Origin of the sequence: Halomonas llamarensis (genome assembly GCF_023555005.1) — a bacterium.
GTDB lineage: Bacteria > Pseudomonadota > Gammaproteobacteria > Pseudomonadales > Halomonadaceae > Vreelandella > Vreelandella llamarensis.
This window is the reverse complement of the sequence record NZ_JAMJPJ010000018.1, coordinates 1-56929: the sequence shown is the minus strand read 5'-3', so window position 1 is coordinate 56929 and position 56929 is coordinate 1. Positions and strand designations below refer to the sequence as shown.

52 protein-coding genes (1 of these 52 cut by a window edge) are annotated in these 56929 nt (G+C 56.9%); 28 read left to right on the top strand and 24 right to left on the bottom strand.

What is annotated here, in order from left to right; translation table 11 throughout:
• The 11 genes from M8006_RS11600 to tmpA all read right to left on the bottom strand — a co-directional run.
• A protein-coding gene (locus M8006_RS11600) for a TauD/TfdA family dioxygenase (protein ID WP_250082338.1) crosses the window boundary here: on the bottom strand, window positions 1–303 show its 5' end (the start). The gene continues 930 nt to the left of window position 1, outside the view; the window shows 303 of its 1233 coding nt (coding positions 1–303); its start codon is at window positions 301–303; its stop codon lies beyond the left edge, outside the window.
• Between the two features lie 76 nt (window positions 304–379).
• Entirely contained in the window at window positions 380–1351 is a 972-nt protein-coding gene (locus M8006_RS11595) for a GlxA family transcriptional regulator (protein WP_250082352.1), read from the bottom strand.
• Between the two features lie 115 nt (window positions 1352–1466).
• The gene (locus M8006_RS11590) at window positions 1467–2936 is read right to left on the bottom strand and encodes an aldehyde dehydrogenase family protein (protein WP_250082337.1); all 1470 of its coding nucleotides are present in this window, start codon (window positions 2934–2936) and stop codon (window positions 1467–1469) included.
• 15 nt (window positions 2937–2951) lie between these two features.
• Window positions 2952–3677 carry an ABC transporter permease gene (locus M8006_RS11585; protein ID WP_250082335.1) on the bottom strand — a complete coding sequence of 242 codons (726 nt, stop codon included), beginning with the start codon at window positions 3675–3677 and terminating at the stop codon, window positions 2952–2954.
• 1 nt (window position 3678) lies between these two features.
• Window positions 3679–4386, bottom strand: coding sequence for an ABC transporter permease (locus tag M8006_RS11580; RefSeq protein ID WP_250082333.1), 708 nt, complete (start codon window positions 4384–4386; stop codon window positions 3679–3681).
• Window positions 4387–4481: 95 nt separating this feature from the next.
• A complete protein-coding gene (locus M8006_RS11575) occupies window positions 4482–5255 on the bottom strand; it encodes a transporter substrate-binding domain-containing protein (protein ID WP_250082331.1) in 774 nt (257 codons plus the stop codon).
• A 70-nt stretch (window positions 5256–5325) separates the two neighbouring features.
• A complete protein-coding gene (locus M8006_RS11570; RefSeq protein WP_250082330.1) occupies window positions 5326–6123 on the bottom strand; it encodes an ABC transporter ATP-binding protein in 798 nt (265 codons plus the stop codon).
• Entirely contained in the window at window positions 6120–7346 is a 1227-nt protein-coding gene (locus M8006_RS11565; protein WP_250082328.1) for a pyridoxal phosphate-dependent aminotransferase, read from the bottom strand. Before M8006_RS11565 ends, M8006_RS11570 begins: the two co-directional genes overlap by 4 nt.
• Before the next feature lie 51 nt (window positions 7347–7397).
• Window positions 7398–9008: a 5-guanidino-2-oxopentanoate decarboxylase gene (locus M8006_RS11560; protein ID WP_250082326.1), complete on the bottom strand. Its 1611-nt coding sequence runs from the start codon at window positions 9006–9008 to the stop codon at window positions 7398–7400.
• Window positions 9005–9592, bottom strand: a complete 588-nt coding sequence (locus M8006_RS11555; RefSeq protein ID WP_250082324.1) for an HD domain-containing protein — start codon at window positions 9590–9592, stop codon at window positions 9005–9007. The genes M8006_RS11560 and M8006_RS11555 overlap by 4 nt, the downstream gene beginning before the upstream one ends.
• Window positions 9589–10707 (bottom strand): 2-trimethylaminoethylphosphonate dioxygenase, encoded by a 1119-nt coding sequence (gene tmpA, locus M8006_RS11550; protein ID WP_250082322.1) that lies wholly within the window; start codon window positions 10705–10707, stop codon window positions 9589–9591. The genes M8006_RS11555 and tmpA overlap by 4 nt, the downstream gene beginning before the upstream one ends.
• Before the next feature lie 100 nt (window positions 10708–10807).
• On the opposite strand from tmpA, the gene M8006_RS11545 reads away from it, so the two are divergent.
• Genes M8006_RS11545 through M8006_RS11535 form a run of 3 tightly spaced genes read left to right on the top strand, consistent with a single transcriptional unit; the run spans window position 10808 to window position 13463 of the window.
• Window positions 10808–11815: a GlxA family transcriptional regulator gene (locus M8006_RS11545; RefSeq protein ID WP_250082319.1), complete on the top strand. Its 1008-nt coding sequence runs from the start codon at window positions 10808–10810 to the stop codon at window positions 11813–11815.
• Window positions 11816–11862: 47 nt separating this feature from the next.
• Window positions 11863–12474 carry a TetR/AcrR family transcriptional regulator gene (locus tag M8006_RS11540; protein ID WP_250082318.1) on the top strand — a complete coding sequence of 204 codons (612 nt, stop codon included), beginning with the start codon at window positions 11863–11865 and terminating at the stop codon, window positions 12472–12474.
• An 11-nt stretch (window positions 12475–12485) separates the two neighbouring features.
• Window positions 12486–13463, top strand: coding sequence for a zinc-binding dehydrogenase (locus M8006_RS11535; protein WP_250082316.1), 978 nt, complete (start codon window positions 12486–12488; stop codon window positions 13461–13463).
• A gap of 72 nt (window positions 13464–13535) precedes the next feature.
• On the opposite strand, the gene M8006_RS11530 is transcribed toward M8006_RS11535, so the two are convergent.
• From M8006_RS11530 to M8006_RS11520, 3 genes are read right to left on the bottom strand one after another with little or no spacing between them, the layout of a single operon-like run.
• Window positions 13536–13991, bottom strand: a complete 456-nt coding sequence (locus M8006_RS11530; RefSeq protein ID WP_250082315.1) for a thioesterase family protein — start codon at window positions 13989–13991, stop codon at window positions 13536–13538.
• Window positions 13991–14947, bottom strand: a complete 957-nt coding sequence (locus tag M8006_RS11525) for an L-carnitine dehydrogenase (RefSeq protein ID WP_250082313.1) — start codon at window positions 14945–14947, stop codon at window positions 13991–13993. The genes M8006_RS11530 and M8006_RS11525 overlap by 1 nt, the downstream gene beginning before the upstream one ends.
• Complete coding sequence (locus M8006_RS11520) at window positions 14944–15855, bottom strand: beta-keto acid cleavage family enzyme (RefSeq protein ID WP_250082311.1); 912 nt, start codon at window positions 15853–15855, stop codon at window positions 14944–14946. Before M8006_RS11520 ends, M8006_RS11525 begins: the two co-directional genes overlap by 4 nt.
• 220 nt (window positions 15856–16075) lie before the next feature.
• Here M8006_RS11520 and hutC point away from each other — a divergent pair, with 220 nt between their 5' ends.
• Window positions 16076–16792 (top strand): histidine utilization transcriptional repressor HutC, encoded by a 717-nt coding sequence (hutC, locus tag M8006_RS11515; protein ID WP_250082309.1) that lies wholly within the window; start codon window positions 16076–16078, stop codon window positions 16790–16792.
• An 8-nt stretch (window positions 16793–16800) separates the two neighbouring features.
• On the opposite strand, the gene M8006_RS11510 is transcribed toward hutC, so the two are convergent.
• Window positions 16801–18123, bottom strand: a complete 1323-nt coding sequence (locus M8006_RS11510; protein WP_250082306.1) for a YjiH family protein — start codon at window positions 18121–18123, stop codon at window positions 16801–16803.
• Window positions 18124–18427: 304 nt separating this feature from the next.
• Between M8006_RS11510 and hutI the strand changes: the two genes are divergently transcribed.
• From hutI to M8006_RS11485, 5 genes are all read left to right on the top strand, one after another.
• Window positions 18428–19642 (top strand): imidazolonepropionase, encoded by a 1215-nt coding sequence (hutI, locus tag M8006_RS11505; RefSeq protein WP_250082304.1) that lies wholly within the window; start codon window positions 18428–18430, stop codon window positions 19640–19642.
• The gene (gene hutG, locus M8006_RS11500; protein ID WP_250082302.1) at window positions 19632–20603 is read left to right on the top strand and encodes a formimidoylglutamase; all 972 of its coding nucleotides are present in this window, start codon (window positions 19632–19634) and stop codon (window positions 20601–20603) included. The genes hutI and hutG overlap by 11 nt, the downstream gene beginning before the upstream one ends.
• A gap of 28 nt (window positions 20604–20631) precedes the next feature.
• A complete protein-coding gene (gene hutU / locus M8006_RS11495; RefSeq protein WP_250082301.1) occupies window positions 20632–22311 on the top strand; it encodes a urocanate hydratase in 1680 nt (559 codons plus the stop codon).
• 56 nt (window positions 22312–22367) lie between these two features.
• Complete coding sequence (gene hutH, locus M8006_RS11490) at window positions 22368–23903, top strand: histidine ammonia-lyase (protein WP_250082299.1); 1536 nt, start codon at window positions 22368–22370, stop codon at window positions 23901–23903.
• A gap of 74 nt (window positions 23904–23977) precedes the next feature.
• Window positions 23978–25324 (top strand): Na+/H+ antiporter family protein, encoded by a 1347-nt coding sequence (locus tag M8006_RS11485; RefSeq protein WP_250082298.1) that lies wholly within the window; start codon window positions 23978–23980, stop codon window positions 25322–25324.
• Between the two features lie 32 nt (window positions 25325–25356).
• Here M8006_RS11485 and M8006_RS11480 read toward each other — a convergent pair whose 3' ends face one another.
• From M8006_RS11480 to M8006_RS11470, 3 genes are all read right to left on the bottom strand, one after another.
• The gene (locus M8006_RS11480) at window positions 25357–25737 is read right to left on the bottom strand and encodes a gamma-glutamylcyclotransferase family protein (RefSeq protein ID WP_250082296.1); all 381 of its coding nucleotides are present in this window, start codon (window positions 25735–25737) and stop codon (window positions 25357–25359) included.
• A gap of 11 nt (window positions 25738–25748) precedes the next feature.
• Window positions 25749–27866: an AAA family ATPase gene (locus M8006_RS11475; RefSeq protein ID WP_250082294.1), complete on the bottom strand. Its 2118-nt coding sequence runs from the start codon at window positions 27864–27866 to the stop codon at window positions 25749–25751.
• A gap of 341 nt (window positions 27867–28207) precedes the next feature.
• The gene (locus tag M8006_RS11470; protein WP_250082292.1) at window positions 28208–29110 is read right to left on the bottom strand and encodes a LysR family transcriptional regulator; all 903 of its coding nucleotides are present in this window, start codon (window positions 29108–29110) and stop codon (window positions 28208–28210) included.
• Between the two features lie 121 nt (window positions 29111–29231).
• Between M8006_RS11470 and M8006_RS11465 the strand changes: the two genes are divergently transcribed.
• From M8006_RS11465 to M8006_RS11455, 3 genes are all read left to right on the top strand, one after another.
• On the top strand, window positions 29232–30830 hold the full coding sequence (locus tag M8006_RS11465; protein ID WP_250082290.1) for an NADH-quinone oxidoreductase subunit L: 1599 nt from the start codon (window positions 29232–29234) through the stop codon (window positions 30828–30830).
• Entirely contained in the window at window positions 30827–33202 is a 2376-nt protein-coding gene (locus M8006_RS11460) for a DUF2309 domain-containing protein (RefSeq protein WP_250082289.1), read from the top strand. The genes M8006_RS11465 and M8006_RS11460 overlap by 4 nt, the downstream gene beginning before the upstream one ends.
• 61 nt (window positions 33203–33263) lie before the next feature.
• Window positions 33264–35021: a GGDEF domain-containing protein gene (locus tag M8006_RS11455; RefSeq protein WP_250082287.1), complete on the top strand. Its 1758-nt coding sequence runs from the start codon at window positions 33264–33266 to the stop codon at window positions 35019–35021.
• Window positions 35022–35135: 114 nt separating this feature from the next.
• Here the strand turns inward: M8006_RS11455 and katG are convergent, their stop codons facing one another.
• Window positions 35136–37313, bottom strand: coding sequence for a catalase/peroxidase HPI (gene katG / locus M8006_RS11450; RefSeq protein ID WP_250082286.1), 2178 nt, complete (start codon window positions 37311–37313; stop codon window positions 35136–35138).
• A 159-nt stretch (window positions 37314–37472) separates the two neighbouring features.
• On the bottom strand, window positions 37473–38765 hold the full coding sequence (locus M8006_RS11445) for an MgtC/SapB family protein (RefSeq protein WP_250082284.1): 1293 nt from the start codon (window positions 38763–38765) through the stop codon (window positions 37473–37475).
• 40 nt (window positions 38766–38805) lie between these two features.
• On the opposite strand from M8006_RS11445, the gene M8006_RS11440 reads away from it, so the two are divergent.
• The gene (locus M8006_RS11440; RefSeq protein WP_250082282.1) at window positions 38806–38961 is read left to right on the top strand and encodes a YdhR family protein; all 156 of its coding nucleotides are present in this window, start codon (window positions 38806–38808) and stop codon (window positions 38959–38961) included.
• Between the two features lie 28 nt (window positions 38962–38989).
• Here the strand turns inward: M8006_RS11440 and cheZ are convergent, their stop codons facing one another.
• Window positions 38990–39670, bottom strand: a complete 681-nt coding sequence (cheZ, locus tag M8006_RS11435) for a protein phosphatase CheZ (RefSeq protein WP_250082280.1) — start codon at window positions 39668–39670, stop codon at window positions 38990–38992.
• 394 nt (window positions 39671–40064) lie between these two features.
• Here cheZ and M8006_RS11430 point away from each other — a divergent pair, with 394 nt between their 5' ends.
• Both M8006_RS11430 and M8006_RS11425 read left to right on the top strand, forming a co-directional pair.
• Window positions 40065–40811 (top strand): methyltransferase domain-containing protein, encoded by a 747-nt coding sequence (locus tag M8006_RS11430; RefSeq protein ID WP_250082350.1) that lies wholly within the window; start codon window positions 40065–40067, stop codon window positions 40809–40811.
• Between the two features lie 20 nt (window positions 40812–40831).
• Window positions 40832–41857 carry a methyltransferase gene (locus M8006_RS11425; RefSeq protein WP_250082278.1) on the top strand — a complete coding sequence of 342 codons (1026 nt, stop codon included), beginning with the start codon at window positions 40832–40834 and terminating at the stop codon, window positions 41855–41857.
• On the opposite strand, the gene greB is transcribed toward M8006_RS11425, so the two are convergent.
• The gene (greB, locus tag M8006_RS11420) at window positions 41836–42375 is read right to left on the bottom strand and encodes a transcription elongation factor GreB (RefSeq protein ID WP_250082275.1); all 540 of its coding nucleotides are present in this window, start codon (window positions 42373–42375) and stop codon (window positions 41836–41838) included. The two genes, M8006_RS11425 and greB, sit on opposite strands and share 22 nt — an antisense overlap.
• A 204-nt stretch (window positions 42376–42579) precedes the next feature.
• Here greB and M8006_RS11415 point away from each other — a divergent pair, with 204 nt between their 5' ends.
• The 13 genes from M8006_RS11415 (at window position 42580) to M8006_RS11355 (ending at window position 55028) form a co-directional block, all read left to right on the top strand.
• Entirely contained in the window at window positions 42580–43209 is a 630-nt protein-coding gene (locus M8006_RS11415) for a TRAP transporter TatT component family protein (RefSeq protein ID WP_430886822.1), read from the top strand.
• An 81-nt stretch (window positions 43210–43290) separates the two neighbouring features.
• Complete coding sequence (locus M8006_RS11410; protein WP_250082274.1) at window positions 43291–43929, top strand: NUDIX domain-containing protein; 639 nt, start codon at window positions 43291–43293, stop codon at window positions 43927–43929.
• Between the two features lie 35 nt (window positions 43930–43964).
• Entirely contained in the window at window positions 43965–44405 is a 441-nt protein-coding gene (locus M8006_RS11405; RefSeq protein WP_250082271.1) for a DUF1249 domain-containing protein, read from the top strand.
• On the top strand, window positions 44405–45139 hold the full coding sequence (locus tag M8006_RS11400) for a metallophosphoesterase (RefSeq protein ID WP_250082269.1): 735 nt from the start codon (window positions 44405–44407) through the stop codon (window positions 45137–45139). The genes M8006_RS11405 and M8006_RS11400 overlap by 1 nt, the downstream gene beginning before the upstream one ends.
• Window positions 45140–45268: 129 nt before the next feature.
• Window positions 45269–46252 (top strand): sulfate adenylyltransferase subunit CysD, encoded by a 984-nt coding sequence (gene cysD, locus M8006_RS11395; protein ID WP_250082267.1) that lies wholly within the window; start codon window positions 45269–45271, stop codon window positions 46250–46252.
• A 1-nt stretch (window position 46253) separates the two neighbouring features.
• Window positions 46254–47690, top strand: a complete 1437-nt coding sequence (gene cysN / locus M8006_RS11390) for a sulfate adenylyltransferase subunit CysN (RefSeq protein WP_250082265.1) — start codon at window positions 46254–46256, stop codon at window positions 47688–47690.
• A 139-nt stretch (window positions 47691–47829) separates the two neighbouring features.
• The gene (locus M8006_RS11385; protein WP_250082263.1) at window positions 47830–48504 is read left to right on the top strand and encodes a zinc metallopeptidase; all 675 of its coding nucleotides are present in this window, start codon (window positions 47830–47832) and stop codon (window positions 48502–48504) included.
• Window positions 48505–48709: 205 nt separating this feature from the next.
• On the top strand, window positions 48710–50857 hold the full coding sequence (locus M8006_RS11380) for a type VI secretion system Vgr family protein (protein WP_250082262.1): 2148 nt from the start codon (window positions 48710–48712) through the stop codon (window positions 50855–50857).
• A gap of 2 nt (window positions 50858–50859) precedes the next feature.
• Window positions 50860–51786: a DUF4123 domain-containing protein gene (locus M8006_RS11375; RefSeq protein WP_250082260.1), complete on the top strand. Its 927-nt coding sequence runs from the start codon at window positions 50860–50862 to the stop codon at window positions 51784–51786.
• A complete protein-coding gene (locus tag M8006_RS11370; protein WP_250082258.1) occupies window positions 51783–52613 on the top strand; it encodes a VRR-NUC domain-containing protein in 831 nt (276 codons plus the stop codon). The genes M8006_RS11375 and M8006_RS11370 overlap by 4 nt, the downstream gene beginning before the upstream one ends.
• Window positions 52614–52624: 11 nt before the next feature.
• Window positions 52625–53599, top strand: a complete 975-nt coding sequence (locus M8006_RS11365) for a type VI immunity family protein (RefSeq protein WP_250082256.1) — start codon at window positions 52625–52627, stop codon at window positions 53597–53599.
• Window positions 53596–54000 carry a hypothetical protein gene (locus tag M8006_RS11360; protein WP_250082254.1) on the top strand — a complete coding sequence of 135 codons (405 nt, stop codon included), beginning with the start codon at window positions 53596–53598 and terminating at the stop codon, window positions 53998–54000. Before M8006_RS11365 ends, M8006_RS11360 begins: the two co-directional genes overlap by 4 nt.
• Window positions 54001–54035: 35 nt before the next feature.
• A complete protein-coding gene (locus tag M8006_RS11355) occupies window positions 54036–55028 on the top strand; it encodes a type VI immunity family protein (protein WP_250082253.1) in 993 nt (330 codons plus the stop codon).
• 75 nt (window positions 55029–55103) lie between these two features.
• Here the strand turns inward: M8006_RS11355 and M8006_RS11350 are convergent, their stop codons facing one another.
• Together M8006_RS11350 and M8006_RS11345 are read right to left on the bottom strand one after the other, a co-directional pair.
• Window positions 55104–55835 carry a class I SAM-dependent methyltransferase gene (locus M8006_RS11350; RefSeq protein WP_250082251.1) on the bottom strand — a complete coding sequence of 244 codons (732 nt, stop codon included), beginning with the start codon at window positions 55833–55835 and terminating at the stop codon, window positions 55104–55106.
• A 55-nt stretch (window positions 55836–55890) separates the two neighbouring features.
• Entirely contained in the window at window positions 55891–56673 is a 783-nt protein-coding gene (locus tag M8006_RS11345; RefSeq protein ID WP_347709760.1) for a thymidylate synthase, read from the bottom strand.
• Between the last annotated feature and the right edge of the window lie 256 nt (window positions 56674–56929).

Sequence of the window (56929 nt, the reverse complement as noted above, 5' to 3'; positions counted from 1 at the left end):
GAAGCGTAAGCGCCGTCCTTCTGGCGCGAAATCTACGCACAGCGCGCCAGCTTCATCGATCTCGGCACTGGTAATCTCAGGCCAACTGGGCAAGGTGGAAAGATCAAGAATGCGTTCGCGCGTTGCCGGGTTGACGGTTGTCTCGTCAGCGGCGTTCTCACGCAGCCAGATGCTGTGGTAGCGGCTCTCACGGCCATCGCTCCAGGACACCGTCAGTAGGCGCGGCTTGAAGGATACCTTTTTGAGGTTGGCGTCGATGGGCCAAACATCGTAGTCAGGTGTCAGAGGAAGGGCTTGAGTCATGTGGGTCTCCTAGGCGATGAGTGATGTCGCTTAGCATGCCCGTTTGGCCGATAGGATTCGCGGCAGAATTCGACACTTACTGTGCATGATTCGACACTGCTTGCTGGCGTAATTGGCGAGGGGTGGCACCATATTGGTGGCGAAAGGCGCGACTGAAGCTCGAAGGGGAAGCAAAGCCGCAGGCCAGGCTGATGTCCATGATGCTATGTGGTGTTTCACACAACAGCCGATAAGCGTGGTCTAAGCGCCGGGCCAAGTAGGTCTGCTGAGGTGACATCGCCCAATGCCGGGCGAAAAGGCGATCAAGGCGACGCCAGGTAATACCGAGTTCATTGGCAAGCGCGCGGATACTTAGCGGTGATGCCAGGTTCGCCTCCATCAAGGTCATGGCGCGCTGAAGCATCGGCTCTTGGGGAATCGCGGGGTCGCGCTGGCGGCTGGCCGGGCGGCGCCCCTGCTCGTGGATGAGCTGAGCGCGTACCTGTTTGGCGAGCGCGTCACCGTGCCGGCGTCGGATCAGGTCAAGGCTCATGTCGATGGCGGCACTGCCGCCAGCGCAGGAGAACCCCTCGTCGGTCACCTCGTAAATCGACTCTACGACGTCAACTCGGGGGAAACGGGCGCGGAAGTCAGCCAGGCACTCCCAGTGCAGGGTCACCGTTTGGTCATCAAGAAGGCCAGCGGCGGCGAGCGCGTAGCAGCCGGTATCCATGCCGCCGAGCACACAACCTTCGCGGGCACATTCCCGTAGCCAATCAATCAGTTCGTCATCAATGCCATTCTCAGGCTCAAAGCTTGCGCAGACCGCCAAGCTAGGCACCTGAGGGGCCGCGTGAAGGGAGCTACTCACCGCGAGTGTCATGCCGTTTGAGGCGACGACCGGTTCGCCATCGTGGCTAATCAAATCCCACTCAAAGAGAGGGCGTCCGTCGATGCGATTGGCAATGCGTAGTGGCTCAATCGCAGAGAAAAACGCCACCATGGCGAAGCGCGGCAAAAGAAGAAAGCCAATGCGCTCGGGGACAGTGTCAGGGGGCTTGAGTCTCATAGTCGGCAAGAGAATACATGAAAATGGCGCTCTAGGGAGCGCCATCTAGTGGAACCCAAAGGCGAAAACACGCGAGTGTGCCACAAAACAGTGAGAGCCGTCCCCCTAGCGGCCATCAGGCCCTCAAGGGGCGTGTGATGCGTTTGAGTTCAAGGTAAGCGTCCAGACCGGCATCGCCCAATTCGCGTCCGATGCCGCTGCGTTTCATCCCGCCCCAGCTGCCCTGGGGCGGCGCGATCTGGTCGCTGTTACACCAGACATTGCCCGCCTCTAGGCGCCGTGCAATGGCCTCGGCGCGGTCGGGGTCGCCGGCCACCACCGTGGCGGCCAGGCCGAAGTCGCTGTCGTTAGCCAGGGCAATAGCCTCGGCGTCGTCGGCTACGCGGCGTGCGCAAAGCACCGGGCCAAAAATCTCTTCTTGCCACAGGCGGCTGGTGGTAGGCACCTCACGGTAGAGGCGCGGTGCCACAAAGAAACCCTGCTCGGGTAGCGCGTGGGTAAGCGTTTCGCTGCCTAGCCCCTGCTCTTCAGCGAGGGCCACGTAGCCCTGCACCCGATCTCGCTGGGTGGCGCTGACCAGAGGGCCCATGTCAGTCCCCGCCGTGAGCGGATCGCCCAGGCGCAGCTCTGCCATGGCCGCATCGATTGCCGCGTAAAGCTCGTCCGCCAGGCGCTCATGCACCAACAGCCGACTCGTGGCCGAGCACATCTGGCCAGCGTTGTAGCAGATACCCGCTATCACCAAATCGCGTGCAAGCGCGAGATCGGCGTCTTCGGTAACCAGGATCGGCGACTTGCCACCCAGCTCCAGGGAGACCGGTCTTACGCCCTGGGCAGCGGCGCGCATCACAGCTTCGCCCACCGGATTGCTGCCGGTGAAGGAGAGCTTGTCGATGCCGGGATGGCGGCTCAGCGGGGCGCCGATACCCTCACCGTCACCTTGCAGCAGGTTGAATACCCCCGGGGGCAGGCCCGCCTCGATGACAATCTCCGCCAGTGCCCGCTCGGGCAGGGGCGTGATTTCGGAGGGTTTGAATACCACCGTGCAGCCAGCGGCAAGCGCGGGTGCCAGCTTCCAGGCACTGCTGACCAGCGGAAAGTTCCAAGGGGTGATAAGTCCTACCACACCGATGGCATCCCAGTAGTGGCGCGCTTCCAGGTCGGGTTGATCCGCATCTTCAACGGTTCCCTGGCGTTGACCCAGAGCGACGGCAGCCTGGGCGTAGTGGCGGTAGCAAGCGATGGCATCGTCCAGGTCTTGATAGGCCTCGGCGAGGGGTTTGCCGTTGTTGCGGCTGGAAAGCTCGGCCAGGGCCTGGCGGCGGGTCTCTAACCCTGCGGCAATGGCTTCCAGATACTCGCCGCGGCGGGCCTCCGGTGTGGCTTGCCAGCCGGGTAAGGCGCGCCGGGCCGCAGACACGGCGGCATCGACGTCTGCCGGGTCGCCGTAGGTCACCTCGGCGATGTGTGTTTCTTGATAAGGGTCGAGCACCGGGCGGCGTGTCTTACTCTTGCTTGGCACCCAGGCGTTGTCAATAAACTGGTCGCTCAAGGTGTCTTTGCAAACGTTTATGTAAGCGGGCATTAAATCTTGTCCTGTTTAGCGAATGGGCAGCCAGCGGCGTTGAGTCGGTTGCATACCGGGGAAGTTGAGTTCCACAAAGCGCAGCACCACGGTCAGCACCACCGTGGTGGCCAGGTAAATACCGGCGATCAACAGCAACGGCTCGTAGACCAGAAACGTCTCGTCGCGAATGATATTGGCGGCCTGAAGCAAGTCCATCAGGGCGATGGTGGAGACCAGCGGAATCGACTTGAGCAGCAGAATCATCTCGCCGGTGAGCGTGGGCAGGCAGAGCTGAATGGCGCGAGGTAGCCACAGCCTAGTGAGTACCTGAAAACCGGAGAGCCCGAACGCGCGACCTGCCTCCCGTTCGCCTCGGGGCACGCTCTTCATGGCGCCACGGATCACCTCGCCGGAGTAGGCGCCCACGCTGAGGATGAAAGTCAGGGCGGCGAAGAAAAAAGGGTCGCGCAGCAGTGGCCACATGAATGTTTCTTGGATACCCGGCACGCCTTCCATCAGGCGGCCCACGCCGTAGTAAAAGAAGAACAGCTGCACCAGCAACGGGGTGCCGCGCATCACGGTGGTAAAGGCCCAGACCAGCCAGGCCAGGGGGCGCGGGCCGCGCAGTCTGGCGAGTGCCACTAGCACGGCGAGAAGTAGGCCGCCCACCGCCGAGACCAGCAGCAGCCACAACGTATTGACGAAACCTTCCCATAGATAGCTCAGGTAAAAAGGATCGCTTAGCCAGGAAAAGTCCATGTCATGCCTCCGTGGGTTGGCCACGGCGTACGTAACGCTCAAGGCGGGTGAAGAGTGCCGTGGAGCTCAGCGTCATCAGTAAGTAGATGACACCGGCGGCGGCATAGAAAAGGAAGTAGGCGCGGCTACTGGCGGCGGCCTGCTGAATGGTGAAAAACAGCTCGTTGAAGCCAATCACGCTGATCAGGGCAGTGTCCTTGATCAGAATCAGCCACAGGTTGGACATGCCCGGCAGGGCGTTGGGCAGCATCCCCGGCAGCACAATGCGGTGGAAACGGGCCCAGCGCGAGAAGCCAAAGGCGCTAGCGGCCTCCAGCTGCCCGCGCGGGATGGCCATGATGGCGCCGCGAAACACTTCGGTCATGTAAGCACCCTGAACGAAGGCCAGTACACCGACAGCAGTGGCGAAGCCGGTGATCTGCACGGCACCGGCCATGCCTAAATACCCCAGCAGGGCATCCAGCGCTTGGGCACCGGCATAGTAGAGCAGAAGAATCAGCAGCAGTTCGGGCACGGCTCGGACGAGGGTGGAGTAAACGGTGGCCAGGCCGCGCAAAGGCGCCCAGGGGCTGAGTTTGGCGCCAGCGCCTAAGAGCCCTAGCAGCAGGCCGATGGCGTAAGCCAGCACGGCGATCTGCACTGTGGTCAGCGCCCCGTTAAGAATGGGACCCGCCCAGTCGATGAGCCCCTCTGGTGTCATCGAAGTCATGGTTGTCTCTTTCCTTGGTCACGGAACAGTGAGTCACACAATGGAACCCCCAGCGCCATTGGCGCCGGGGGTAGAGAACAGTGGCGGAAAATGGTTCAGTCGTAGACGCAGACGTCGGTGCCTAGGTACTGCTCGGAAAGACTGGCGCAGGTGCCGTCTTCGATCACCGTGGCGATGGCAGTATTAAGGGCTTCGCGCAGCGCATCATCCCCTTGGCGAAGGCCGATGCCGATACCCTCACCGTAGGCTTCGTGGAGCGGTGCGGTGGCCTTGATCTCAAAGGCTTCCGCCTCGTCGCGATCAAGGAGCTGCACCATGGCGATTTCGTCAGCGAGGATGACATCCAAGCGTCCTGATAGCAGGTCATTGTTGACTTGCTCAGCCTGATCGTAGAGGCGGATATCCACACCGCTATCGCGCAGCGCACGGCGGGCATAGGTGGCGTTGGTGGTGGCCGACTGCACGCCCATCACCAGGCCGTCTAGGCCGTCGGGGATATCGAGCGCTTGGTCGTTGGCGGCGACATAGGCCCCTGGTGTGAAGTAATAAGGGCGAGTGAAGTCGATGACACGCTTTCGCTTATCGGTGATCGACATGGAGTTCATGATCATGTCGATGCGCCCGGCATTGAGCGAGGGAATGATACCGCTCCAGCCGGTGGGCGTAATCTCGCACTCGCGGTTCATGGCGTCGCAGAAAGCATGGGCCAGCTCCACTTCGAAACCGGTCCAGTCGCCGCTGGCAGCCTTGTAGGTAAAGGGCGGGTAGGGCTCGCCGGAAATACCCACCTTAAGGGGCTCGGCAGCTTGGGCGGTGTGGCCGAGGCCAAGTGCTGTCACGGCGGTCGCCATTATCATCGGAAATTTCATGGTCTTCTCCTGTTAGGTCAGTTGTTGTGGTGGTTCTTGTTATGGTGGTTCTTGTTACGTTGATGAGTTATCAAGCCGCGGGCGCCATGAATTGACGACAGCGGGGGTCCTCGAAGACGTCTTTTGGGGTGCCCGAGCAGGCGATATGCCCCTGATCGAGATAGACCAGCTGGTCGGAGACCTCTCGGGCGAAATGCATTTCGTGAGTGACGAGCAGCATGGTACGGCCCTCGTCGGCGAGGCCACGGATCACCCCCAGCACCTCGTTGACGCGCTCTGGATCCAGCGCCGAGGTCGGTTCGTCGAAGAGCAGCAGACGCGGCTCCATCGCCAGCGCCCGGGCAATGGCCACTCGCTGCTGTTGGCCGCCGGAGAGGAAAGCAGGGTAGGCGTCGCGCCGGTCGGCCATACCCACTCGCTCCAGGTAGTGCTCGCCCAGGGCGGTCGCTTGCTTGCGCGAGAGCTTCTTGACCCGCATGGGCGCTTCGATGACGTTGCCGAGCACCGTCAGGTGGGGCCACAGGTTGAACTGCTGGAAAACCATGGTGACTTTGGCGCGAAGCCGTTGCAGCTGGCGACGGTCAAGACCGATGATATCGCCCTGGGGATTGCGGTCAAAACGAATCGCCTCATCCGCAATCGCCAGTTCGCCTCGGTCGGGTCGCTCCAGCAGGTTCATACAGCGCAGCAGGGTGCTCTTACCCGAGCCGCTGGCACCGATGATGGAGGTGACGGTGCCTTCGGGAACCTCAAGAGAAATGCCCTTGAGCACCTCTAGCTCACCAAAATGTTTGATTAATTGGGTGGCCACCACCGCGGGAGCGGTGGAGGAGTGGGAACGAAAAGCGTGCTGAAGTGATGATGTCATAGGCAATCGGCCTCCGAAGCCGGGGTCGGTGACAAGATATGCGGGCTGCTCTCATCGCGAGCGCGCTCCGCGCAGGCGGCCAAACGGTGGCAGGCGGTGGCTAAACGTTCGGCCTCTACGGTCAGGCTGAGGCGCACGAACCCTGCCGCTGAGGGGCCGAAGGCTTCACCCGAGAGCACCGAGATGTTCTCTTCGTCGAGCAGCCGGTCAGCGAAAACCTGGGAAGAGAGGCCCGTGGCGCGAATATCCACCATCAGGAACATCCCTGCTGGCGGGCAAATAGCGGTGACTGCCGTACTCTCGGCCAAGGCCCCGCAAACGGTATCGCGGCGCGCGCGATAAACGTCACGCATCTCGCTTAGCTCGGCGGGCGGTGTCAGGAGGGCATCGCAGGCGGCGTCCTGAATAAAGTCTGGGCAGCCGTAGAGCATGCACAGCGCCAAGTGGGTAAGGTGCTCAATTAGCGGCTTGGGTCCCAGCACCCAGCCCAGGCGCCAGCCGGTCATGGCGTGCGACTTGGAGAGACTGCTGACGATCACGCTGCGCTCGGCCATGTCGGGCAACGTGGCGGGGCAAAGGTGCTCGCCTTCAAAAATCAGCTCGGCGTAGACTTCGTCGGCGATCAACCAGAGGTCATGTCGCCGACAGAGTTCGGCGATGGCCTTCCAGGTGTCGGCCTCAATCAGCTGGCCGGTGGGGTTGTGGGGGCTGTTAAGTAACATGGCTCGGGTGCGCGGCGTGATGGCGGCTTCCAAGGCCGCCGGGTCAAGGCGAAAATCCGCCTCGCCGTTCAATGGCACCTGTACCAGCTCGGCGCCGGTGGCGCGCAGTACCGCCTCGTAAGTGACATAGCTGGGCTCGGGCACCAGCACTTCGTCGCCGGGGTCCAACAGGCACTGGGCGGCGGCGTAGAGGCCGCACTGGGCGCCAGCCATGACGATAACGTTATCCGGGCCGGCATCGAGACCCTGGCGGCGGTAGCCGTCGGCGATGGCTTGGCGCAGTGCCAGTTTGCCCTGTACGTCGGGGTAGTGGGTGGCACCACCGCGCAGGCTGGCCACGGCACTCTCGATAATCGGCGTCGGGGTGGCGAAATCCGGATCACCCACCGAGAGCACGGTGATGTCATCGCCCGCGGCCTGGCGGGCCAGGGCACGGTAGTGAATATCCCAAGCCGCCGCGCCTTCGCCGGCGATGCGGCTGGTTAGTCGTGAATAGTGCATGTTCATCTCGTTTTCGTCATAGATAGTTATCAGTACCGCCGATATGGGCGTTTATGGCAAAGCGCTCATCCAGGCGGTAGCGTCCACTTCGATCAGTAGCGGTGAGGCCTCCTCGCCTAAGTGAGCGAGCGCCTCGCCGAGGGACGCGGGGTCGCCCACTGCCCGGTAGCGGCAGCGGTACGCACTGGCCAGTTCGACAAAGTTCGGCGCGGTTAAGTTGACGCCCAGCTGTGGCACCTCGTGCATGGCCATGTAGCGGCGAATTTCTTCATAGCCTTGGTTGTTCCAGATCACTACCGCAACGGGTCGATCGAGATCGCGGGCGGTGGCCAGTTCGCCGATCACGAACTGTAGGCCACCATCGCCGACCAGGGCCACCACCGGCCGCTCGGAGCAGGCTAGAGTAGCCCCGAGCGCAGCCGGCAGGCCATAGCCCAAGGTGCCGTAGCCAGTCGCCGAGTTGAACCAACAGCGAGGCGCGGGCAAAGAGGCCAGGAAATTACCGGCATACACCGGCCCGGTGGAGTCGCCCACCAAGATGGCGTCGGGCAGCGTGGCGCGCAGAGTGGCGAAGAGCGGCACATAGGGGGCCAGCTCCGGGTCCTCGTTGAGAGCCAGCGCTTGGCGAACCGCAGCGGCGCGGCCGTCATCTTGAGGGGCATCGCCACGGACGTTGGGCAGCGCTTGTAATAGCGCGGTCATCGTCTCGCCTGCGTCGGCGACCATGGCCAGGTCGGCGTCCTGGTTGCGGCCCAGCTGCTGGGGGTCGATATCCACTCGAATTAGCCGCCCGTTGAGGTGAAAGCCCCCGTCGAACACCAGATCGTAGTCGGTCTCGCCTAGCTCAGTGCCCAGCGCCAGAACGACGTCAGCCTCGGCCGCCAGGCGGCGTGAGGCGGGCAAGCTCATGGTAGCGCCGAGATCAAGCGGGTGATCGAGCCCCAGCACGCCCTTGGCATTGATGGTGGTCAAGGCTGGGGCCTGTAGGCGCTCCACTAAGGCGCGGGCGGCCTCGGGGGCCGCCGCGCAGCCGCCGCCTAGCAGCAGCAATGGGCGCTCGGCCTGGCTTAGCCATTCAGCCGCGCGAGCAATGGCGGCGGGCGCCGGTGCCGGGGGGAATACCTCGATCGGGCGCGGTGCAGTCTCGGGGACCGGGGTATCGAATAGGTCGATGGGAATCTCGATGTGCACCGGCCCTGGCCGCGCGCCGTGAAAAATCGCGAAGGCGCGTGCAAGGAGTTCCGGCAGGGCGGCCGGGTCGTGCAAGGTGTGACTAAAGACGCTGACGCCGGCCAGAGTTTGCTGCTGGCTAGGTAACTCATGCAGTCGCCCTTGGCCGCGTCCTAGGGTATCGCGGCGGTTAACGCTGGAGATCACCAGCATCGGTACCGAGTCGGCCAGCGCCTGACCCATCGCCGTGGCGATGTTGGTCATGCCGGGGCCGGTGATGATAAAGCAAGCGGCGGGGCGACCACTGGCACGCGCGTAGCCGTCGGCCATAAAGCCCGCGCCCTGCTCGTGACGCGGGGTGACATGGCGGATTGGGCTTTCGCCCAGGGCGCGATAAAGCTCGATGGTGTGCACCCCGGGGATGCCGAAGGCGGAGTCGACGCCATAGGCCTCAAGCAGGCGCAGTAACTGGCGGGCACAGGTCTGGCTCATCGTAGCGCCTCCTCGGGGAGTGGCTCGGGGAGGCCGCCGCGGGGCGTGCGGCCCAGTACTCGCTCGACCATGGGGATGAAGTGCTCCAGGGGCAGGGTGTCATAATCGGGGTCAAAGCTGGCCTGATCCCATTGGTCGCAGAAGCGCACGGTGCGCTCATAGGCCGGGTGGTCACGATATTGCTCCCGCGCATGAGGGTCCTGGCCAAAAAAGTGCCGGTAGTGGTACCCCTGGAAGAGTTCGTGGTGGCGAATCATCCAGGCGTTGAGCGGGTCGATAAAGGGTTCCAGGATGGCCGCAGCGACTTCGGCGTGGTTCGCCGGGGTCAGGTCGTCGCCGATGTCGTGGAGCAGCGCGCAGACGACCATTTCCTCGTCGGCACCATCACGCAGCGCCCGGGTGGCGGTCTGCAGGCAGTGCTCGTAGCGATCCACCGGATAGCCGTGGTGATCGCCGGCCAGGTTATGCAGGTGGGCGAGTACCCGGCGCGGGGTATCGGATAAATAGTCGCGGAAGCGGGCATCGATGAGCGCCCAGTCCTCACGCTGAGCCTCGCCGAAGTGGCGAAAGCTGGCTTGAGTCATGCGGGTTCTCCTTGAGCCTGGGGGGTGTCGAGTCGATGGCGCAGCACGCGGCGGCGGCTGGCGGTGCTATCGCGGTCGACGTAGCCTTGGCGCATATGGCGCACGCCGCCCGCCAGTTGAAAGGCGCTGCGCCCGTGGAGCAGGCGATAGTTATCCATGATCAGCATCTGGCCTGGTTCGAGCTTGAGGTGCAGGGTCAGTTCCTCGCCGGTGATCAGTTGGTAAAAGGCGTGCCGGGCGGCGTAGTAGGTCTCAAGCTCTTCGGGAGGCAGGGCAGGGACGCGTTCAGTGCGGTTGGAGTAGCGTACGCGGACCGGTTCGCCGTTGCTGTCCAGTTCGATCAGCGGTCCTTCGCTTTCTAAGTCAGTGTCGGCGTCGCGATAGCGAAAGCGGGGTGTTACTTGTGTAAGGCAGGCATAGGCGTCGGGGTCACGCTCGCGCAGCAGTCGGGCGGCCATCAGCCCATCGGCCAAGGTGCTGTCGCCGCCCTCGGCGGCGTTGGTCAGGCAGTGCAGCCAGATGTAGCCGGGAATAGGGTCGCGGTAGGGGTTGTCGGTATGCGGCTCCAATCCACGCTGAGTCATGGTCAGGTCGTAGGCGTCGGCGACCGATTTGACGTCGGCGATGCCGCCCCAGTTGGTGCGCCGTAGTGGACCGATGCGGTCGACTAACGGCTGCATGCCGTCTTCGCGGGTGGGAACCCCGGAGACGATGACAAAACCGTCGCGATGTAGCGATTCCAGCATGCCTGAGAGTGCTGCGTCGCTTTCTAGCGCGGCAGTAAAATCGGCCACGGGTTGGGGCGCGTTGGTGGCGTTCCAGAGGCGCTTAGACGGATCGGTCGCTTGGTCATCGAATAGCGCCGCGAGATTGAAATCGGTGCGATGACCGTCGCTGAAGTGCAGTTGCAGTTGGTTATCCGCCACGTCGGCGGCATCGATGTAGAGCTCCAACGGCAGTTCGGCGGCTTCGATCAAGCGCTGACCGGTGCGCGGGTCCAAGGTCTCGTCATCGGGGCTGCGTTCACGCAGCCAAAGGGCCGCAAATTCACCACGCTGGCCATGATGTTCGATGGCCAGACGTCGGCGATTGGCTGATGGGGTGACGTGTGTCATGGCGGCGCCTCCAGAAGGTGTGTTAGGAACTTTTTCTATGCTACCCGCCTGGATTGGTCATGACTTGATAAAATTAGCCACATACTTGACTATGTTAGCCATGAATGAGACTACCAATACCACATGGCCCTACCCGCGCCCTGATTCGCCACCCCTACTGACCCCTGAGCAGGCCGAGCACACCCTCAACGTGTGGCTGGTGCCGCGTTTTTCCATGTTGACGCTGTTCTGCTTGCTTGAACCGCTACGGGTGGCCAATCGCTTCGGCCGTGACCTTTTCGCCTGGCGCTTGCTCTCGGCGGACGGGGAGGCGGTACTGGCCAGCAACGGGGTGCGTATTGATGTGGACGGCTCATTGGAATCGCTGACGGATGCGTTACGGTTAATGGTGGTCTCTTCCTATGAGGCGGAGGCCACGGTGCGCCTCCAAGATCGTGCCGTGCTGCGACGCATCGCTGCCCACGGTGGCTGGCTGGGCGGTTTGGACACCGCGCCTTTTATCTTGGCCAGGGCGGGGGTGCTGTCGGGGCACCGCGTGGCGCTGCACTGGGAAAGCGTGCCGGCTTTTCGGCGTGAATTCCCGGAGCTAGATATCAGCCCAGCGAGCTACGAATTCGATGCGATGCGGCTAACAGGCTCCGGTGGTGCAGCCAGTATCGACATGATGTTGGCATGGATAGAGCATGCCTATGGCCCCGCCCTGGCCGATGCCGTGGGGCGGCAGCTGGTTCACAAGCGGCCGGGCGACGATGGCGGTGATGTTTCACGCCGACGCTACGAGGAGCTGCCGCGCAGTGTGGTGAGGACACTGGCGGTGATGGAGGCGAACCTAACGCAAGCGCTACCCATCCCTGAGGTGTGTCGGCTGGTAGGGCAGTCCCAGCGCCAGTTGACGCGGCTATTTCAGCGTCACTTTGGCGAGACGCCCCAGCAGTGTTACCTAGGAATGCGGCTCGACCGGGCACGCCAACTCCTCGCCGATAGTCGCAGCTTTGTGACTGAAGCCGCCTTGGCCTCCGGCTTTACCCAGCCGGCGCATTTCACCCGAGCCTATCGGAAACGCTTTGGTGAAGCGCCCAGTGTCATCGTGGAACGGAGAGGGTGCTAAAAATATGATTTGTAGACGACTGGTCTATTTTGTGTAGAATGCGTGCTATGACATTGTCCAAAAAAGCCACAGCCACACGCCAACATATTCTCGACACCAGTCGAGAACTGATCCTGCGCAAGGGTTTTTCCGGTGTGGGGTTGCAAGAAATTCTGAAGAATTGCGACGTACCCAAAGGCTCTTTTTATCACTACTTTCCCTCTAAGGAAGCGTTCGGCCGAGCCTTGCTACAACAGTACGTCGATGATTATCACGAGCGCCTTGGCGTGCTGCTGACAGCTGATGAAGGCACGGGCCGTGACCGGTTGATGCGCTATTGGAATGCCTGGATTGATGACCCCACCTCAGGCAGCTGGGCCGAGCAATGCCTGGTGGTAAAGCTGGCAGCGGAAGTGGCGGATCTATCTGAGGAAATGCGACAGGTATTAAACGATGGGGTAAAGCGCTTGGTGACGCGTATTGCGGATGTGATCGCTGAAGGCCGCGCCGATGGCTCGCTACCGCCAGGAGCAGCGCCTCAGGCGCTTGCCCAGGTGCTCTACCAAATGTGGCTTGGCGCCGCACTACTGGCCAAGTTGGGCCAGGATAAAGCACCTATGCACCAAGCCTTAACGGCCACAGACCAATTGCTGACTTGCGTCGGCAACAACACAGGATAGGAGTCGTAGAGATGAAAAGTGCCATCCATGCCACGTTCGGAGAGCCTTCCGAGGTCCTCACGTTAGGCGATAGCCCCATCCCTCAGCCCGGCCCTGGGGACGTGCGTATCAAGATGCTTCTTTCGCCGATCCATAACCATGATATCTGGACGGTGCGCGGCCAGTATGGCTATAAGCCGACATTGCCTGCTATTGGAGGAAGTGAAGCGGTTGGTATCGTTGAGGCCCTCGGCGAAGGTGTCGAGGGGTTGACGACAGGGCAGCGCGTTGCGGCGGCTTCAGTGCATGGTACGTGGGCCGAGTACTTTATTGCGCCGTCTCGGATGGTGATACCGGTGCCCGAGGCCCTTGCTGATGAAACCGCTGCGCAATTGATCGCCATGCCCTTGAGTGCGCTGATGCTGCTGGAATTTCTCCAAGTCGAGCCTGGGCAATGGGTCGTGCAGAATACGGCCAACGGCGCGGTAGGCAAGGCCTTGGCTATTCTCGCTAAGGCGCGCGGGATCAACACTATCAACTTGGTGCGTCGCGATGCCGGTGTGAGTGAACTCGAAGCGCTGGGTATCGAACACGCTATTTCCACGGCCCAGCCTGATTGGCAAGACAAGGCGCGCAGCATCATGGGCGAGCCGATGGCGCAGGCGGCTGTCGATTCGATTGGTGGCCATGATAGTGCCTCGCTTTTGGCACTGCTGGGTGAGGAAGGAACACTGGTATCTTTCGGCTCCATGTCTGGCGAGCCAATGCAAATTACCGCCGGCGATCTTATTTTCAAACAGGCGACGGTCAAAGGTTTCTGGGGTAGCAAGGTTAGTCAGGCCATGTCCGGTGAAGACAAACGTCGGCTGGTAGGTGAACTGATGCAACGCACCACCAGCGGTGAATTGCCATTACCGGTGGAAGCTATCTTCGACTTGGCCGATGCCGCCGAAGCCGCTGCCACCAGTTTGCTACCCGCACGCAAAGGCAAGGTGCTGTTGAAGCCCTAAAGTACCTCAATAGTAAGACACACCAAAGCCGCCCGTTAAGGCGGCTTAGTCGTTGCAGTTGAGGGCTGATTGTTAACGCCGAATACCCATCGTGCGCCCGGCCAGTTCCGGCCAGGCGCCAGCGTTGGCTTGGGGTAGCGTCGCGATGCTCGCCTCAATAGGCGTGGGGAACGGCGCCGGACGACCGGCCTGAGAGTCGATACCGATTAACATCTGCTCGCTGGTGGCCAACAGGTTGTCGTGTTCATCACGCAGTTCAAAGAAGGCATGCAGCCGCTTGGCGTCGCGATCCAGTAGGGTCAGCGTGACGTTGAGCGGTTGGCCTTCGTGGGCCTCGCGACGGTAGCAAAGATGTGTTTCCAAGGTGTAGATCGTGTAACCATGGCGCTCACGACCGCTAGCATCCAGTCCGATACGATTCATCAGCGCTTCCACGGCTAAAGAAAATACCCTGGCGTACTCAGCGTCGTTCATGTGGCCGTTGTAGTCGACCCACGCCGAGGCGACGTGGGTTTCTAGAATCACCATCAGATACGCCCCTCCAAGCCCTCGGCTTCGGGCCAGTATTTCTGAACAAGATCCAGTAGCTCGACCAGAAAATCGTCGCGGCGGTGGTCGAGTTCAGCGACTGAACGGCCAGCGGCCTGGTGCTCACAGCCTTCCACCACGCGGTCGATCAGCCCATCGGTGAGTTCGGGTGCCTCAAGCTTGGTCCAAGGGAGTTTCAACGCCGGGCCAAACTGCTCCAGCATATGGCGCATGCCTTGCTCGCCACCGGCCAGGTGGAAGGTCAGGAAGGTGCCCATCAGCGACCAGCGTAGGCCGCAGCCGTAGACCACCGCGGCATCAATCTCTTCGGTTGTGGCCACACCATCGTTGACCAAGTGCAGGGCTTCCCGCCACAGCGCTTCCATCAGGCGGTCGGCAATGTGCCCCTCAATCTCCCGACGCACCACTAGCGGGCGCATGGCCAGTGCTTGATAAAGGGCCTGGGCGCGCTCAGTATGCGCGGTTTCGGTGGCCTCGCCGCCGACAAGCTCCACCAGTGGCAACAGGTAAACCGGGTTGAAGGGGTGGGCGACGATGACCCGCCCCGGTGCCTTGGCGCAGTCGCGCTGTAAGTCGCTAGGTTTGAAGCCCGACGTGGAGGAGCCGATGATGACACTTGTGTCAGCCGCGGCGTCCACAGCAGTAAGAATCTCGCGCTTGAGTTCCAGGCGCTCCGGCACGTTTTCTTGGATCAAATCGGCGCTTTCTACGGCGGCTTCCAGGCTATCCACGAAGGTAAGGCGCTCGGGGCTTGCTCCCTCGACCAGGCCGCGCTTTTCCAGCGAAGGCCAAGCGTTGTCGATAAACGCGCGGGTTCTCTTGGGTGCCGTGGGGTCGGGGTCGAAGGCCACGACATCCCAGCCTTGGGCCAGCGCGCGGGCGATCCAGCCATTGCCGATCACACCGGTACCGATGACAGAAAGTTGATGGCTCATGCGTCACCTCCTGACACGATATTGCCGGTATTCGGGTCGCGTAATGTCAATTGGGCCCGTGTCTCGGCCGGTGTCATCACCCGAGCGCCAAGGTTTTCAAACAGAGAAGCGGCCTTTTCCACTAGCTGAGCATTGGTCGCCAATACGCCCTTTTCCAGGTAAAGGTTATCTTCCAAGCCGACTCGGGCGTGGCCGCCGAGAAGTACCGCTTGGGCCGCCATGGGCATCTGGTGGCGGCCGATACCAAACGCGGCCCAGTTGGCGTTTTCTGGCAATTTGTTGCGCATGGCGAGCATGGTTTCGGTATCCGCTTCGGCGCCCCAGGGAATGCCTAGACAGAGCTGGTAGAGCGGGTCGCCGTCAATCAGGCCTTCCTGCTGCAACTGGCGAGCGAACCAAACATGGCCCAGATCGAAGCACTCTAGTTCCGGCTTAACGCCGGCGGCTTGAACTAAGCGGGCGTGCTCGCGCAACCAGTCAGCGGTATTCACATAGACCATGTCGCCGAAGTTGAGGCTACCGCAGTCCAGGGTGCAAAGCTCGGGCAGCAGCTCGCCCACCGGCGCATGGCGCTCGGCTGGGGTCTGGATATCGGTGCCCGGGCCGCCGCGAGTAGGGTCCGTTGCGTCGGGGATCCAGTCGCCACCGCCACCGGCGGTGATGTTCATGACGATATCGGTATCGGCCTCGCGGACGCGCTCTATCACCTCACGGAAGTGGTCTGTCGAGTGACTAACGCTGCCGGTTTCCGGGTCGCGCACGTGGATGTGCGCAATGCTGGCACCTGCCTTGGCGGCGGCAATGCAGTCGTCGGCGATTTGCTTGGGCGTGACCGGCACGTGGGGGTTCTTGGCGGTGGTTTCGCCGGCACCGGTGACGGCACAGGTGAGAATGACGTTGCGGTTCATGCTCCGCTCCTTACGTGACTGAATGATTTTATGAAGTCTGAAGGATCGGTAGGGCAGAGTATTGCTATTAAGCGACGCTAGATATACGTAAAACGACTATTGTTTGAAGCTTGTTAGCGTTTACGTACGACATAAAGCGAGTGGGTAACAGGATGCCTTCGGCTTTTTCACAAGGTACACTGAATGTGGTTAGACATTATATCCACTTGAAAGGCAATTCATGACCACGGCCCCTCCGCTTTATCTGCAAATACAGCAGCATCTGCTGGAGAGAATTCAGGGAGGTGCATGGCCAGCGCACCACCAAATCCCACCCGAAGAGCAGCTTGCCCGAGATTTTGGGGTAAGCCGAATGACAGCCAATAAAGCCATTCGCGATTTAGTTCAAAAGGGATACCTAACACGCCAGCCTGGGCTAGGTACCTTTGTGACAGATCGCAAAGCAGAGTCGTCGCTGGTTGAGGTGTATAACATTGCCGATGAAGTACGCCTCAGGGGGCATCATTACAGCAACGACGTACTCGTTTGCGAAACGATTGAAGCAGATGATGAAGTTGCTTTACGCCTCGGTGTTCGTCTTGGCAGTCGCGTGTTTCAAACACTGGTGGTGCATTTGGAAAACGACACGCCCATTCAGCTTGAAAACCGCTACGTTAATCCCCGCTGGGTACCCAATTATCTAAAAAGCGACTTTTCCATTCATACACCCAACGAAGTATTAGTTGCGGCCTGCCCGATCACTGACGTGGAGCATATGGTTGAAGCTGTACTCGTCGACCACCAGACAGCAGATTGGCTCGCTATCGACACCTTAACCCCTTGCTTGAGCATGGTCCGGCGCACGTGGTCAGGCGAGCAACTCATCAGTTATGCCCGCTTACTGCACCCGGGCAACCGCTATAAATTACGTTCTTCTGTACACCGCCAAGCCTCATGATTTAGCGCTCAGCCAATCATGGCGTGCACCAAATACCCCGTCGGTATGGCGAGCAGCAGGCTTAGTGCAACACGGATAAACCACACTACCAACATTCGCCCCACGGAAAGCGGAATGCTCGTGGAGAGGATGCAAGGGATTGAGGCTGAGAAAAACAGCACAGCGGATACCGATACAACGCCTGCGGCAAAACGTGGTACGAACTCTGCTTCTGCCATTAACAGCGCCGGTAGAAACATTTCGGCAAGCCCAGCAGCAGATGCTTGTGCAAGCGCAGCAGCATCGGCAATGCCCCACACCGCCACGAAGGGATAAAACAGCCAGCCCAACCATTCAAATAACGGTGTGTATTTGGCAGCGAGTAAGCCAAGCAACCCCACCGACATGATCGAGGGTAGGATGCTGATAGCCATCACTAGCCCTTCTTTGAAGTTAATCGCGACACTTTTATGCAAAGCCGGTGCCCTGTCGGCGACGGCTAATCCCGTCTGCCACGCAGTGACCAAGCGTTTGCCTGGCACGGCTGCCGGTTCGCCATCTTCAGCGTTGTCATCCATACGCGATAATGGCGGCAAACGAACGGTCACGGCTGTGACGATAAACGTGATCAACAACGTTAGCCAAAAATAGACGTTCCATACCGCCATTAAGTCCAGCGTACGCGCCACGATGATCATGAACGTCGCCGATACGGTAGAGAAGCCCGTGGCGATAATGGCGGCCTCTCGCGCAGAATATTGCCCAGCCTGATACACCCGGTTAGTAATCAATAGCCCGATAGAGTAACTGCCCACGAAAGAGGCGACAGCATCAATTGCCGAGCGTCCAGGCGTTCGCCAAATGGGGCGCATCACCGGCTGAACCAGCACACCCATAAGCTCCAGCAACCCATAGCTGATCAACAAGGCGAGGAAAATCGCGCCAATAGGAACGATCAAACCGACCGGAATGACCAGCTTATCAAACAGGAAAGGGAGCATGTCCGGTTCATGCAGAAAAGCAGGCCCCCATCCGGTCAAAGCCATTAGGGCGGCGATCACCCCAAGCAATTTTAGTGCGGTAAAAATACGCTCGGTGACGTTTCGGTTCCAGTAGCCTCGGACCAACGGATAGGCAGCACCGGAGGCAATCAGCGCCAGTGCATACAAACCACTTGCATCTCCTAACAAGCGACGAGCGCCGGTCACCATATGATCGAGCAATATAGTGCTACGGCCTCCCATCTCAACAGGCACGAAGAAAATCAATATTCCCAGTGCGCTTGGCAAGAACAGTTTGAGAATCAGCGCGGTACTGGGCCGCTGGTGGGGCGTTTTATTGGGGGGGAGCATGAGTATGCCTCTTGTTGCATGACTGTTTTTAGTGAGCCTTTCACCATTAATGTATATACATATTCGGGCTCGTTGAAGGATATTTTTATCCTGTAGCAATAGACATTAGTCTAATGGATGACGCTTTGTGCTGTGCTTTTTTGAAGATAATTTATTGTTTTAAAATAAAAAGTAAATTTCTAATTGACTGAAAACTAAGTCGACGCCAATCGTTTGCTTACTCGGTGCCTTGACTAGTTCGCTCAGAATGACCTTAATTGTATATACATTACGCTTTGAAATTGGTTTTTGAGAGGAGCTCCTCATGACGAATGCAACGGATCGTCGCCTCTGGCGCGATATCAACGTCTTCGATGGCTTGCGGACGTTGCCCGAACCCATGGCTGTTATCACCGAGGGAGCACATATCATCTCCTTGTCGCCCATGGCTGAGTTCAACGAGCAACTCGCCAATCACTGCACAGAAATGGGTAGCGGCGGCGTGATGACCCCAGGTCTCGTGGACTGCCATACCCATCTGGTATTTGGAGGCTCCCGGGCTGAAGAGTTTGAAGCGCGCCTCGAAGGGGCGAGCTATGAGGAGATCGCTAAACGCGGCGGCGGTATTCTCAGCACCGTTCGCGCCACGCGCGAGGCTAGTGAAGATGAGCTGCTAACGCTCGCGAAACCACGCCTTGAAGCCCTGATGGCCGATGGCGTCACCACGGTGGAAATTAAGTCTGGCTACGGACTTACCGTCAAAGACGAACTCAAAATGCTGCGCGTCGCGCGCCGTCTCGGCGATATGCTGCCAGTAAACGTCGTCACTACACTGCTGGGCGCTCATGCCCTTCCCCCAGAATACAAGGATGACAGCGACGGCTATATCGATTTGGTCTGCCAGGAGATGATCCCCGCCGCAGTGGCCGAAGGGTTAGCAGATGCCGTTGATGTTTTCTGCGAAAAGATCGCCTTCTCGGTGGCGCAGTGCGAGCGCGTGTTCGAGGCAGCCAAGGCCCACGGCTTACCTATTAAGGCTCACGCCGAGCAACTCTCGAATCTAGGTGGCACGGCCATGGCCGCTCGCCACGGGGCGCTATCTGCTGACCATATTGAATACCTGGATGCCACTGGCATCGCTGCCATGCGCGAGGCAGGTAGCGTGGCGGTCATACTGCCCGGCGCGTTCCATACCTTGCGTGAGACCCAGCAACCGCCAATCGTTGAGTTGCGTGATGCAGGGGTTCCGATGGCCGTTGCGACCGATGCTAACCCCGGTAGCTCCCCGCTGTTTATGCCCACGCTGATGCTCAACCTGGCCTGCACGCTATTCCGAATGACGCCCCAAGAAGCGTTGGCGGGTATGACGGCCCACGGGGCAACCGCGCTAGGGCTGGCGGGTAAAGGGCTCATCCACGAAGGCGCAGAAGTCGACATCTGCGTATGGGATATCGATGCGCCCGCCGAGCTCGCTTACGCCGTACAGCCTGGGCGCCTTCGTCAGCGCTTATTTCAGGGAGTGCTTACTCATGGCCAATAATACTGTCACCAATACGAACGCCACTGACACAGCCCTCGACATGTCAGTATGGGCGGGGCGCACCGATCCAGAACCCAACAGTGAGCGTTGGCATCAAAAGATCCAGCCGCTCAGCCAAACGGCGGCGCCGGGCTGTGCGTTATTAGGCTTTGAAAGCGATGCCGGTGTTGCCAGAAATCAAGGCCGAATTGGCGCTGCAAAAGGCCCAGCGGCACTGCGTAAAGCGCTGGCACCGCTGGCTTGGCATCGCACTGGCCCTGCCTATGATGCGGGCAATGTACGCTGCGAAGGTGATGCCTTAGAAGCCGCCCAACAGAAGCTCGCCGATCAATTATCGGCACTGCTTGAGGCTGAGCACTTCCCCATTGTGCTGGGTGGCGGCCATGAGGTGGCCTACGGCAGCTGGTTGGGGCTTGCCCAGCACCTTGCTAACAAAGGCGAAAGGGCTCCGCGTATAGGTATTATTAATTTTGATGCCCACTTCGATTTACGCGACCCCTCCCACGTGCGTTCTTCGGGCACCCCCTTTACGCAAATTGCCGATCAGTGCGCCCAACGCGGCTGGCCGTTTCGCTACGCCTGCTTAGGCGTAAGCCGCGCTGCCAACACCCGCGCTTTGTTTCATCGTGCCGCTGAGCTCGGTGTCATGATCCGCGAAGATCGGGACTTTCAACCGGCATACCTTGAGCGCATTCAGCGTGATCTAGAGCGCTTCATGGTGCGTTGCGATCATCTCTATCTAAGCATTGACCTGGATGTACTGCCCACCGGGGAAGCCCCTGGCGTCAGCGCCCCCGCCGCTCGGGGTGTTTCGCTGTCTTTGCTTGAACCGCTGATCGAAATCATCCGCGACAGCGGCAAGCTCCGCTTAGCCGATCTCGCCGAGCTAAACCCTGATCACGATATCGATAGCCGTACCGCCCGCACGGCGGCTCGGCTTGTTTTTCAACTCAGTCAATAACTAACCGCCAAACCAGAGGAACCTTGTCATGTTAGCCAACGATAAACGTCACGATCCTTCTCGTAAGATTGGTGCCCCCACCGGTAGCGAGCTTAGCTGTAAGAGCTGGCTCACCGAAGCCCCGATGCGCATGCTGATGAACAACCTTCACCCTGACGTGGCGGAACGCCCCGAGGATCTGGTGGTGTATGGCGGCATTGGCCGCGCCGCGCGTGACTGGGAGTGCTACGACAAAATCGTCGAGACGCTAAAGCGCCTGGAAGACACGCAAACCTTGCTGGTGCAATCCGGCAAACCGGTAGGTGTCTTTGAAACCCATAAAGACGCCCCGCGGGTGCTCATCGCTAACTCCAACCTGGTACCTGCCTGGGCTAACTGGGAACACTTCAACGAGTTGGATCGCAAAGGCCTGATGATGTATGGCCAGATGACCGCCGGTTCATGGATTTACATCGGCTCTCAAGGCATTGTCCAGGGCACTTACGAAACCTTTGTGGAAGCGGGCCGCCAACACTTTGATGGCAACCTGACAGGCCGCTGGGTTCTCACCGCAGGTCTCGGTGGCATGGGCGGCGCTCAACCGCTCGCGGCTACCCTGGCCGGTGCCTGCTCGTTGAACATCGAGTGCCAGCAAACCAGCATCGATTTCCGCCTGCGTACGCGCTATCTAGACGAGCAAGCAAACGATATCGACGATGCGTTAGCGCGCATCGAACGCTACACCGCCGAAGGCAAAGCCGTCTCGATTGGCCTGTGCGCGAACGCGGCGGATGTATTGCCCGAACTGGTGAAACGTGGCGTGAAACCCGACATGGTGACTGATCAAACCAGCGCCCACGATCCGCTACACGGCTACCTGCCAGCGGGCTGGACCTGGGATGAGTACGTCACCCGTGGCAAATCCGAGCCACAAGCCACCGTCAAAGCGGCCAAGCAATCGATGGCAGTGCATGTACAAGCCATGCTCGACTTCCAGAAAATGGGCGTGCCGACGTTTGACTATGGCAACAATATTCGCCAGATGGCCCAAGAAGAAGGCGTAACTAATGCCTTCGATTTCCCAGGCTTTGTACCGGCCTATATTCGCCCCTTGTTCTGCCAGGGGGTTGGCCCCTTCCGCTGGGCGGCGCTTTCCGGCGACCCAGAAGATATTTACAAGACCGACCAGAAGGTCAAAGAGCTGATTCCCGACGACCCACATCTGCACAACTGGCTGGATATGGCCCGTGAGCGCATTAGCTTCCAAGGTCTTCCTGCACGTATCTGCTGGGTCGGCCTGAAAGATCGCGCTCGCCTTGGCCAAGCCTTCAACGAGATGGTCAAAAACGGTGAGCTTAAAGCCCCCGTGGTTATCGGCCGTGATCACCTGGATTCCGGCTCTGTGGCAAGCCCCAACCGCGAGACCGAGTCGATGATGGATGGCTCCGACGCCGTCTCCGACTGGCCACTGTTGAATGCCCTGCTTAACACTGCCGGTGGTGCCACGTGGGTGTCACTTCACCACGGTGGCGGTGTCGGCATGGGTTATTCCCAGCACTCAGGGGTGGTGATTGTCGCCGACGGCACCGATGATGCCCACGCACGACTTGGCCGCGTGCTGCGTAACGACCCGGGTACTGGCGTTATGCGCCACGCGGATGCTGGCTATGAGATTGCCAAAGACTCTGCCCGTGAAAACGACCTCGATTTGCCGATGCTGAACAACTAGACATTCAACAGCTAGATATTCAACAACTAATCCAACAACTATAAGGAGCATTAATAATGGCTCATCTCGACATTCAGCCCGGCAACATGACACTGGCGCAGGCGCGCCAGGTCTTTCAATCACCGGTCACGGTTAGCTTGCTAAGCAGTGCCGACGAGGCGATTCAAAAGAGCGTTGATTGCGTCAACCGCGTGGTCGACGAAAACCGCACGGTCTACGGTATTAACACCGGGTTTGGGCTGCTTGCTCAAACGCGTATCGCGGATGAAGACCTGGAAGCACTGCAGCGCTCGCTGGTGCTTTCCCACGCCACTGGCGTGGGTGCTGCGATGGATGACAACCTGGTACGCCTCATCATGGTGCTTAAGGTTAATAGCCTGGCACGGGGCTTTTCCGGCATTCGCCGAGAAGTCCTCGATGCATTGATCGCCCTGATCAACGCCGAGGTGTATCCGCATATTCCGCTAAAAGGCTCAGTGGGTGCCTCCGGTGACTTGGCGCCGCTGGCTCATATGAGTGTGGTGTTGATCGGTGAAGGCAAAGCGCGCCACAAAGGCGAATGGCTCAGTGCCGATGAAGCGCTAAAAGTCGCCGGTCTTAGCCCGATTGCACTAGCCCCGAAAGAGGGCTTGGCACTGCTCAACGGCACCCAGGTGTCAACCGCTTACGCGCTACGTGGCCTGTTCGATGCCGAAGACCTGTATGCCGCCGCCACGGTTTGTGGCTCCCTGACGGTTGAAGCCACGCTAGGTTCGCGCTCGCCGTTCGATGCCCGCATTCATGAGGTACGTGGCCAGCGCGGCCAGATCGACGCGGCCGCCGCTTATCGCCACCTACTTGGCGCAACTAGCGACATCGGTGACTCCCATGCCAACTGTGACAGAGTGCAAGACCCATACTCGCTGCGCTGCCAGCCGCAGGTGATGGGCGCTGCGTTGACGCAGATGCGTCATGTTGCCGAGGTGTTGGCTACGGAAATCAACGCTGTCTCCGACAACCCTCTGGTGTTTGTGGATGGCGATGACATTATCTCTGGCGGCAACTTCCATGCCGAACCGGTGGCCATGGTCGCTGATAACTTGGCCTTGGCGATTGCCGAGATCGGCGCGTTGGCGGAACGACGCATCTCCTTGATGATGGACAAGCACATGTCCCAGCTGCCGCCCTTCCTGGTCGAAAAAGGCGGTGTCAATTCTGGGTTTATGATCGCTCAGGTGACGGCAGCCGCCCTTGCCAGCGAAAACAAAGCCCTAGCGCATCCGCATAGCGTGGACAGCCTGCCCACCTCCGCCAACCAGGAAGATCACGTTTCCATGGCCCCGGCGGCGGGCAAACGGCTATGGGAAATGGCCGATAACGTGCGTGGCATTCTTGCCATTGAATGGCTAAGCGCCTGCCAGGGGCTCGACATGCGCCACGGCTTAACCACCTCCGCGCCGCTGGAGCAAGCCAAGCAGCTGCTGCGTGAGCATGTCACCCACTACGAACAAGACCGCTTCTTTGCCCCAGACATTGAAGCCGCCAGCGACCTATTAGCCGCTAGAACGCTGAGCCATTTGCTTCGGCCTGGTACGTTGCCAAGCCAGCACTAAGTCACACTTTCTCCCCCCGCAGGTTGTGCTGCGGGGATTCATCGCATTCAATTTCAACGACAAGAGTAATTTCCATGAATGCTATCGTTTTGGCCATTTTAGTGATGGTCAGCCTAAGCCTTGCTCGGGTTTCCGTTGTCTTCGCTTTAATTGTCGCCACATTAGTCGGTGGGCTTTATGCGGGCATGCCCATCAACGACATTCTCGATGCCTTTAACGACGGCCTTGGTAACGGTGCCACTGTGGCCCTGGCCTATGCCGTATTGGGCGCCTTTGCCGTCGCGCTTTCACGCTCGGGCATTACCGAAGTGATGGCAAATCGTGCCATTGCGCGTTTTCATGTTGATGATTCTGGCAGCAGTCGTCGGACGGTGACGTATACACTGTTGGCAGCTTTGCTGGCTGCCGCCGTCAGTTCTCAGAACCTTATCCCCGTGCATATTGCCTTCATTCCGGTACTGGTACCGCCGTTACTGAAACTGATGAACCATCTTCAACTCGACCGCCGACTCGTGGCCTGCGTGATTACCTTCGGCATTACCGCTCCGTATATGCTACTGCCGGTAGGCTTCGGCGCTATCTTTCTCAACGACATTTTGCTCACTAACCTCAACGAAAGTGGTGCCGAATTTGGGCTGGAAATCACCCGTGGTATGGTGCCGATGGCGATGGTGATTCCCATCGGCGGTATGGCGCTGGGTCTTGCGGTTGCCGTGTTGTTTAGCTATCGCAAAGGCCGCAACTACCAAGACCGTGACCTCATTAAAGGTGATGAGAACCCGGCAGAAGCGGCCCAGCATTTAAAAGGTTGGCAAAAAGCTGTGCTGGCGATAGCACTCGTGGGAACGGTTGCGGTTCAGCTTTATACCGGCTCAATGGTATTGGGGGGTATATTTGGTTTCGCCTTGCTTTCACTCAGTGGTGTTTTTCGCTGGCATGAACAGGACGGCATCTTTACCGAAGGTATGCGGATGATGGCGCTGGTCGGGTTCATTATGATTACCGCGGCGGGCTTCGCCAGTGTGATGCAGGCCAGCGGTGAAGTCGAAGCGCTAGTCACTAGCTCCACGGAGGTAATTGGTGATAACAAAGGCTTGGCAGCCCTGGTTATGCTACTAGTAGGCCTGTTTATCACCATGGGCATTGGCTCCTCTTTCTCGACGATTCCTATCATCGCCTCACTTTACGTACCGCTTGCGCTGAGTTTTGGCTTTTCACCACTGGCGACCGTGGCACTGGTAGGTACCGCCGCTGCCTTGGGCGATGCAGGCTCACCCGCCTCTGATTCCACGCTTGGCCCAACCGCCGGTCTCAATGCCGATGGCCAGCACGACCATATCTGGGACAGCGTTGTGCCGACCTTTTTGCACTACAACATCCCGCTGATTGCCTTTGGCTGGGTAGCTGCCATGGTGCTGTAACGTATCCACAAGGCAAGGCATGGGCGATGAGCTCACCACTCACCACTGTCTATGCGCACGGCGCCTTCGACATCCGCGTTGTAGAGATAGCACCACGCCTGACCGTGCTGGGTAGGAAAGATGGCACGGTCGTAAACCCCTGTGTGCGGGGCATGCGCGATATAGTCTTCTAGTTGGTCAAGCAAAGCCAGCTGCTCGGGGGTGATTGCGTAAACCTCAATCACCGCACCGTGGGAGGCTTCTTTTTTGGCCCCAGGGTAGGGGCCAAGATCATACAGCGTAATGGTGCTCAAGCGGTCTTGGCCGAGTAGGGCGGCGCCCTCCAGCCAGTAGTGATTGCGATAGCCCCGTTTGAGGGTGCCGTATACGGCGACGCGGGGGCAGCGCTGGATGTCGCGTTGCAAATGATTCATATCGTGGCCTCTTACACAAACCCAATCGGTTGGCGCTTGCCGTGCTGTTCGCGCTCTTCCAAGGTGAGGGCGTCCATCAGCGTGCTCAAGCGGATGGGCAGGCCTCGCAGATCGAGTTGATCCAGCGCGGTGCGCACGTTGCCTGGGGTGATACGACGCTGAGCCAAGTGACTCGTGGGAATGGTCGCCAGGCGATGATGGTCGCGCTCGGGCAGCACGGCTTTGAGCAAATCTCGCAGCGGCTCGGGGTCTAGCGGCAAAAATTCGACTTTGAGATCAAAGCGGCGCATCACGGCGCGGTCGAGGCTATCCGCGCGGTTGGTGGTGGCCAGCAAAATGCCGTCGAAATTTTCGATCTGTACCAAGAGTTCGTTGGTGTGTGAAATTTCCCAGCTTTGCATGCCGTTATCGCGCTGCATCAGTAGCGTATCCACCTCGTCAAGCAGCAGCACGGCCTTCTTCTCGCGCGCTTGCTGGAAGAGTGCGGCGAGTTTTCCCTCTGTGCCACCGACGAACTTATCCAACAGGCTGCTGGCGTGGGCGGTGATCAGTTCCCGATCCAACCGCTTGGCAAGGTGTTTGGCCAGCGCGGTCTTGCCGCTGCCGGGTAGCCCGTGCAGGCACAAACGCCCGCGCTGGCGGCGGGTCAGCCGCTGCACGATGCTCTCAAGCCCGGGGCGAGTATTGAGCCATTCAATGCGGTAGTCGGGCATGCTCGGCCCGGCGGGTAGGGAGGTATCCGGTAGGGCGCGCGTGCTTGCTTCGCCTAAAGCGTGCAAGCGGTGTGTCATTAGCGTGTCGATATGCTGCTCATTGCGCTGTGGCGTGCGCGGGTTGAACAAGGTTCCCAATCGGCACAGTTGCTGAGCGGCCGCTGGCGTCATCCACGGCTGGGCAGCCAAGAGCTGGCGCCCTTGGGGGGTCACCGGCAGTTCATCAAGCAACTCATGGTAATGAGCCTTGGCCTGCTCGCCGTGCTGGGCTTTCACCTCGATGATCATGTCAAAACGGCGCAGGTACGCGGGGTCGAGCCAATACACGCTGTTGCTCACCCAGAGCCCTGGCTTGGGGTTGTTCTCCAAGAGCTGGTTCATCCACCCCTTGGGTAGTGCCTCTTCGTCGTTGATCACGTCTTCGATCTCATCGAACATCACCAGCCCCGGACGCTGATCGATTAACTTCTGCACCACCTGGTAGCGGCTTAGGCGTTTGCTTGGGGTCAGTACGTCATCGTCTTGATCTACCACCGGCACGCCATATAACGACACGCCCAGCTGCGATGCGAGGGTTTTGACCAGTTCGGTCTTGCCCACGCCAGGGGCGCCGTAGATCAACACATTGGCGCCAGCTTGGTGGGTGTCTAGCGCGTGACGCAGGTAATCGACCGCTAGCTGGCGCAGCGGTACGGCATCGAAACTGGCAAGCGAAAAGGTGCCCGCTGGCTGGGTCGGGCACAGGCTCATTAAGCGTTCGGCGATAAAACCGCGCAGCGCGGTTGAAGAAAGCGTGGCCACATCTTTGTTCACCAGCGGGGCGAGGCTTCGCAGCATTGGCCCTGCCGAGAGGGTGTCATCGAGATCCAGCGGGCGGTAATTTTTGTTGTGGGACATGAGCCCCAGCATTTTCAAGCGGCCACGCTCCTGTAGCCCAAGGTGCACTTCGTCGCTGCCGTACCCGGTTAGCTGTGCTAAAAGCTTTTTGGCGCGGGTGTCTTCCACGCACGTCAGGATCGGGTTCATGTTGGGGTGGCGCAGACGAAGCCACGTCAGGGTCAATAATTCACGCTCTAACGGATTTAGCTGAAGCAACTCGGCTACGTGCCCGCAAAGTGTGATGATCGTGCCGGTGACCGGGGTATCCGGGTCAAGCTCAGCGGTAGCGCGTTTCCACCAGCGCTTGAGCGCCGGGGCATAATCGCTATAGCGGCGACTGTTCTCGGCGCTTTTGGGTATTGTGATACCTAACCAGCCGAATAGGCTTTGCCAATCCTCGTCATCCAGCGAACTATCCTTGCCCTGAAACATCACCATGCGTGCGGTGATCAATTGGGCGAACAGACGCTCTTCGGGGTCTTGGTGCTCATAGGTGGACGCAGGTGACGTCACATCGAGTACTTGTCCCCACTGCATGGCGGTCTCCTGTCTTGCTCATTTACGTCATTTTAACGCCACAGCGCGACATTGTATGTCGCAAGGGGAAAACGTGTTGGGTCGTGTTGCGAACAGCTGACTACGGCGCTGGAAACGTCGCTCAATGGCGCGCGCCAGCCACCGTTGCTGCCCTTCATTAGCGGGGTTATCGGTACTAAGTAGTGTAAAGGTTTTTTCGCACGAGTGTGGCCGCGGTGTCGGTCAGCTCTCGGGTGAAAACCGATGGCAACGCGGACAGAGTAGCGAAAACCGACGTTGATAAAACGCCTAATAATCAGTGTGCGATGCGGCAAAGTATATCGCAATCGTCAGTGATCTCCTCACCGCTGCAGCGTGTTTTCGAGTAGCGCGTCGCTGGATTGATCCAACAGCGTTTTTACGCTGGGTGATTCAAACTGGCGGCGAATGGTGATGGCGTAGAACTCTTCGAATACACCGGGTAAGGCACCGAAATCTTTTAAGGTTTCCGCCCGGAGTTCGTCGCGCACCACGACAGGCGGCATAACGGCAATATGGTGAGTATCGCGTGTTAACAAGCGCATCATGGCCATGTCGTCGACTTCGGCAATAATGTTCACCGTTAAGCGGTGGTATTCGCAAAGCTGCTCAAATGCATGACGTATGGCATTTTCCGGGCCGGGCACAATCACACCACGCTTGTTGAGCCCATTGGGAAACGCGGGGGCAGGAGATAACCGCGACGTGCCAATCAAGCTAACTGACTGGCGTGCTAGACGTTTGCAGCGCCACGGGTGCTGTTCATCACCATGGACCGGCTGGTTGGCGAGCACGATATCGAGCTGATGTCCAGAAAGCCGTCGTAGTAAATCATCCATGCTTCCGCTTTGCAGACTGAGTTCGAGGTCATCGCGATCCAGCAGCGGATGCAAAAAGCCTTCCTGAAAATTGCGAGATAGCGTTGCGACAGCGCCTACGCGCACGACCTCCCTATGCGCATGCCCACCTTCCGCAAAGAGGGCGGTAAGTTCTTCACCTTGGCGAAAAATTGCATCGGCGTAGTCGTAAGCGAGCCGACCTGCCTCGGATAACACCAAACGTCGGCCTTCACGCAGAAAAAGCGTTTGCCCTAACCGTGCCTCTAGCTGACGTATCTGATGCGACAGTGAGGACTGCGAAACGTGTAACGCTTCTGCGGTTCGGGTTAAGTGGCCAGATTTGGCTACCTGCCAAAAGTAGTAAAGGTGGTGATAGTTGAGCTTCATAGTGTACCAGTGCTTGGATATTTGTTCTTTTTAAAAGAACGATAGTATCGTTATAAACTATTTTTCATAACGTAAATAGGTCGGCATAGTAGCGCCATGAAAAAAATTAAGGAGTGACGAGATGTCGACGTTGTTGGAAAGCACGGTGTTTGCTGCTCTTCTGGTGTGGCTGGTGCTACCTCTTGCGTTGCTGGCCCTTGCCGGGTTGAGCGCAGGGAACATATCCCCGAAGCGCCAGCAGCGCTTTTGGCACGCTGGCCAAGCATTAATGAGTGCCGCTTTTATCGCCAGCGCACTGATTGGTGGCTTACTCATTTTGGGTACGATGGGTGTCGCCACGGGGCTACCCGAGGTGGCATTGCCACTGGGCCTATACCCAGATGGGTTAGCGGTATGGATGGCGCTTTTGATCAGTTTTTTGGGCACGGTCTTGTTACGTTTTGCACAGCGCTATCTTCATGGTGATCGCGGCCAAGCGCGATTTTTACCCTGGTGCTTGGTGGTGCTAGCAAGCGTAATGCTGCTGGTCTTTACCCATCATCTGCTCGTAATGCTGATGGCGTGGATCAGCGTCAGCGTAGCACTTCACCATTTGCTAACACTTTATCCTGAACGACGCGAAGCCCAGCAGGCGGCGTGGCAGAAGTTTATTGTGAGTCGCTTAGGAGATGTGGCGCTGATTATCACCGTGGGATTGCTTTACTACCATTACGGTAGCTTTCAGCTTCCTGAGCTTTTGGCCGCGGCGCAGGGTGAGCAGAGTGGCTGGGTGCTGCAAGCCGCTTCCGTAACGCTTGCGCTTGCCGCGCTATGTAAATGCGCCCAGCTACCCTTGCATGGTTGGCTAATGAAGGTAATGGAAGCGCCAACGCCAGTATCAGCGTTGTTGCATGCGGGTGTGATTAACCTGGGCGGTTTCATTTGGCTGCGTCTTTACCCGCTGTTTGATGGCGTGAGTATGGGACACGGTGTGTTGGTTCTGGTAGGCGGCATCACGGCGGTGGTGGCGGTTTTGACCATGCTGACTCAAACGTCCGTCAAGCACGCACTGGCCTGGTCAACGTGCGCGCAGATGGGCTTTATGTTGTTTGAAATTGGGCTGGGCGCTTATACCTTGGCGCTGGCCCACTTGCTTGCCCACTCACTATATAAAGCGCACTCCTTTTTAGCCTCGGGTCGTACGGTGAGGGCGGCTCGCTGCTCAAGCTTAACGCTGGCAAGTCTGCCGCACCGGGTGTGGATGGCAAGCGTTACCGCCGTCATAGCGGTTGCCGTGCTTGGGCTTTGGCCTTCGCTAGTGAGTCATAACCCCGTCTTGGGCGCTTTACTGGTGATGGCGATAGGAGGGGCGCTGCTGGGGATGCCAGCAGGGTTGCCGCTGGTACGGCGTTTGACGCTTTGCTTGTTGGCATTGTCCTTGTTGCCGATCTACGCCGTCCTTCACGTACTGCTTTCGCCCACACTGCCACAGCCATCGGCGCCTTTCCATTGGGTCACCGGTGTGATTGGTGGTGGGGTGCTAGTGGTGTTGGCTAGTCTCGCGACCCTCGTGACGTTGTGGCCGACTCATCCGCGCGTAGCGCGCTGGCGGTTGCATTTCAGTTATGGGCTTTATCTCGATGTGTCGCTTCAGCGCTGGCTAGAGGGGTTAACGCCTGGCCGTCGTGCGACTCAAGGCATTGTCACCAAGACCTCTTATGTTGAAGGAGAATCTTCATGAGTGCACCTGCAACGCTGACCTCCGAGACGCGAATGGTCTCTCAAAAGCACCGCGACGCGCTGGATAGCGCCGCAGAAAAAATCGCGCCGGTCTGGCCGTTGGATCAATGGATTGCGGTAAACCCGTGGTGGGGAATGAAGCACCTTCCCGTTGAGCAGGCCGAGGGTGAGCTTGCTGAACGCGCGGGGGTGCACCTAACCATGCCTAGCGCGTTTTATCTGGACGCCTGGGAGAGCGGGCGTATTCAACGCCGTGATTTACGCGGTGCGGTTGAGGAAAACGGTAAAACCTACCACGAAGCATCGCTGTTAGCGCATCTCGCGCGAGAGTCAACGCCTGCACCATGCTATCAAAGTGCCTGGGATTTTATGCCGATCATGGCGCCGTGCAGTGTGTTCGATCAAGTTGCCGACACCTGTTCGCGCTTTTTTGATCGCCATCAACAGCGCTGGGACACGGCGCAGGCCGAGTCGCTGTTCAGCGACTGGAAGGCTCTGACTCGTTATGATCGTCGCTGGCCTGCCGAGCTGCGCTCGCCATTAGATATTTTGCCTGATGGCGCTGAACCAGCCATTGGTTTCGTGATTCACCGGTTAGGCTTATCGCCTGATGGACTTGAAACGCTAATGCATACGTTGCTGCTGCGCGTTAATGGCTGGGCCTCCTGGTGTCAGGGGTTAGCGTGGCATACGCCTGCGGCTTCTGGTCAGGCGGGCATAAAGGAGCTAGCGGCGATTTTGCTCGCTTGGGAATGGTTGGGCGTCGACCGGTTAGCGCAGATTGCCCCCACGCAGCGCAAGGCGTGGCAGACCCAGTGGGAAGCGCGAGATCAACCGATTGATAGTGACGTTGAAGCGAGATGGTGCTGGCAGCGAGCGTATGAAATCGGTTACCAGCGCCGCTTGTCCGCTATCTTGGCCACGCCGCCGGTATCGACTGAGACAGCCCCTAAAGTGCAGGCAGCTTTTTGTATAGATGTTCGCTCCGAGCGATTGCGCCGACATATCGAGCATCTCTCGCCCGACATTGAAACGCTCGGTGTAGCAGGTTTTTTTGGCTTGCCGATAAAACATCACCCGTCAGGACCCGAGCGGCCTTTGTCGCTTTCCCCAGGGCTTTTGACGCCGCGCTTTCACAGTGAAGAGACCTCGCCTCATGCGCTTCTTCACCGGCTTCGTTATCAGCAAGAAGCGGCCCGTCAAAGCGTGCGGCATGCCAAATACTCGGCATTTTCCACCTTTACGATGGTAGAAACCACGGGGCTGGTTTGGGGATGGAAGTTAATTAAAGATAGCTTGAATAAAAAAGCGCCATCAACGGTGGTACCCTCTAGCCAAGGGCTTTACCACGTTTACGAGGGTGAGCCGCTGTCAGCAGCAGAAAAACGTATCCTTGCCGAAGCGCTAATAACGAATTTGGGTCTGAAAGGCAAGGTGGCACCGTTAGTGGTGCTTGTCGGGCACGACGCAAAAAGCGATAACAACCCGCATCATGCGGGGCTCGCCTGTGGTGCCTGCGGTGGGCAAGGCGGTGGACTAAATGCTCGGCTTGCTGCGCAGCTTCTCAATGATCCGAGCGTGCGTGAAGAGTTGGCTGAGCGCGGCTTTGAATTACCTGTCACCACCCATGTCGTGGCAGCAACGCACTGCACCACGACCGATCAGGTTATGTTACTGGATACAGAGGCTGTTCCTGCGTCGCTTGTGTCCGAGATACAGCAGTTTAAAGTGGTGTTGGATTCGGCGTCTCAAGCCACTCGGCAAGAGCGGGCCATCGAATTAGGCGTTCATGTTGATGGCCATGACGCTCGCTTGACCCGGTTATCTCAGCGAGGGGCGGATTGGGCGCAGCCTCGCCCAGAGTGGGGGTTGGCGAACAATGCCGCGCTTCTGTTGGCTCCCAGAGCGGTTAGTCGCGGCAAGCAACTGGATGGGCGTGTGTTCCTACATGAATATCACAGCGACCAAGATCCTGACGGGACAACGCTTGAAGCCTTAATGACCGCACCGATGCTCGTCGCTAATTGGATTAATATGCAATATTACGCCTCAGTGGTGTCGCCGCTGCTGTACGGTGCGGGTAATAAGCTCTTGCATTCCGTTGTGGGTGGGCACATTGGCGTGATTGAAGGAAATTGCCCTCAGTTACGCATTGGCTTGCCGGAACAATCGCTACACGATGGCGAACGGTGGTACCACGAACCACTGCGCCTTACCGTAGTAATTGAAGCGCCTCGCGAAACCATTGAGGGTGTATTAACTCGCCAAAAGGGGGTGGCGCAGTTAGTCGAAAACCGCTGGTTATGGTTGTGTCGGCGCATGGTTGATGGGTTAGAGCGTTATACGCTTGATGGCTGGCAAAAAGTCGATTAAACGTTTAAGGGTTACCTCAGTTTGACGTATGATTTCCTCATCAATATTTTGAGGAGCAACCATGCGCATTCGCTTTTTGCAGTGTATGGCGTTCGTCGTGCTGCTTTTGTCGTGTGGCAGCGTCGCGGCGGACGCGCCCTCCGAACCGCTGGCATCGTGGGAGTTCCGTTGGGGCGACTCGCCGCAGTCGGCGGCGCATGGCAAGCCCGCGTGGTTGAATGAGAATTCCACTGCGTGGCAGCCGATTAACTTCCCTTCTAACCCGCCCGGTAGAGGCGGGCAGCAACATGTTTGGTTTCGCACGCTTTTGCCGGAAGGCGAATGGCGCGACCCGGTGCTGTATATCACCAGCATTGATTTGATCGGCCAAATATACCTCGGCGATGAGCTGATTTATCAACACGGCGAATTTGACGCCGAAGGCAAGGGTAACTTCGTCGGTTGGCCGTGGCACATGGTTGCGCTGCCTGAAGATTTTGCCGGCAAGCCGATGCATATCCGTGTTTTTTCGTATTACACCAACATTGGCTTGTGGGGTGAGGTTCAGCTAATGGACCGCATCGACGGCCTTCATAAAGTGATCAAGCGCTCGGCAACGGCTCTGGCGGTGAGTGCTTTTAGCCTAGTTATCGCTATTCTAGCTGGCATTTTTGCGCTTATCGGCCCTGAACGGCGGGGCTTTGCGGCTATCGCGTTATTTAGCCTTTCAGCGGGCCTTATGTTGCTCGCTGAAGCACCGGCACGCCAGCTAATTGCCGAAGGCGCAATGGCGTGGGATACCCTGCGGGCGAGTAGCTACTACATGCTGCCAGTGGCGATGGGGTTATTGCTAAGTTTTTGGTTGGAAGGACGTTCGCGGCGCTGGATGGCGCGCTTGTGGCAACTGCATCTTGTTTACCTAGTGGCTGCTATTGGTTTGGTGAAAGCAGGCGCGGTCAGTTTGTCGCTGACATTCCCCGTTTTCGATCTATTATTAGCCGTGACGCTTCCGCTCATGCTGTTGATTGCCCTGCGTCGTTTTAGCTGCATGGGCTTAGAGCAGCGATTGCTGGTGCTGAGCTTTTCTCTTTTTGCGCTGCTTCTCTGGGTGGATATGCTAGTTGCGCATGGCTTTGTCTTTTGGCGCATTGTGCCGCTAAGCGTCGGCACGTTAGCGTTTTCTATCGCCATTGTCGGCATATCACTTTGGCACTATCGTGAGACACAGCGACAATTAGCCTCTCTCAATCAAACACTGGAAGCAAAAGTCTTTGCGCGCACGGCTGAGCTCGATAGGCTCGTGAATGAACTGAAAGAACTTTCAATTCAAGATTCGCTGACCGGGCTAAGTAACCGACGCCACTTTGATAGTTTGCTTGATCATGAGTTTCGCCGCGCTGAGCGTCATGGTGAAAGGCTGTCACTTTTGATGTTGGACTTAGATCACTTCAAACGTATTAACGACACGCTTGGTCACGATGCAGGCGATGCGGTGTTAACGGATGTGGCGGGGTTACTTAAACATCACTTTCGCGGGGCGGATGCGGTGTGCCGGTTGGGGGGCGAGGAATTTGTGGCGCTGCTGCCGGGTGTTTCCATGCAAAATGCTGAAGCTCGCGCGAACGCACTGCTGGAAATAGTGCGGCATTATGAGTTTCGTTATGAAGGTCAGTTGATTGAGTCACTGACACTTTCCTGTGGCGTGGCGACCTATCCGGATCATGCTCAAGACCCCAAACAATTGCTCATAAAAGCCGATGAGGCGCTTTATCAAGCGAAAAATAGCGGGCGTGATCGTTGCGTTATTTGTACACCACCGGTAGCGACCGACTTAGCCTAGCGAGCGGTATTGGGAATATGGTCATTGCGAGTATGCTTAAAAAACCGCGCCTCATAAAAGGCGCGGTTTACGTAGCGAGGGTTTTTTCGCTCTAACTCTAAGTGGTGCGCTTAATTACGCGTTTTGAAATTTCTCTAGATCAAAACGGTCAGCGTTCATCACTTTGGTCCATGCGGCGATGAAGTCTTGAACGAATTTCTCTGCATTGTCGTCCTGAGCGTACACCTCAGCGTAAGAACGCAGGATCGAATTGGAGCCAAATACCAAGTCAATGCGGCTGGCCGTCCATTTTACCTGATCGGTTTTGCGATCACGTACTTCGTAGGTGTTGTTACCCGCTGGCTTCCAGGTGTTATCCATATCGGTCAAGTTAACAAAGAAGTCATTGGTCAGCTGGCCTTCACGGTCAGTGAAAACGCCGTGCTTGGTGCCGCCGTGGTTGGCGCCGAGCATCCGCATGCCGCCGATCAATACCGTCATCTCAGGAGCGGTCAGGCCCATTAGCTGAGCGCGGTCGAGCAACATCTCTTCCGGTTTAACAATGTAATCTTTCTTTTGCCAATTACGGAAGCCATCGGCTAACGGTTCCAGCGGTTCGAAAGAGTCGGCGTCGGTCATCGCGTCGGTGGCATCGCCACGGCCTGGTGTGAACGGTACTAGGACGTGGTGACCGGCGGCTTTCGCTGCCTGCTCAATACCGACACTACCAGCGAGCACGATGATGTCAGCAACACTGGCGCCGTTGTCGGCGGCAATTTTTTCGTAAACTTTCAAAACCTTGGCCAGACGGTCCGGCTCGTTGCCTTCCCAGTCCTTCTGCGGGGCTAGACGAATGCGTGCACCGTTGGCGCCACCACGCATATCCGAGCCGCGGAAAGTGCGCGCACTATCCCAAGCGGTGGAAACCATCTCGCTGATGCTCAAGCCACTATTCGCGATTTGCGCTTTTACCACTTCCTCTCCGTAATCGGTGCTGCCGGCTGGCACCGGGTCTTGCCAGATTAAGTCTTCAGACGGGGCTTCCGGGCCGATATAACGTTCTTTCGGACCAAGATCGCGGTGGATCAGCTTAAACCAAGCGCGGGCGAAGCAGTCTTCAAAATACGCCGGATCTGCCATGAACTTTTCGCAAATTGCTTTATAGCTTGGGTCAATCTTCATGGCCATGTCGGCATCGGTCATGATCGGGTTCAGACGCGTGGTCATGTCTTCGACATCTACCGGCTTGTCTTCTTCCTTCATGTTGACCGGTTCCCACTGCGAGGCGCCCGCGGGGCTCTTGGTAAGCTCCCATTCGTAACCGAACAGCAGGTCGAAGTAACCCATATCGAATTTGGTCGGATGGGTCGTCCAGGCGCCTTCGATACCAGAAGTGACGGTGTCACGACCTTTACCGCTGCCATTCGGGTTAGACCACCCCATGCCTTGCGCTTCAACGCCAGCGGCTTCGGGCTCTGGGCCGAGCGCTTCAGCGTCGCCGTTACCGTGGCACTTACCCACGGTGTGACCACCGGCTGTTAGCGCGGCAGTTTCTTCGTCGTTCATCGCCATGCGGGCGAAGGTTTCACGTACTTGATCGGCGGTCTTTTGCGGATCGGAGACGCCGTTCACACCTTCTGGGTTGACGTAAATCAAGCCCATCTGAACCGCGGCTAGCGGATTTTCCATGGTGTCCGGTTTGTCGACGTCGCCGTAGCGCTCATCAGAAGGAGCCAACCACTCTTTTTCTGCTCCCCAGTAAATATCTTTTTCCGGATGCCAGATGTCTTCGCGACCAAAAGAAAACCCGAAAGTCTTCAAGCCCATGGATTCGTAGGCGACATTGCCAGCCAGAATAATCAAGTCTGCCCAGCTAATTTTGTTGCCGTACTTTTTCTTAATCGGCCACAGTAGACGACGTGCCTTATCCAGGCTTACGTTATCCGGCCAGCTGTTGATCGGCGCGAAACGTTGGTTGCCCGTCGCGCCGCCGCCACGGCCATCCGCGATACGGTACGTACCGGCTGCGTGCCAAGTCATACGGATCATCAGACCACCATAGTGACCCCAATCAGCGGGCCACCAGTCTTGGCTGTCGGTCATTAAGGCGTGAACGTCTTGCTTAAGCGCGTCGAAGTCGAGTTTTTTAACTTCTTCACGGTAGTTGAAGTCTTCACCCAATGGGTTTGTCTTACGGTCGTGTTGGTGAAGGATGTCCAGATTGAGGGCTTCTGGCCACCAGTCAATGTGGGATTTGCTCTCGGATGTGTTGCCACCGTGCATCACTGGGCACTTACCTGTATGTTCGCTCATATGCTCCTCCACTCTCTCTTTCATATTAAGTCACGCTTGTAACAATATCTGTTGTGAACCTCAGCTTCACACGTCATTTATAGAATATGTATGACATAGCGACAATTTATTTTTAATCACTGTTTTAATAGCTATATACTATTGTTGTGTCGCCCACTTCTAAAGAAGCGCGACTCCCCAAGCACTCAAGGCGCCGAGTGTGACAGACGCCAGCATCGGTAAGGCAATGCGTAGCCCGAGCGCACGGGTGCCGAAACTCGCCGCCATGCCTCCTTTAACCAAATTGTTGACAGACGCGGCAATGATAATGCCTAAGACAGCGCTGGCGATGCTCAGGCTGTCTTGCGACATACGTGTCAGCGATAGCGTGATGGCATCGACATCGGCGATGCCTGACACTGTAGCGAGTAGATAGACGCCGGTATCGCCGAGCCATTCGCGTAACCACTTGCCTAGCAGCATTATCACCGTAAGTAGGGCGCCGAACATAAGCGCGGTCCGCAGCTCCAGCGGGTTTTGATTGAGTTTTGGGCTATCGATTGGGCTGCGCTGGCGCTGGCGGTGCCAGATAATTAGCGCCGGAAGGTAAAGGCTCAGCGCCATTAATGTGACCGGTAAAATAAGAGGCGGGATTAGTGCTGGGTGGACAATGGCAGCGTAGATCAAGATACGGGGAAACATGGTGCCGCACGCAATTAAAATACCCGAGGCCAGCAGAGGGCTAAGCGCGGTATCCAAACGCGACTGCCGGGCATAATGCAGCGTCAATGCCGTCGAAGAGGAGAGCCCGGCAAATAGCCCGGTGAAAAGGATGCCTTTTTCCGCACCACCAACGCGGATAGCGAAGTAACCGACAAAGGAAATCGTGGCAATCATCACCACCATCCACCATAGCGCGTAAGGGTTGAGCACACCGCCCGGCCCCATGCCTTCATTTGGCAAAAGTGGCAGCATGACCGCTGAAATCAGCAGGAGTTTTAGTGCGGCGTCTAGCTCATGAGATTGGAGTTTGTCGAGCAAACCGTGTATCTCGCGCTTGTTATCCAAAATCACAGCGGTTACCACGGCGCAAGCGGTTGCAAGCGCCGGGCTGACGGCAACGGCCATCGCCCCAAACGAGAAAGCAAGCAAAAGGCCGATCAGGCCGGTGATGCTCACATCACCGCTTCGTACCATTTGTTCACGCCATCCCACCAGCGCGATCAAGGCAATCGCGAGAAACATCAAGGGGAAAGCCCAAGGTGTCAGTGTTTCGGCGAGAAGCCCTGAAACCCCACCCAGAAGCCCTACCAGCGCATGGGTGCGAACCCCCGCTACACGCGACCCAGCGCTTTTTTCGCGCGCGACCCAGCCGCGTTCTATCCCAATCAGCGTGCCAAGCAAAAGCGCCAGAGCCAGGTGCAGGGCAGACTGATTGACAGTGATAAATTCGCTGGTGAGTTGCTCCATCATCTCTCCCTTTATTGGACTGAAACTTCACAGCATGCCTTAATTGGGAGTATATGACTTTTTTATCGATCACGTTTCCGCTGAGGCTTATTACGAAAAGCACACTTCACGCTTAAAGGGGAGGGGAGTCGATGAGATCGGAACGCAAATCATTGCCGTCAACCCCGCGTTGACGGCAATGAATCATGGTCCCTTGTAGGCATGTAAAAGCAGCGAGATGAATGGAGCTAGAAGCCTAGCTCGTCAAGCAGATCATCGACCTGACCTTGACCATTCACCACATCGGTTTTTTCTTTGTCCATTTGCGGGCCGTTGCGCAGCTTTGCGTGTTCGTCGCGCTCGTCTTTGGCTTTCACGCCTTCCGTGATGCCAGGGGCGCTTTCTAACAGTACTTGCACCAGCTCTTGCTCAATGGCTTGGATCACGCCCATCATCTTCTTGATGACTTGACCAGTTAAGTCCTGAAAGTCTTGCGCCATCATGATTTCGAGAAGTTCTTTTTGCGCAATACCGGTCTGGGTGGGTACTTGCTCAGCGAGAAAGTGGCGCGTATCGGCAATGAGCTGTTCATCGCTTAACGGGGCATCGGGGCTTTCCAGGGTTTCCCAGCGCTTGGATAGGGATTGACTGTCGCTTTCGAGTTGATCTTGGGTTGGTTGAGCACGCTCAACGGCGTTTAACGAGCGTTCTGCCGCTTGTTCTGTCATCGCGGCGACATAACGAAGACGATCGCTGGCGTCAGGAATGGCCTGAGCGGCCTGCTCAATTTGCTGGTCTAACCCAAGTTCCTTCATGCTTTCGCGCATCATGCGCGTTAGTTGGCCAATTCGTTGGATGACCTCATCCGCGCCGTTTTCGTTAAGCACAGAGGGCATAGCGCCATCATGCGCAGTTGTTGGATTTGCCATCCTATCCTCTCTTGACGTGAGTTTCCGGGCTCATAGTGCACGACAAAGCCTAGTCTTGCCTATTCGCTTGATGCGTTGTCGGGGGCGAAACTTGCGCTAGATCAAGATGCTTCCATGCCCGCTAAAAGGTAGTTCGTTCATTGCCACTGCAACGCACACGATAGTGTGAACGTGAGTTTACGTGAATTCGCCTCGCCAAATCACGTAAACTATACGTCATGTAAACAACGCACCTTAATAAAAGGTCGCTCGGTACAAGTCCGCCTTGCTCAATAGGCAACCGTTCCAAATGAAATGCTCCGAGCAAAATAGGTCGATATGAGAATGGGCGCGCGTGAAGAATTCTAAAACGGCTGATGAGTTAACCCCTGCGGGGGATCGTTACTTTGACGGTATGGCGGATAAATTCGCCCGTTCGCTTTATAACGCGCCTCGTGGGGCGTTGCGCTTAGCGCTGCTTGATGCGTTATTGCCTGAGATGCTAACACTTAATCAGCAACCGGTGTTGGATGTGGGCGGTGGATTGGGTCAGCAAGCAGCATGGTTTGCCCGACGTGGTCATGGCGTTACATTGGCGGAACCGTCAGGCGATATGCTGGCGTGCGCTCAGCGTGAAATAGACGCCCAAGCGACCATTAGCGGGTATGTGCGTTATGTGAAAGCGCCGCTGCAAAAGCTCTTTGAGGCCGCACCTGGTCCTTGGCCGCTGATCACGTGTCACGCCGTGTTGGAGTGGCTCGGGGACCCGCATGCCGCCCTTGTCGAACTTAGCCGATGCTTGGCGCCGGGCGGGCAGCTTAGCTTGATGGTGTTTAACCGTGATGCGCTGCGTTTCTCCAATGTGGTGAAAGGCAATATGCATAAAGCGTTAAACGACGAACTCGAAGGGTTGGGTAAAGGTCAACGTCTAACGCCTATTTCCCCGCTGACCCATGCGCAGATCGAACAGTGGAGCCGCGATGCTGGCTTGGCGATTGAGCATGTCGCGGGTATTCGGGTCTTTCAGGATTATTTGCGCGAGCAGCCTGCTACGGAAGAGCAGGACTTAACGCTGTTAGCGCTCGAAAAACAGTATTGCCGCGTTGAACCCCACTGGCGCTTAGGGCGCTATCTACTTTATACCCTGATCAAGCCATCCTAATTTCCACCGGAGACCCCTGTATGAGCGGCGCAACCAAAAGTGCGAGCCCCAGCTGCCAACTGCTGCAGCGCCAAAGCGAGGTGTTTAAGCGCGATGTTGCCAACCAGCCGCTATGGGCCGTGGCGCCCCCTCAAGACGCCTGGCTCATGGCCCAGGCGCAAGGCGTGATTAGTGCTGATCATGCCGTGTTGCGTGCTTTTCAGGCGCAAAACAAGGTGGCGCAATCGCCATTTGCCCACGTATCGATACCCAGTGATGCCCACGTGGTTTTGTTCTGGCCCAAAGCACACGCGCTAGGCATTTGGTGGCTTAAGTGGCTGTGTGAGCATTTGCCGCCCGGCGCGTCTATCGACGTAGTAGGTGAGCACCAGGGCGGCATTAAACGTGTGCCCAAGGTCCTCGCTGAGCTCGGTATTAGCAGCGATAAGATCGACAGCGCCCGGCGCTGTTCGCTCTTTGCGACCCAAACGCAGCCGTTGGAACAGAAAAGCGACGCGGCCTGGCTAACCTTTGAGGCGCTTGGTTTAACGCTTTGCAGTCATCCGGGCGTATTTGGTCATGGCAAATTTGACGAGGGTACGGCGCTACTGCTTGAGGCGTTGGAGCATAAGCTGCCCAAAAAAACGCAGCGAATCCTCGATGTCGGTTGTGGCGACGGTATTATCACGGCTTGGCTGGCTCAGCGCGGTCACGAGGTGACCGCGATGGATATCAGCGAGTTTGCCCTGGAAGCGACGCGCAAAACGCTTGAGGCGAATCAGCTGGCGGGTCGGGTACTTGCTAGCGACGTGTACCAAGCACTGGGTGATGAACGTTTTGATCTCATCATCAGCAACCCTCCGTTTCACCAAGAGCGAGACATTCATTATGGCGCGGCAGCAAGGTTGATCAGCAGCGCACCAAACCACCTGAACCGGGGCGGGCAGTTGATTTTGGTGGCGAATGCGTTTTTACCTTACCCGGAACGCCTAACGCTTGCTTTCGATCATTTCGAGGTAATGGCCGAGAATCGCCGCTTTAAGGTTTATGGGGCCGGGTCGCGGTAATCGATCGCGGTGATGAGGTAGGTCGTCTCACCGGCGGGTGTCGTGACCGTGACGTCATCGTCGACTTCTTTGCCCAGCAGCGCTTTGGCCAGCGGCGCGTCGACGCTGATCCAATGCTTGGTGGTATCGGTTTCGTCGTGGCCGACAATGCGAATATCGAGCGTTTCGCCATCTTCGTCCTCAAGACTGACAAACGCGCCGAAGAACACCTTTCCGGTATCCGCCGGTAGGCGGTCGACGATCTGCAGTTCATCCAAACGCTTGGTCAGATAGCGAATACGTGCGATGACGCGGTTTAATTCCTTTTTATTGTAAGTGTAGTCCGCGTTTTCCGAGAGATCACCGAGCGCTGCGGCTTCGCCCACTTTCGTGGAAAGAGCAGGGCGCTTAACGCGCGATAAATGATCCAGAATGCCGCGTAGCCGTGCAGCTCCTTCGGCGGTAATGACGTTGCTTTTGGGCTCCTGGCGCGGGTCTTTTGCGGGGTCGCGCCAGCGGGTCATGTTTCTGCCTTTCATTCGTGCGCGTCTCCACGTTAAACACAAAGCGTTTATGGTAAAACCCCTTTGTGATGCCAAAAATGGTGTCGGTTTAGGTGGCGATTCATTCAAACGTTCGTTACATTGTGTTTTGCCACTTTATTTATGCCAAATAGAGTGCCACATAAAAACAAGTCGGAGATACGTATGCAATTGACAGGTTCGTTTAATACCAAAGCGGGTATGGGAAAAATGCTGGCAGTGACGCTACTAGGCGGGATGCTTGCCTTTACCTCTCTGACCGTTAGCGCTTATGAAAGCGAGCTCTTCTCACTTAAAAACCGCTGGGAGCATACGGTGACGCAAACGCCTAAGAGCGAGCGCGAAGATATCCTCAGCGCCCTAGCCGACGAGGCAAATGCGTTAGCGGAGCAGCACCGCGATACGGCGGATGTTCTGGTATGGAAAGGTATCGTGCTGGCAGCTCTTGCGCGCGAAAAGGGTGGCTTAGGTGCACTTGGCAGCGCAAAAGATGCCCGCGATGCACTGGAGCGCGCCATTGAAATTGATCCTACCGGCAACAACGGTTCTGCCTACGTGACGCTAGGGGCGCTTTATGATCGTGTGCCGGGTGGTTTGATTAGCTTTGGCGATAGCGATACGGCTGAGCAAATGTTTCAGCGCGCACTTGAAATTCGCCCAGACGGTATCGATGTGAACTACTATTACGCAGCCTTTTTGCAGGATGAGGGCAACGATCAGGCGGCAAAAGAGCATGCTGAACGTGCAGTGAACGGCACGGCACGCGATAGCCGCAAGGCGTCAGATGAAGCGCTGCGCGAGGATGCGGCATCGCTTTTAAATAGCCTTTAACGGACGTTTCAACGGGTTTGATGGTGGCAATCCCGTAAACCAACCCCGATAATGAGCGGATGTGCTTATCGGGAGTGTTACATGCCATCATCAACACCTTCGCTTGGGCAAGACGACGTCGAGCTGATTTCGCGCGAGATACTTCAGCAAGGTTTTTTTCGTTTAGAAGCCCTTACGCTGCGCCACCGTCTGTTTGAAGGCGGTGTTAGCGAAACGGTGCGTCGCGAAGTGCACTTTCGCCATGATGCTGTTGGGGTGCTACTTTATGATGTGGCGCGCGACGCATTGGTGTTTGTCGAGCAGCTACGTGCCGGAGCGATTGATGACCCCGTCTCGCCGTGGAAGTTAGAGTTGGTCGCCGGTTTGGCTGACTCCGGCGAGACGCTGGAGAGCGTAGCCCGTCGTGAAGCGTTTGAAGAAGCGGGTTGCGAGATCGGAGAGATGCGCAAGCTTCATACTTATTATCCAAGCCCTGGTGCTTGCAGTGAGCAGGTAACGCTTTTTTGCGGGCTGGTCGATACGCAAGGAGTAGGTGGCATTCACGGTTTGGATGAAGAGCACGAAGATATTCGTGTGCATGTGGTGAGCTTTAACGAGGCGTGGGAGCTCCTTGAACAGGGTCGGCTCGATAACGCCATGAGCTTGATCGGTATGTACTGGCTTGCCGGGCAGCGTGCCTCGCTACGTGCGTTACCCGATAATGCCCCGCGCTTTACGTAAGCTAAACCCCACGCACTAGACTGACAGGAGCCCGCATGGCTAAAGCCGCCTATGTGACTGATTTAAAATCCCTGCAGGGCGAGTGTAGCGCCAACTATCTGCGCCTGATTCGTCTGGTGGGAGATATGGAACAAGGGCAAAGCCGCGATATTCGTTTGAGCGAAGAGGGCTCAAGTGCTTTGCACCTATATATCCAAGAAAACGCGCCCTACACCACCATGATTCAAGTGTCGCAGACGGGCCCTTTGGATCACGTGGTCGAAAGCCCTAAAATGCGTGTCCACCTTTATCACGACGTAAGGATGGCAGAAGTCACGGATTTTCAGCGTGAGCGGCATTTTCATGGCCGCTATCGTTATCCCAATCCGCGTATGCATCAGCCCGATGAAAAACTTCAGCTCAACCGCTTTCTGGGTGAGTGGTTGGCCCATGGTCTCGCTCATGGGCGCAGCGAATACGCGCCGGAGATGCCCTAATGCGCATTGTGCAGGTTACCGATTCGCATCTGCACGCCGACCCTGCAGCGCGCTCGCGCACCGGGATACCGCTAAAGCAATTCAGTGCCGTCATTGATGCGATAAAAGCGCAGCACCCTGATCTCGTTATCGTCACTGGAGATATCAGCCAGGACGAAACAGCGACATCGTATACGCATGCCGTTGAGCAGCTACGAGCGTTGTCATGCCCTTGGTGTTGGCTGCCGGGTAATCATGACCGAGTCGACTTGATGGAAGCCGAGCATCCGTTGCTAGAAGAAGTAGACCTTGATGGCTGGCGTATGCTGCTATTGAATACGCAAGTGCCGGGCCAGCCTCACGGCGAGCTCGGGCCGGAAAAGCTTGCCGCTATGACGAAACGACTAAAAGCCGATACCCGCCCGACGCTGATCGCGATGCATCACCCGCCGGTTGAGGTAGGGGCTAGCTGGATGGACGCCATTGGCTTACAAGACCGCGAGATATTTTGGCAGGCATTGAGCGCGTTTGCTCACGTCAAGCTGATTGTTTTTGGCCATGCGCATCAAGCCTTTGCCCAGGCGTATGCAATAGGTGAAGGGCAGGTGGGAGTATACGGTTGCCCGGCTACCTCGGATCAGTTTCTGCCAGAAGCAAAAGCCTTTGCGGTTGATGACGCTTCTCGCCCAGGATATCGGGTTATCGAGCTAGACGAGGGTCAATGGCACACCTGGGTAGAACGGATAGAGCGGTGATGTGACAAGCTCAGAGTAAGCGTGGAATAAAAATGGAATAAAAAGATAGTTATTAATTCTTTTGGGTTATTACTTGACCGGCGTTACCCTGACCGCATTCGATAGTGTTTTGCGATGAGGTAGTGGTACATGGTCCAGCTTTCTGAAGTCTCCCCCCGAGGAGCCGTCCCCCGGCATGAGGCCGAACCATCGGCTTCTACTGCCCCCGATGCGGCTCGCTTAACGCATTTAAAGCAGTTAGAAGCAGAGTCGATCCATATTATCCGCGAAGTGGCGGCAGAGTTTTCCAACCCGGTGATGATGTACTCCATCGGCAAAGACTCCTCGGTCATGCTTCACTTAGCGCGTAAAGCATTTTACCCCGGTACGCCGCCCTTTCCGCTCTTGCACGTGGACACGACGTGGAAATTCCGCGAGATGATCGAGTTTCGCAACCGCATGGCCACGGACGCGGGCATGGAGCTGATCGTTCATACCAATGAAGAAGGGCGCGCAGCGGGTATCAACCCCTTTGATCATGGCAGCGCCAAGTACACCGATACCATGAAAACTCAGGCGCTTAAGCAAGCGCTCGATAAGCATGGGTTTGATGCTGCCTTTGGCGGGGCACGTCGCGACGAAGAAGCGAGTCGCGCCAAAGAGCGTGTGTACTCGTTTCGGGATAAATACCACCGCTGGGACCCGAAAAATCAGCGCCCGGAGCTCTGGAATATCTACAACGCCAAAATAAACAAAGGCGAATCCATTCGCGTTTTCCCGCTCTCCAACTGGACCGAGCTGGATATCTGGCAGTACATCTATCTGGAACACATTCCCATCGTACCGCTTTACTACGCCGCCCCGCGCCCGGTGGTCGAGCGCGATGGTATGCAGATCATGGTTGATGACGAACGTATGCCGCTAGCGCCAGATGAAGTCCCCGAAGAAAAGTGGGTGCGCTTTCGTACGCTCGGTTGTTATCCGCTCACCGGTGCGGTGCAGTCCAGCGCCGCCACACTGCCCGAGATTATTCAGGAAATGCTGCTGACCAAAACGTCAGAACGTAGCGGTCGTGCGATTGATCACGATCAGGCCGGTTCGATGGAGCGTAAAAAGCGCGAGGGGTATTTTTAATATGGCTCACCAATCCAACCTGATTGCCGACAATATCGAGCAATACCTGCACGAGCATGAAAATAAAGACCTGCTGCGCTTTATTACCTGCGGCAGCGTCGACGACGGCAAATCGACCCTGATCGGGCGGTTGTTACACGATTCGAAAATGATTTTCGAGGACCAATTGGCCGCGATTACCGCCGCTTCCAAAACCAGCGGTACCACCGGCGACACGGTGGACTTGGCACTTTTGGTTGACGGCTTGCAGTCTGAGCGCGAGCAGGGCATTACCATTGACGTGGCGTACCGCTTTTTCTCGACTGAAAAGCGTAAGTTCATCATCGCCGACACGCCGGGGCATGAGCAGTACACCCGTAACATGGCGACCGGTGCGTCGAATGCGAGCCTGGCCATTATTTTGATTGACGCCCGTTATGGCGTACAGACGCAAACGCGTCGCCACAGCTTTATCGCCGACCTGCTGGGTATTCAGCACTTGGTTATCGCGGTGAACAAAATGGACTTGGTTGGCTTCTCTCAGGCCCGCTTTGACGAGATCGTGGCTGAATATCAGGCATTTGCACAAAACCTGAACGCCAGCGATATTCGCTTTGTGCCCATCTCAGCACTCGATGGCGATAACGTTGTCAACGCTAGTGAACAAACCCCCTGGTATTTCAGTGGCTCACGCTACGCTGGCGAGGCGCTGCTGAGCTTACTGGAAAACGTCGAGATTCGTCGCGATCAGAACCTGACCAACCTGCGCCTTCCGGTGCAATACGTTAACCGTCCACACCTGGATTTTCGTGGTTATTGCGGCACATTGGCCGCGGGTGTCGTACGTCCCGGGCAGCGGGTAAAAGCCCTGCCATCACAGAAAATCGCCACGGTCGAGCGAGTGGTGACGTTTGATGGCGATTTGGCTGCGGCGTATCCCGGTCAGGCGATTACGTTGACGCTGGATGAAGAGATCGATATTTCCCGTGGGGATTGGCTTGTCGCGGCGGATGAGTCCGTGCCGCTTTCCAATGCGTTCAGTGCCGATATCGTCTGGATGCACGACGATGTATTAACGCCCGGCAAGCTGTACGACTTCAAGCTCGCCACGCGGGATATTTCCGGCCAGGTGCGGCATATCGATTACCAAACCGATGTGAATACGCTGGAAAAACACGCCTGCGATTCGCTTTCGCTCAACGCCATCGCCCGCTGCGAAGTGGAGCTAACGGCGGAAATTCCGGTCGACGATTATCGCCAAAGCCCCGGAACGGGCAGCTTTATTATCATCGACAGGCTGACCAACGTGACGGTGGGCGCAGGGATGATTCGTAATGCCGTAGCGGCTAACGATACAGCGCCTCAAACCGATTGGGCGGCGTTTGAGCGCGACTTAAATGCCTTAGTGCGCAAGCATTTTCCGCACTGGGAGGCGAAAGATATTCGTTCGCTACTCTAGCAGCATGATGAAAGCGTTAGGCTGACGTAAAGTGCTTAATCGCGGCGAATCGGTACGCGGATTGCAATCAGTCAAGCGCGATGTGGCGGATCATCCCATGGCATAATGCGCGTAAACCGTATTCGGGAGCATTTTGTCTATGATCGTCGTACTGATCGTTTTCTTACTGGCCATTTTTGTGCTGCCCAACCTCTGGGCAAAATGGGTATTGAAGCGCCACACCCGTGGGCGAAATGATTATCCTGGCACCGGTGCCGAGCTAGCCGATCACCTATTGCGCCGCTTTGGTGTCGAAGGCGTAAAAGTCGAGCGCACCGAGCAAGGCGATCATTACGATCCTGAAGCGCGTCGCGTGCGGCTTTCCTCTGGGCACTACGATGGCCGCTCGCTAACTGCTGTGACTGTCGCTGCTCATGAAGTCGGTCATGCCATCCAACACTATGAGGGCTATACACCGCTAATCGCCCGCAGCCGCCTGGTCAAGCTGGCGCAAAAAGCAGAGAAAGTGGGGGCGATACTGATGATGGCTGCGCCGTTTCTGTTTATTTTGACCCGGCTGCCTGGTGGGCTGGCGCTGGTGGTGGGCATGGCGGTGGTGAGCTTCGGCACCGCCGCCGTGGTGCACTTAGTCACGCTGCCGGTGGAGTTTGACGCCAGCTTCAACCGCGCCCTGCCGATGCTCAAAGACTACGTTCCCCCCTACGATATGCCCGGCGCCCGCCACGTACTCACCGCCTGCGCGTTCACGTACGTCGCCGCGTCACTTGCCAGCGTCATGAACCTCGGTCGCTGGTTGGTGATTTTGCGGCGGTAAGTAAGTGTGTTGAAGTTTGGTTTTCAGTGTCACTGACTCTTTTATAATGCAATGGATAAGTGAAAAGTTGCTGAGAGCTTTGTAAGCTATGGATTAAAATTTTGTAAGACATCTCTGTCACTTGCCCTTCAGGCCTTGCTCTTTGGCCCCCGCTCGCTATTCTAATCGCTTCTCATTTACTCGTCATGATCCAAGGAGCGGCACAATGGCAGACGGGACTGGCCTGCAATTTACCCTGACCCTACCCGGGGCCGATGACACCGCCGTGGTGCGGTTTACCCACCGCGAAGCCCTCTCTGAGCCGTTTACCCTCTCCGTTGACGTTGCCAGCCGCACCCATGATCTGTCGCCCAGCGACTGTTTGGATCAAGAGGCGACGCTGACCATTTGGCAGGACGGCGAGCCGCTACGCCGCGTGCATGGGGTGGTCGCTGCGCTGCATCGCGGCGATAGGGGACATCGGCGCAGCTTCTATCGGGTCGAGATTCGCCCTGCGTTGTGGCGACTATCGCTGCGCCACAACGCGCGGATGTTTCAAGACACTTCGCCCTATGACGCCATCACCACCTTAGCCAGCGAGCGCGGTCTGACCGACATCGGCTTTGCCACCACCCGCACGCCCTTGGATCGAGAGTATTTAGTCCAGTACCGGGAGACCGATCTGGCCTTTATCGAGCGCGTGGCCGCCGAAGAGGGCTGCTTCTATTTTCATGAGTTTGAAAATACCGAAGGGGGTAAACACGCGTTGGTGTTTGCCGACGCCACCGTGGTGCTTCCCAGCGTGGGTGAGCGCACCTACCACGGCCGCGCCGGGGGGACGCCGCCCCGACGCCATGTGCGTAAACTCCGCCAGGTCAGCCGGGTGCGCCCCGCCTCGGCGATGCTGAAAGACTACACCTTTAAAAACCCGCCCTATGCGCAGCTTCACGAACACCTGGCCCCCAACCTGGGCGAACACGCCCAGCGGGAAGATTACGAACACTTCGATTACCCCGGGCGTTACAAGAAGGATGCCTCCGGCAAGCCGTTTACCCGCCACCGCCTCGAATCTCTGCGCGCCGACGCCACCACCGCCGAAGCGGAAAGCGATCTCCCCGAACTCGCCCCCGGCCTCTGTTTTACCCTCACCGACCACGATATCGATAGCCTCAACCAAGCGTGGCAGGTGGTGGCCGTGGTGCACCACGGCGAACAGCCCCAGGCCCTGGAAGAGGACGGGATGGCCCGGGGCGGCTATGAGAGTAACAATGGGGGGAACGGCGCTGCGTCGGCGCAAGCAGGCGAGCTGATGACCCGCTACCATAACGCGCTGGTGATCATGCCCAAGGCGCAGACCTTCCGCCCGACGCCCAATCCCAAACCCCGCGTCGATGGCCCCCAGGTGGCCTTTGTGGTCGGCCCGGAAGGCGAAGAGATTTACTGCGACGAGTACGGCCGGGTCAAGGTGCAGTTCCCCTGGGACCGCTACGCCGAACCCAACGAGACCGCCAGCTGCTGGGTGCGGGTGGCCCAGGGCTGGGCAGGCGGTGGCTACGGCAGCATGGCGATCCCCCGGATCGGCCATGAGGTCATCGTCTCGTTTCTGGAAGGTGACCCCGATCAGCCGCTGATCACCGGACGCACCTATCACGCGGTGAACACGCCCCCTTACCCGCTGCCCGCCAACAAAACCCGCACGGTGATCCGCACCCAGAGCCATAAATCAAAAGGCTTTAACGAACTGCGTTTTGAGGACGCCACCGACCAAGAGCAGATCTGGCTCCACGCCCAAAAAGACCTGGAGCTGCTGACGCTTAACGACCGCACTGAGGAGATCAAACGCGACAGCCACCTCAAGGTGCACAACGACCGCATCAGCGAGATCGATAACGACGAGCATCACACGGTACACCGCCACCGCTTTGAGCACACCGAAGGCGCCCAGCATTTAAGCGTGGAAGGCACCCTGCATATGCGCGCCGGAGAGGCTTGGCTAAGCGAAACTGGTCAGGAACTGCATATCAAATCGGGGCAAAAAGCGGTACTTGAAGCCGACGGTGAAATCACCCTAAAAGCCGGTGGCAGCTTTATCAAGATTAACGCCAGCGGCATTACCATCGTCGGCCCCCAAGTCAAAATCAATGCCGGTGACAGCCCCGGCAATGGCACCGGGCAAGCGGCTGAGGGGCCGCGTTTGCCAGGTAAAGCGACTAGCGAAGAGCACCAGCGGATACCACCGATAAAACGACAGCCCACCGCTTTTGCAGAAACGGAAGGGCAGGCGATAGCGCTTAAACAGGCGGCCAGCAGTGGCAAAGCACTCTGCGACATCTGTGCCGACACCTTGAAAAACTCACAGGGGGCGGCCTTATGAGAATGGCATTGCCTTCATGCACGCATCTTGTGCTAGATGCCGCCCAACCAGAAGTCCGCGAGCAGTGGTACCGGCGTTCGGCCTATAGTGCCGATGGTGAACTGCTCTATACCGGAACCCCTTTTGCGCATTTGTCGGCCGTTTCGCCTATCGTCGCACGCACCTCAACCGATGACCCTTTTTTACGCTGGGTGACTACCCAGCGGCCCAACCTGCGCTGGGGCGTTCTACTCGAAAGTTGTGCCTCATCTCAGCAGCTGGTAAGCCATTTTCAGCACTGGCTAACGATCTTGAATGACCAGGGTAACGAAGTGCTCTGGCGCTTTTATGACCCTGAAGTACTGCCGTATTTCCTGAATGCGTTTGGCGAGCAGGAGCGCAGCCAATGGTTCGGCCCTTGTACAGCGGTGCACTGCCTAACCCCAAAGGGCTTGGTTACCCAGCGTGTGCGTAAAGGGAAAGAGCAGCAAGAGGACGCGTTAAGCCAGCCACTACCCGTAGCCCCCTGGTGGCGCATTACCCAGCGCCATCTACAGCTTCTGCACCCACTGCTGCGTAAGGAATTAATCGCCGAGGCGCGTCAACGCTTGTTGCTAGCGGCCTGGCCGTGGTTGATGCACCTTGAAACGTCAACGATTGATGCGCGCCTTGGCGAAGTCATCGACCGCTTGATCGCGCTCAATCAAGGGGAGTTGCCCAGTATCGATATGGCCGAGCACTTCTGCCTACTGGTATTTACCAGTTGTTCACATCTGGAACAGCGGGACGATTTTAAAAAGGCAGTCGCCACCCACGGTATCGCCAAAACGTTAACCCTGTGGCAGGTCTATGCCTACGGCCACCTGCCTGACCGTGGCCACCACGATACCCAATGGCTGCCCGACGGCCCGCAAATGTCAACGTTAGAAAGGCAGGGAACCACATCATGAGCGGGACAAGTGCGCAGGCATGCCCGATGGACGATGATATCGAAAGCCGCTTGGCGATCGTTTGTAGCTTTGTATGTACCTGTAATAAGGTGCCCAATCGCGGGCGAAATGGCATTAATCTTAAACAGAGCTGCGTCGATAGAGGGCTACAGCAGCTCAATGAGACCTGCGATACGGGCATACGCGTGCAGGTGCCTTACTATATGGGGGATTCGCCACCTTCCCCATTGCTTGTGAAAGACGGTGAAGGCCAGGAAACGACAGCGGCAATTCCCAGCTTCGGCCACGCCATTAACCGTATTAGAAAAATCAAGCGCGATAGGGCGCGGGGAATACTGTTAACGGAATCGGCGAAAAATCGCGTAGAAGGTTACACCCGCGGCGATATGCGCCTGCCCGATGCGGTAGTGATGCGCGACCCCAACGGCAAACCCACTCAAGACAACCTGCTGGGCGTGATTGAGGTCAAATTTCCGCCGGATGATTGGGGGGATGGGCAAGAGAAGGCTTATGAACGAATTGCAGGAGGAGAAGATAAGTTAAAACTACTGACTCCTGATCGCTGTGGCTGCAAGGGCCCGCTCCAGACAGAGTATGCTCCTGAAACCCAGCCCGCCACGGAAACTTACCGAGATCGCTTGGAAGAACGAGGCATTTCGTGGGGGGCAATTGGAGCAGGCGTCGCGTTAGTCGCTCTAGGAGGCGCTGCGACTTATTTCAGCGGAGGGCTAGGCGCTGCACTAGGCCAGCAGGCTGCACGACAGGGGGGCGGGCATGGTAGTAGGCGGCCTTGGTGTGGGTGCGGCAGCGGCTTGGTAATAACTTAAGGAGAAACTCCATGGATACATCGCAGGATTTGGATCAACTACTCACGGTAGAAACTGACAACGGCGTGCTGTTTAAAATCTGCCTGGGCGTGGCGCTGTTTTTTACCGGCTCCCAGCAAGACGAAAAGCGCCAAGCAGTTTTAGATATTCTTGCCGACTACCGCGACCTGGTCGGCGACGAACTGACCTGGACAACCAATCCAACCACCGGCCGCTGGAAAAAGCTCAAGGGGTTCAATAGCTATATTACTCCCTTTGATTGGCTGCCTATCTATGGCCCTGGCGAGTGGGAGTTTGTATATCACGGCGGCCAGCGTCGTAGCGATGCTGATAATCATGATTTTGTTGTGTTGGGTAACCATCCCGCACATGATGAGCGAGGAGAAGTCAGCTATTTGTACTGTCAATTTCCGGTTAATTTTTTTATCGAGCATGATCAGAAACTGCCTGCGCTAGTACAGCACTGGTGCGCTAAACTGAATCCCGTGCATGGTTACGCAGGCTTTTGGCTGGGGAAGTCGCACGGTTATGCACGGGAAGATGAGGCTAAGATACTGGAGTATAAATTTGGCCAGCGCTTTCCTGGTCTTCAAATCAATAAGTTCACCACTCATTCTTTAAACCTGCACCGTGGCCCAAAAGGTGTTGATTGGTTGACCATTCTGTCTGATAGTTGGCTGGAAAAGTTAGGTGGGGTGGCGCAAGTCAAAGAGCAGATGGGCGAACTGCCGGTGCTGGGCTACAACGGCGGTGCCATTCTGCGCGCGGGCCCTATGCCACAGTTAGGCGATAATGAAAATCCCGAAGTCAATGCCGCCTTAGCGGACTACCACCGCGTGGCTGAGATAATTGAGCCGATTCGTATCAAAGATCATGGGGCCATTCATTCTTCGCTGTTACCCCGTAACCGGCACGAAAAGTATTTCAATGAGGCTGAATACCAAGCCTGGCTAGCGCGCTTTAGCCCCCAAGGAGGTGAGCAATGAGCGAGCCAGCTAGTGGTGAAGTGTTCGAGCTTGAGTGGATCCCTGGGCAGTTGTTTCCTGATATCGAACTGGAGCGGGTGGAGGTAGACGAACAGGCGATCCGCATCGTGTGCAGCGATGGCGACTGGTCGATACAATCGGATATCATCCTGTTCTGGGGGTCAGGCACCATGGTGTTTGAGGTAGACGGCGATATCGCCGTGCGTATCCGTGAAGGGGAACGCTGGCCCTTGGTAGCGCCCTCCGTTGCCAAGGAAAAGTTGTTCCCTTATCTGCATACGCTGGAAGTGATCGAGCGCGGCGACCCTTGGCGGCTACGCTTTCGTGCCGGGGATCTGAATGCCGCCGTAGAGCTTCAGGCAGCGGTGACCCGCATCACTTGGTATCCCGACGACGTTTAAAAATACGTCCAACAATGCATTAAAAGGGAGATCTAATGGCTGGGATACCCTCAATGGATATACCACAGGATCTAGATCAACTACTCACAGTAGAAACCGATAACGGCGTGCTGTTTAAAATCTGTTTGGGCGTGGCGCTGTTTTTTACCGGCTCCCAGCAAGACGAAAAGCGCCAAGCAGTTTTAGATATTCTTGCCGACTACCGCGACCTGGTCGGCGACGAACTGACCTGGACAACCAATCCAACCACCGGCCGCTGGAAAAAGCTCAAGGGGTTCAATAGCTATATTACTCCTTTTGACTGGCTGCCTAGCTATGGGCCCGGCGAGTGGGAGTTTGTTTACCATGGTGGACAGCGCCGAAGCGATGCCGATAATCATACATGTGTCGTCCTGGGCAAGCGGCCAAGTGCTGATGAACGTGGGGATATGAGTTATCTGTACTGCCAGTTCCCCATCGATTTTTTTATCGAATGCGAGCAGAAACTTCCTGAGTTAGTTCAACAGTGGTGTGAGAAGCTCAAGCCGGAACATGGCTATGCAGGCTTTTGGCTAGGTCGTTCTTCCGGCTACGAAAGGAGTGATGAGGCAGCAATCCTAGAATACAGGCTTGGTCAACGCTTTCCAGGCTTGCAGATCAATCAATTTGTCGAGCACACTTTTCATTTACACCGTGGGTTAAAAGGGGTTGATTGGCTGACCATTCTTTCTGATGCCTGGCTAGAACGACTGGGAGGTGTAGAGCAAGTCAAAGAGCAGATGGGCGAACTGCCGGTGCTGGGCTACAACGGCGGTGCCATTCTGCGCGCGGGCCCTATGCCACAGTTAGGCGATAATGAAAATCCCGAAGTCAATGCCGCCTTAGCGGACTACCACCGCGTGGCTGAGATAATTGAGCCGATTCGTATCAAAGATCATGGGGCCATTCATTCTTCGCTGTTACCCCGTAACCGGCACGAAAAGTATTTCAATGAGGCTGAATACCAAGCCTGGCTAGCGCGCTTTAGCCCCCAAGGAGGTGAGCAATGAGCGAGCCAGCTAGTGGTGAAGTGTTCGAGCTGGAACGGGTGGATGTAACTAAATAACTAATATCTACCATTTTTACTACTTTGTGGCACGCAGTAGAATATAGGGTTTTGTGTCCTGTAGAGTACGGAATTCATTCATATGAGCTGGCAACTGTGAATTGTCAAATGGTAGGCTGCGCTCTGTGGTTAGTGTAAGCCCTGCTGCGGCGAATGTATTTCGATATGTGGATAAATCCCATTGCTTATCGACAATCTCTAATGGTTGCTGCCTTCCCGGTATCGTGAGGTAGACTGGGCGATTATCTCCGTATTGATAAGAAATACCATGCTCTCCATTGCGGTAGGTCGGATAATCGACTCCGGTGGTTCGAGGATGAGTGTCGAGAATGTAATAGGAGCCGCCAGGTTTAAGTACACGCATTACTTCCGTAGTGATACGTAATAGTTCACAGCGTTCGAAAATATTAATAAATAAAAAACAACTAATGGCAGCTTCAAAACTGTTATCAGAAAATGGCAAGTTTGAACCATGAATTTTCTCAAAGTGAAGATGGTTGCCGCCTGCGGATATGGCTTTTCCAATCATTATTGGAGAGATGTCAACGTCGGCGATATAATTGAATCCGTCGTCTCTTAATCTTCTGGCCACTTTTCCGCTGCCACAGCCGTAGTCCAATACACTAATTTCCTTACCATGGGAGGATGTTAAGTCTGCGATTAGTGGTTGATAGCCAAAAGTGTTTTCCTCCCAGTCATCGTAGGCGTCAAAGAGTTCGGCGATATTGTGTTCAGTCCAATTAGTGTTCATGGAAATAAATCCCCTAGTATTCGCTCATGTATGAATGCTTTAACTTCCCCAGCGATTAATAAGAAACGGTCGATAGTAGGGATTGATTATCTCTAATGCCTTTTGGGGTAGCCCTTCCCCTGTCTTGATTTGGCGATAGATCCATCAGTACATCTCGCCAATAAGCCGTTAAGTTAAGATTAGTCATATCATTAAATGACAGCAAGCCGCTACGGATTTCTGACTCATATTCCAGTAGTTTGCGTATAGTGACAGGGGATGTACCAACTGGCATTAAAGGTATGGTGCCTGACTGGGGCACAGTTTCATTACTATTCAAAAGCTCGAGCGTACGCTCATGTGTGCTTTCATAGACGTGAATAGACCCAACTTGATGCTTGTAGTGCCCGATCTTGCAGTCTATACGGGTAGCAATATATTCCTGCAAGAAAGTAAAAGAGAAAATATCGTTCAGCATACCAACGTAAGCATCATTGGCACGCATATAGCTAACCATGTTCAGCTTTTCTTCGCGAAGTAGCAACTGAAGACCCAAAGTACATGAAACATCGATATTACGTCGATAAAGATCCTCTTCCGCACTGAATATTTGCAGGACGGCACGCTTGCTGTCGGGGTCGTCATTTTTAAGGATATCAATCGCTCGTTCGATTTGATCGAATGTATCTGCACCAAAGTTTTTAAGACGAGCTCCGTAACCAGTACCCGGTAGGCTTATACCATCTGGGCTGTAGCGTTGCATCGACGGTGCGTACCAGGCAATAAATGCCAAGTCGTTTTTGCCGGATAAATACCACAACGCTTCTGCATAATTAAAGACAATATTTTTTTTACGTATTTTGCTTAGACAAAAGCGATCTCGGGGGTTGTCGAGTCGGATATTGAATCCAATGAGTTATCGCTCTTTGTTTCCTCGAGGTGCGTTAATATGTTCGTATTGAAAGCAGATTTTATGCAGTGTGTCTCTATACAATGGTTCGGACAGTTTCATGACGCGATAGCACCGTAGTGGCACATCTCGTCAAAGTCGGGTCGGGATTTTATGCAATTGAAGTCCAGACCCAAGTAGAAAGAAAAGCGCTCCAGCAGATGCG

What these genes read in the sequence shown, in the direction of transcription:
- M8006_RS11595 (WP_250082352.1), bottom strand. Translation starts at nt 1,351, where the DNA reads ATGAGACTCAAGCCCCCTGACACTGTCCCCGAGCGCATTGGCTTTCTT.
- M8006_RS11590 (WP_250082337.1), bottom strand. Translation starts at nt 2,936, where the DNA reads ATGCCCGCTTACATAAACGTTTGCAAAGACACCTTGAGCGACCAGTTT.
- M8006_RS11585 (WP_250082335.1), bottom strand. Translation starts at nt 3,677, where the DNA reads ATGGACTTTTCCTGGCTAAGCGATCCTTTTTACCTGAGCTATCTATGG.
- M8006_RS11580 (WP_250082333.1), bottom strand. Translation starts at nt 4,386, where the DNA reads ATGACTTCGATGACACCAGAGGGGCTCATCGACTGGGCGGGTCCCATT.
- M8006_RS11575 (WP_250082331.1), bottom strand. Translation starts at nt 5,255, where the DNA reads ATGAAATTTCCGATGATAATGGCGACCGCCGTGACAGCACTTGGCCTC.
- M8006_RS11570 (WP_250082330.1), bottom strand. Translation starts at nt 6,123, where the DNA reads ATGACATCATCACTTCAGCACGCTTTTCGTTCCCACTCCTCCACCGCT.
- M8006_RS11565 (WP_250082328.1), bottom strand. Translation starts at nt 7,346, where the DNA reads ATGCACTATTCACGACTAACCAGCCGCATCGCCGGCGAAGGCGCGGCG.
- M8006_RS11560 (WP_250082326.1), bottom strand. Translation starts at nt 9,008, where the DNA reads ATGAGCCAGACCTGTGCCCGCCAGTTACTGCGCCTGCTTGAGGCCTAT.
- M8006_RS11555 (WP_250082324.1), bottom strand. Translation starts at nt 9,592, where the DNA reads ATGACTCAAGCCAGCTTTCGCCACTTCGGCGAGGCTCAGCGTGAGGAC.
- tmpA (WP_250082322.1), bottom strand. Translation starts at nt 10,707, where the DNA reads ATGACACACGTCACCCCATCAGCCAATCGCCGACGTCTGGCCATCGAA.
- M8006_RS11545 (WP_250082319.1), top strand. Translation starts at nt 10,808, where the DNA reads ATGAATGAGACTACCAATACCACATGGCCCTACCCGCGCCCTGATTCG.
- M8006_RS11540 (WP_250082318.1), top strand. Translation starts at nt 11,863, where the DNA reads ATGACATTGTCCAAAAAAGCCACAGCCACACGCCAACATATTCTCGAC.
- M8006_RS11535 (WP_250082316.1), top strand. Translation starts at nt 12,486, where the DNA reads ATGAAAAGTGCCATCCATGCCACGTTCGGAGAGCCTTCCGAGGTCCTC.
- M8006_RS11530 (WP_250082315.1), bottom strand. Translation starts at nt 13,991, where the DNA reads ATGGTGATTCTAGAAACCCACGTCGCCTCGGCGTGGGTCGACTACAAC.
- M8006_RS11525 (WP_250082313.1), bottom strand. Translation starts at nt 14,947, where the DNA reads ATGAGCCATCAACTTTCTGTCATCGGTACCGGTGTGATCGGCAATGGC.
- M8006_RS11520 (WP_250082311.1), bottom strand. Translation starts at nt 15,855, where the DNA reads ATGAACCGCAACGTCATTCTCACCTGTGCCGTCACCGGTGCCGGCGAA.
- hutC (WP_250082309.1), top strand. Translation starts at nt 16,076, where the DNA reads ATGACCACGGCCCCTCCGCTTTATCTGCAAATACAGCAGCATCTGCTG.
- M8006_RS11510 (WP_250082306.1), bottom strand. Translation starts at nt 18,123, where the DNA reads ATGCTCCCCCCCAATAAAACGCCCCACCAGCGGCCCAGTACCGCGCTG.
- hutI (WP_250082304.1), top strand. Translation starts at nt 18,428, where the DNA reads ATGACGAATGCAACGGATCGTCGCCTCTGGCGCGATATCAACGTCTTC.
- hutG (WP_250082302.1), top strand. Translation starts at nt 19,632, where the DNA reads ATGGCCAATAATACTGTCACCAATACGAACGCCACTGACACAGCCCTC.
- hutU (WP_250082301.1), top strand. Translation starts at nt 20,632, where the DNA reads ATGTTAGCCAACGATAAACGTCACGATCCTTCTCGTAAGATTGGTGCC.
- hutH (WP_250082299.1), top strand. Translation starts at nt 22,368, where the DNA reads ATGGCTCATCTCGACATTCAGCCCGGCAACATGACACTGGCGCAGGCG.
- M8006_RS11485 (WP_250082298.1), top strand. Translation starts at nt 23,978, where the DNA reads ATGAATGCTATCGTTTTGGCCATTTTAGTGATGGTCAGCCTAAGCCTT.
- M8006_RS11480 (WP_250082296.1), bottom strand. Translation starts at nt 25,737, where the DNA reads ATGAATCATTTGCAACGCGACATCCAGCGCTGCCCCCGCGTCGCCGTA.
- M8006_RS11475 (WP_250082294.1), bottom strand. Translation starts at nt 27,866, where the DNA reads ATGCAGTGGGGACAAGTACTCGATGTGACGTCACCTGCGTCCACCTAT.
- M8006_RS11470 (WP_250082292.1), bottom strand. Translation starts at nt 29,110, where the DNA reads ATGAAGCTCAACTATCACCACCTTTACTACTTTTGGCAGGTAGCCAAA.
- M8006_RS11465 (WP_250082290.1), top strand. Translation starts at nt 29,232, where the DNA reads ATGTCGACGTTGTTGGAAAGCACGGTGTTTGCTGCTCTTCTGGTGTGG.
- M8006_RS11460 (WP_250082289.1), top strand. Translation starts at nt 30,827, where the DNA reads ATGAGTGCACCTGCAACGCTGACCTCCGAGACGCGAATGGTCTCTCAA.
- M8006_RS11455 (WP_250082287.1), top strand. Translation starts at nt 33,264, where the DNA reads ATGCGCATTCGCTTTTTGCAGTGTATGGCGTTCGTCGTGCTGCTTTTG.
- katG (WP_250082286.1), bottom strand. Translation starts at nt 37,313, where the DNA reads ATGAGCGAACATACAGGTAAGTGCCCAGTGATGCACGGTGGCAACACA.
- M8006_RS11445 (WP_250082284.1), bottom strand. Translation starts at nt 38,765, where the DNA reads ATGATGGAGCAACTCACCAGCGAATTTATCACTGTCAATCAGTCTGCC.
- cheZ (WP_250082280.1), bottom strand. Translation starts at nt 39,670, where the DNA reads ATGGCAAATCCAACAACTGCGCATGATGGCGCTATGCCCTCTGTGCTT.
- M8006_RS11430 (WP_250082350.1), top strand. Translation starts at nt 40,065, where the DNA reads ATGGCGGATAAATTCGCCCGTTCGCTTTATAACGCGCCTCGTGGGGCG.
- M8006_RS11425 (WP_250082278.1), top strand. Translation starts at nt 40,832, where the DNA reads ATGAGCGGCGCAACCAAAAGTGCGAGCCCCAGCTGCCAACTGCTGCAG.
- greB (WP_250082275.1), bottom strand. Translation starts at nt 42,375, where the DNA reads ATGAAAGGCAGAAACATGACCCGCTGGCGCGACCCCGCAAAAGACCCG.
- M8006_RS11415 (WP_430886822.1), top strand. Translation starts at nt 42,580, where the DNA reads ATGGGAAAAATGCTGGCAGTGACGCTACTAGGCGGGATGCTTGCCTTT.
- M8006_RS11410 (WP_250082274.1), top strand. Translation starts at nt 43,291, where the DNA reads ATGCCATCATCAACACCTTCGCTTGGGCAAGACGACGTCGAGCTGATT.
- M8006_RS11405 (WP_250082271.1), top strand. Translation starts at nt 43,965, where the DNA reads ATGGCTAAAGCCGCCTATGTGACTGATTTAAAATCCCTGCAGGGCGAG.
- M8006_RS11400 (WP_250082269.1), top strand. Translation starts at nt 44,405, where the DNA reads ATGCGCATTGTGCAGGTTACCGATTCGCATCTGCACGCCGACCCTGCA.
- cysD (WP_250082267.1), top strand. Translation starts at nt 45,269, where the DNA reads ATGGTCCAGCTTTCTGAAGTCTCCCCCCGAGGAGCCGTCCCCCGGCAT.
- cysN (WP_250082265.1), top strand. Translation starts at nt 46,254, where the DNA reads ATGGCTCACCAATCCAACCTGATTGCCGACAATATCGAGCAATACCTG.
- M8006_RS11385 (WP_250082263.1), top strand. Translation starts at nt 47,830, where the DNA reads ATGATCGTCGTACTGATCGTTTTCTTACTGGCCATTTTTGTGCTGCCC.
- M8006_RS11380 (WP_250082262.1), top strand. Translation starts at nt 48,710, where the DNA reads ATGGCAGACGGGACTGGCCTGCAATTTACCCTGACCCTACCCGGGGCC.
- M8006_RS11375 (WP_250082260.1), top strand. Translation starts at nt 50,860, where the DNA reads ATGGCATTGCCTTCATGCACGCATCTTGTGCTAGATGCCGCCCAACCA.
- M8006_RS11370 (WP_250082258.1), top strand. Translation starts at nt 51,783, where the DNA reads ATGAGCGGGACAAGTGCGCAGGCATGCCCGATGGACGATGATATCGAA.
- M8006_RS11365 (WP_250082256.1), top strand. Translation starts at nt 52,625, where the DNA reads ATGGATACATCGCAGGATTTGGATCAACTACTCACGGTAGAAACTGAC.
- M8006_RS11360 (WP_250082254.1), top strand. Translation starts at nt 53,596, where the DNA reads ATGAGCGAGCCAGCTAGTGGTGAAGTGTTCGAGCTTGAGTGGATCCCT.
- M8006_RS11355 (WP_250082253.1), top strand. Translation starts at nt 54,036, where the DNA reads ATGGCTGGGATACCCTCAATGGATATACCACAGGATCTAGATCAACTA.
- M8006_RS11350 (WP_250082251.1), bottom strand. Translation starts at nt 55,835, where the DNA reads ATGAACACTAATTGGACTGAACACAATATCGCCGAACTCTTTGACGCC.